The sequence below is a fragment of the Streptomyces sp. NPDC006512 genome, from assembly GCF_040611935.1.
Classification (GTDB): Bacteria; Actinomycetota; Actinomycetes; order Streptomycetales; family Streptomycetaceae; genus Streptomyces.
This window is the reverse complement of the sequence record NZ_JBEXPG010000025.1, coordinates 1-54,952: the sequence shown is the minus strand read 5'-3', so window position 1 is coordinate 54,952 and position 54,952 is coordinate 1. Positions and strand designations below refer to the sequence as shown.

The 54,952-nt window shown below is 73.7% G+C and carries 53 protein-coding genes and 1 other RNA gene (1 of these 54 cut by a window edge); 29 read left to right on the top strand and 25 right to left on the bottom strand.

Translation table 11 applies throughout. The features are described 5' to 3' along the window. Window positions 1-593, top strand: partial view of an NAD+ synthase gene (locus ABZZ17_RS19035; protein WP_356877445.1) — the 3' portion only. 1,162 nt of this gene lie to the left of the window's left edge; 593 of the gene's 1,755 nt are visible here — the last part of the coding sequence; its start codon lies off the left edge, out of view; its stop codon occupies window positions 591-593. Window positions 594-660: 67 nt separating this feature from the next. On the opposite strand, the gene ABZZ17_RS19030 is transcribed toward ABZZ17_RS19035, so the two are convergent. Further along, window positions 661-1,689 (bottom strand): endonuclease/exonuclease/phosphatase family protein, encoded by a 1,029-nt coding sequence (locus ABZZ17_RS19030; protein WP_356877443.1) that lies wholly within the window; start codon window positions 1,687-1,689, stop codon window positions 661-663. Window positions 1,690-1,976: 287 nt separating this feature from the next. Between ABZZ17_RS19030 and panB the strand changes: the two genes are divergently transcribed. The 3 genes from panB (at window position 1,977) to ABZZ17_RS19015 (ending at window position 4,851) form a co-directional block, all read left to right on the top strand. After that, complete coding sequence (gene panB, locus ABZZ17_RS19025; RefSeq protein ID WP_356877441.1) at window positions 1,977-2,855, top strand: 3-methyl-2-oxobutanoate hydroxymethyltransferase; 879 nt, start codon at window positions 1,977-1,979, stop codon at window positions 2,853-2,855. 122 nt (window positions 2,856-2,977) lie between these two features. Further along, the gene (locus ABZZ17_RS19020) at window positions 2,978-4,000 is read left to right on the top strand and encodes an ATP-binding cassette domain-containing protein (RefSeq protein WP_356877439.1); all 1,023 of its coding nucleotides are present in this window, start codon (window positions 2,978-2,980) and stop codon (window positions 3,998-4,000) included. Continuing rightward, a complete protein-coding gene (locus ABZZ17_RS19015; RefSeq protein WP_356877437.1) occupies window positions 3,997-4,851 on the top strand; it encodes an ABC transporter permease in 855 nt (284 codons plus the stop codon). The genes ABZZ17_RS19020 and ABZZ17_RS19015 overlap by 4 nt, the downstream gene beginning before the upstream one ends. Before the next feature lie 56 nt (window positions 4,852-4,907). Here ABZZ17_RS19015 and ABZZ17_RS19010 read toward each other — a convergent pair whose 3' ends face one another. Beyond that, window positions 4,908-8,408: a BTAD domain-containing putative transcriptional regulator gene (locus ABZZ17_RS19010; protein WP_356877435.1), complete on the bottom strand. Its 3,501-nt coding sequence runs from the start codon at window positions 8,406-8,408 to the stop codon at window positions 4,908-4,910. Here ABZZ17_RS19010 and ABZZ17_RS19005 point away from each other — a divergent pair. Then, window positions 8,407-9,210, top strand: a complete 804-nt coding sequence (locus ABZZ17_RS19005) for a site-2 protease family protein (protein ID WP_356877433.1) — start codon at window positions 8,407-8,409, stop codon at window positions 9,208-9,210. The genes ABZZ17_RS19010 and ABZZ17_RS19005 overlap by 2 nt on opposite strands. 57 nt (window positions 9,211-9,267) lie before the next feature. Here ABZZ17_RS19005 and ABZZ17_RS19000 read toward each other — a convergent pair whose 3' ends face one another. After that, window positions 9,268-9,447, bottom strand: a complete 180-nt coding sequence (locus ABZZ17_RS19000; RefSeq protein WP_356877431.1) for a hypothetical protein — start codon at window positions 9,445-9,447, stop codon at window positions 9,268-9,270. Window positions 9,448-9,585: 138 nt separating this feature from the next. Further along, window positions 9,586-10,290, bottom strand: coding sequence for an NADPH-dependent F420 reductase (npdG, locus tag ABZZ17_RS18995; RefSeq protein ID WP_356877429.1), 705 nt, complete (start codon window positions 10,288-10,290; stop codon window positions 9,586-9,588). A 105-nt stretch (window positions 10,291-10,395) separates the two neighbouring features. On the opposite strand from npdG, the gene ABZZ17_RS18990 reads away from it, so the two are divergent. Next, window positions 10,396-11,001, top strand: coding sequence for a hypothetical protein (locus tag ABZZ17_RS18990; RefSeq protein ID WP_356877427.1), 606 nt, complete (start codon window positions 10,396-10,398; stop codon window positions 10,999-11,001). Window positions 11,002-11,025: 24 nt separating this feature from the next. On the opposite strand, the gene ABZZ17_RS18985 is transcribed toward ABZZ17_RS18990, so the two are convergent. Then, on the bottom strand, window positions 11,026-11,265 hold the full coding sequence (locus ABZZ17_RS18985) for a hypothetical protein (RefSeq protein ID WP_356877499.1): 240 nt from the start codon (window positions 11,263-11,265) through the stop codon (window positions 11,026-11,028). A gap of 72 nt (window positions 11,266-11,337) precedes the next feature. Here ABZZ17_RS18985 and map point away from each other — a divergent pair, with 72 nt between their 5' ends. Continuing rightward, window positions 11,338-12,195, top strand: a complete 858-nt coding sequence (map, locus tag ABZZ17_RS18980) for a type I methionyl aminopeptidase (RefSeq protein WP_356877425.1) — start codon at window positions 11,338-11,340, stop codon at window positions 12,193-12,195. Between the two features lie 130 nt (window positions 12,196-12,325). Then, the gene (locus ABZZ17_RS18975) at window positions 12,326-12,973 is read left to right on the top strand and encodes a biliverdin-producing heme oxygenase (RefSeq protein ID WP_356877423.1); all 648 of its coding nucleotides are present in this window, start codon (window positions 12,326-12,328) and stop codon (window positions 12,971-12,973) included. A 75-nt stretch (window positions 12,974-13,048) separates the two neighbouring features. Here ABZZ17_RS18975 and ABZZ17_RS18970 read toward each other — a convergent pair whose 3' ends face one another. From ABZZ17_RS18970 to ABZZ17_RS18960, 3 genes are read right to left on the bottom strand one after another with little or no spacing between them, the layout of a single operon-like run. After that, window positions 13,049-13,699: a PhzF family phenazine biosynthesis protein gene (locus ABZZ17_RS18970; protein ID WP_356877421.1), complete on the bottom strand. Its 651-nt coding sequence runs from the start codon at window positions 13,697-13,699 to the stop codon at window positions 13,049-13,051. A 19-nt stretch (window positions 13,700-13,718) separates the two neighbouring features. Beyond that, window positions 13,719-15,236, bottom strand: coding sequence for an HtaA domain-containing protein (locus tag ABZZ17_RS18965; RefSeq protein ID WP_356877419.1), 1,518 nt, complete (start codon window positions 15,234-15,236; stop codon window positions 13,719-13,721). 50 nt (window positions 15,237-15,286) lie between these two features. Continuing rightward, window positions 15,287-16,705 (bottom strand): HtaA domain-containing protein, encoded by a 1,419-nt coding sequence (locus ABZZ17_RS18960; RefSeq protein ID WP_356877417.1) that lies wholly within the window; start codon window positions 16,703-16,705, stop codon window positions 15,287-15,289. A gap of 181 nt (window positions 16,706-16,886) precedes the next feature. Between ABZZ17_RS18960 and ABZZ17_RS18955 the strand changes: the two genes are divergently transcribed. The 6 genes from ABZZ17_RS18955 to efeU all read left to right on the top strand — a co-directional run bounded on the left by ABZZ17_RS18955 (window position 16,887) and on the right by efeU (window position 23,464). Then, complete coding sequence (locus tag ABZZ17_RS18955; RefSeq protein ID WP_356877415.1) at window positions 16,887-17,846, top strand: ABC transporter substrate-binding protein; 960 nt, start codon at window positions 16,887-16,889, stop codon at window positions 17,844-17,846. Between the two features lie 2 nt (window positions 17,847-17,848). Then, window positions 17,849-19,003, top strand: a complete 1,155-nt coding sequence (locus ABZZ17_RS18950; RefSeq protein ID WP_356877413.1) for an iron ABC transporter permease — start codon at window positions 17,849-17,851, stop codon at window positions 19,001-19,003. 41 nt (window positions 19,004-19,044) lie between these two features. Beyond that, window positions 19,045-19,941 (top strand): heme ABC transporter ATP-binding protein, encoded by an 897-nt coding sequence (locus ABZZ17_RS18945; protein WP_356877498.1) that lies wholly within the window; start codon window positions 19,045-19,047, stop codon window positions 19,939-19,941. A gap of 164 nt (window positions 19,942-20,105) precedes the next feature. Continuing rightward, window positions 20,106-21,257 carry an iron uptake system protein EfeO gene (efeO, locus tag ABZZ17_RS18940; RefSeq protein WP_356877411.1) on the top strand — a complete coding sequence of 384 codons (1,152 nt, stop codon included), beginning with the start codon at window positions 20,106-20,108 and terminating at the stop codon, window positions 21,255-21,257. 52 nt (window positions 21,258-21,309) lie between these two features. Beyond that, a complete protein-coding gene (gene efeB, locus ABZZ17_RS18935) occupies window positions 21,310-22,575 on the top strand; it encodes an iron uptake transporter deferrochelatase/peroxidase subunit (protein WP_356877409.1) in 1,266 nt (421 codons plus the stop codon). Window positions 22,576-22,597: 22 nt separating this feature from the next. Continuing rightward, complete coding sequence (gene efeU / locus ABZZ17_RS18930; RefSeq protein ID WP_356877407.1) at window positions 22,598-23,464, top strand: iron uptake transporter permease EfeU; 867 nt, start codon at window positions 22,598-22,600, stop codon at window positions 23,462-23,464. A gap of 53 nt (window positions 23,465-23,517) precedes the next feature. Here the strand turns inward: efeU and ABZZ17_RS18925 are convergent, their stop codons facing one another. Genes ABZZ17_RS18925 through ABZZ17_RS18915 form a run of 3 tightly spaced genes read right to left on the bottom strand, consistent with a single transcriptional unit; the run spans window position 23,518 to window position 25,759 of the window. Then, window positions 23,518-24,081 (bottom strand): GNAT family N-acetyltransferase, encoded by a 564-nt coding sequence (locus ABZZ17_RS18925; protein ID WP_356877405.1) that lies wholly within the window; start codon window positions 24,079-24,081, stop codon window positions 23,518-23,520. Next, window positions 24,081-24,956: a PhzF family phenazine biosynthesis isomerase gene (locus tag ABZZ17_RS18920; RefSeq protein WP_356877403.1), complete on the bottom strand. Its 876-nt coding sequence runs from the start codon at window positions 24,954-24,956 to the stop codon at window positions 24,081-24,083. The genes ABZZ17_RS18925 and ABZZ17_RS18920 overlap by 1 nt, the downstream gene beginning before the upstream one ends. 41 nt (window positions 24,957-24,997) lie before the next feature. After that, entirely contained in the window at window positions 24,998-25,759 is a 762-nt protein-coding gene (locus tag ABZZ17_RS18915) for an SDR family oxidoreductase (RefSeq protein ID WP_356877401.1), read from the bottom strand. Window positions 25,760-25,867: 108 nt separating this feature from the next. Here ABZZ17_RS18915 and ABZZ17_RS18910 point away from each other — a divergent pair, with 108 nt between their 5' ends. Further along, the gene (locus ABZZ17_RS18910; RefSeq protein ID WP_356877399.1) at window positions 25,868-27,262 is read left to right on the top strand and encodes a multidrug effflux MFS transporter; all 1,395 of its coding nucleotides are present in this window, start codon (window positions 25,868-25,870) and stop codon (window positions 27,260-27,262) included. A gap of 86 nt (window positions 27,263-27,348) precedes the next feature. Beyond that, window positions 27,349-28,365 (top strand): small ribosomal subunit Rsm22 family protein, encoded by a 1,017-nt coding sequence (locus ABZZ17_RS18905; RefSeq protein WP_356877397.1) that lies wholly within the window; start codon window positions 27,349-27,351, stop codon window positions 28,363-28,365. A gap of 14 nt (window positions 28,366-28,379) precedes the next feature. On the opposite strand, the gene ddaH is transcribed toward ABZZ17_RS18905, so the two are convergent. After that, window positions 28,380-29,267: a dimethylargininase gene (gene ddaH, locus ABZZ17_RS18900; RefSeq protein WP_356877395.1), complete on the bottom strand. Its 888-nt coding sequence runs from the start codon at window positions 29,265-29,267 to the stop codon at window positions 28,380-28,382. A gap of 81 nt (window positions 29,268-29,348) precedes the next feature. Between ddaH and ABZZ17_RS18895 the strand changes: the two genes are divergently transcribed. Beyond that, window positions 29,349-29,987 carry a TetR/AcrR family transcriptional regulator gene (locus ABZZ17_RS18895; protein ID WP_356877393.1) on the top strand — a complete coding sequence of 213 codons (639 nt, stop codon included), beginning with the start codon at window positions 29,349-29,351 and terminating at the stop codon, window positions 29,985-29,987. A gap of 189 nt (window positions 29,988-30,176) precedes the next feature. Further along, window positions 30,177-30,926 carry a bifunctional DNA primase/polymerase gene (locus ABZZ17_RS18890; protein WP_356877391.1) on the top strand — a complete coding sequence of 250 codons (750 nt, stop codon included), beginning with the start codon at window positions 30,177-30,179 and terminating at the stop codon, window positions 30,924-30,926. A 66-nt stretch (window positions 30,927-30,992) separates the two neighbouring features. Here ABZZ17_RS18890 and yaaA read toward each other — a convergent pair whose 3' ends face one another. Next, a complete protein-coding gene (gene yaaA / locus ABZZ17_RS18885) occupies window positions 30,993-31,793 on the bottom strand; it encodes a peroxide stress protein YaaA (protein ID WP_356877389.1) in 801 nt (266 codons plus the stop codon). Window positions 31,794-31,952: 159 nt separating this feature from the next. Between yaaA and ABZZ17_RS18880 the strand changes: the two genes are divergently transcribed. Both ABZZ17_RS18880 and ABZZ17_RS18875 read left to right on the top strand, forming a co-directional pair. Next, window positions 31,953-33,392 (top strand): RNB domain-containing ribonuclease, encoded by a 1,440-nt coding sequence (locus ABZZ17_RS18880; protein WP_356877387.1) that lies wholly within the window; start codon window positions 31,953-31,955, stop codon window positions 33,390-33,392. 112 nt (window positions 33,393-33,504) lie between these two features. Next, window positions 33,505-34,458, top strand: coding sequence for a helix-turn-helix domain-containing protein (locus tag ABZZ17_RS18875; protein WP_356877385.1), 954 nt, complete (start codon window positions 33,505-33,507; stop codon window positions 34,456-34,458). A gap of 129 nt (window positions 34,459-34,587) precedes the next feature. Here the strand turns inward: ABZZ17_RS18875 and ABZZ17_RS18870 are convergent, their stop codons facing one another. Continuing rightward, window positions 34,588-35,454 (bottom strand): hypothetical protein, encoded by an 867-nt coding sequence (locus ABZZ17_RS18870; RefSeq protein ID WP_356877383.1) that lies wholly within the window; start codon window positions 35,452-35,454, stop codon window positions 34,588-34,590. Further along, window positions 35,451-36,197, bottom strand: a complete 747-nt coding sequence (locus ABZZ17_RS18865; RefSeq protein ID WP_356877381.1) for a MerR family transcriptional regulator — start codon at window positions 36,195-36,197, stop codon at window positions 35,451-35,453. Before ABZZ17_RS18865 ends, ABZZ17_RS18870 begins: the two co-directional genes overlap by 4 nt. Window positions 36,198-36,274: 77 nt before the next feature. Between ABZZ17_RS18865 and rnpB the strand changes: the two genes are divergently transcribed. Further along, an RNA gene (gene rnpB / locus ABZZ17_RS18860) (RNase P RNA component class A) lies at window positions 36,275-36,685 on the top strand. Between the two features lie 87 nt (window positions 36,686-36,772). On the opposite strand, the gene ABZZ17_RS18855 is transcribed toward rnpB, so the two are convergent. The 3 genes from ABZZ17_RS18855 to ABZZ17_RS18845 are packed head-to-tail and all read right to left on the bottom strand — an operon-like array spanning window position 36,773 to window position 39,608. Continuing rightward, the gene (locus ABZZ17_RS18855; RefSeq protein ID WP_356877379.1) at window positions 36,773-38,011 is read right to left on the bottom strand and encodes a bifunctional RNase H/acid phosphatase; all 1,239 of its coding nucleotides are present in this window, start codon (window positions 38,009-38,011) and stop codon (window positions 36,773-36,775) included. Continuing rightward, window positions 38,011-38,754, bottom strand: a complete 744-nt coding sequence (locus ABZZ17_RS18850; RefSeq protein ID WP_356877497.1) for a C4-type zinc ribbon domain-containing protein — start codon at window positions 38,752-38,754, stop codon at window positions 38,011-38,013. The genes ABZZ17_RS18855 and ABZZ17_RS18850 overlap by 1 nt, the downstream gene beginning before the upstream one ends. Continuing rightward, window positions 38,751-39,608, bottom strand: coding sequence for a Nif3-like dinuclear metal center hexameric protein (locus ABZZ17_RS18845; protein WP_356877377.1), 858 nt, complete (start codon window positions 39,606-39,608; stop codon window positions 38,751-38,753). Before ABZZ17_RS18845 ends, ABZZ17_RS18850 begins: the two co-directional genes overlap by 4 nt. A 356-nt stretch (window positions 39,609-39,964) precedes the next feature. Between ABZZ17_RS18845 and ABZZ17_RS18840 the strand changes: the two genes are divergently transcribed. Next, a complete protein-coding gene (locus ABZZ17_RS18840; protein ID WP_356877375.1) occupies window positions 39,965-41,041 on the top strand; it encodes a hypothetical protein in 1,077 nt (358 codons plus the stop codon). A gap of 32 nt (window positions 41,042-41,073) precedes the next feature. Further along, complete coding sequence (locus ABZZ17_RS18835) at window positions 41,074-41,715, top strand: HAD family phosphatase (RefSeq protein ID WP_356877373.1); 642 nt, start codon at window positions 41,074-41,076, stop codon at window positions 41,713-41,715. A gap of 71 nt (window positions 41,716-41,786) precedes the next feature. On the opposite strand, the gene ABZZ17_RS18830 is transcribed toward ABZZ17_RS18835, so the two are convergent. Genes ABZZ17_RS18830 through ABZZ17_RS18820 form a run of 3 tightly spaced genes read right to left on the bottom strand, consistent with a single transcriptional unit; the run spans window position 41,787 to window position 44,714 of the window. Continuing rightward, window positions 41,787-42,728 (bottom strand): 3-oxoacyl-ACP reductase, encoded by a 942-nt coding sequence (locus tag ABZZ17_RS18830; protein WP_356877371.1) that lies wholly within the window; start codon window positions 42,726-42,728, stop codon window positions 41,787-41,789. 24 nt (window positions 42,729-42,752) lie between these two features. Continuing rightward, window positions 42,753-43,829 (bottom strand): Zn-dependent alcohol dehydrogenase, encoded by a 1,077-nt coding sequence (locus ABZZ17_RS18825; protein ID WP_356877369.1) that lies wholly within the window; start codon window positions 43,827-43,829, stop codon window positions 42,753-42,755. A gap of 30 nt (window positions 43,830-43,859) precedes the next feature. After that, a complete protein-coding gene (locus ABZZ17_RS18820) occupies window positions 43,860-44,714 on the bottom strand; it encodes a MaoC/PaaZ C-terminal domain-containing protein (RefSeq protein ID WP_356877367.1) in 855 nt (284 codons plus the stop codon). 271 nt (window positions 44,715-44,985) lie between these two features. Here ABZZ17_RS18820 and ABZZ17_RS18815 point away from each other — a divergent pair, with 271 nt between their 5' ends. Next, the gene (locus ABZZ17_RS18815) at window positions 44,986-45,345 is read left to right on the top strand and encodes a DNA-binding response regulator (protein ID WP_356877496.1); all 360 of its coding nucleotides are present in this window, start codon (window positions 44,986-44,988) and stop codon (window positions 45,343-45,345) included. Window positions 45,346-45,380: 35 nt separating this feature from the next. On the opposite strand, the gene ABZZ17_RS18810 is transcribed toward ABZZ17_RS18815, so the two are convergent. The 3 genes from ABZZ17_RS18810 to ABZZ17_RS18800 all read right to left on the bottom strand — a co-directional run bounded on the left by ABZZ17_RS18810 (window position 45,381) and on the right by ABZZ17_RS18800 (window position 49,708). After that, a complete protein-coding gene (locus ABZZ17_RS18810; protein ID WP_356877365.1) occupies window positions 45,381-46,220 on the bottom strand; it encodes a class II glutamine amidotransferase in 840 nt (279 codons plus the stop codon). Between the two features lie 146 nt (window positions 46,221-46,366). Then, on the bottom strand, window positions 46,367-47,551 hold the full coding sequence (locus tag ABZZ17_RS18805; RefSeq protein ID WP_356877363.1) for a lipid-transfer protein: 1,185 nt from the start codon (window positions 47,549-47,551) through the stop codon (window positions 46,367-46,369). A gap of 15 nt (window positions 47,552-47,566) precedes the next feature. Continuing rightward, complete coding sequence (locus ABZZ17_RS18800; RefSeq protein ID WP_356877361.1) at window positions 47,567-49,708, bottom strand: acyl-CoA dehydrogenase family protein; 2,142 nt, start codon at window positions 49,706-49,708, stop codon at window positions 47,567-47,569. Between the two features lie 280 nt (window positions 49,709-49,988). Between ABZZ17_RS18800 and ABZZ17_RS18795 the strand changes: the two genes are divergently transcribed. The 5 genes from ABZZ17_RS18795 (at window position 49,989) to ABZZ17_RS18775 (ending at window position 54,374) form a co-directional block, all read left to right on the top strand. Further along, window positions 49,989-50,630, top strand: coding sequence for a class I SAM-dependent methyltransferase (locus ABZZ17_RS18795; protein WP_356877359.1), 642 nt, complete (start codon window positions 49,989-49,991; stop codon window positions 50,628-50,630). A gap of 99 nt (window positions 50,631-50,729) precedes the next feature. Next, on the top strand, window positions 50,730-51,734 hold the full coding sequence (locus ABZZ17_RS18790; protein WP_356877357.1) for an N-acetylmuramoyl-L-alanine amidase: 1,005 nt from the start codon (window positions 50,730-50,732) through the stop codon (window positions 51,732-51,734). Between the two features lie 138 nt (window positions 51,735-51,872). After that, the gene (locus tag ABZZ17_RS18785) at window positions 51,873-52,691 is read left to right on the top strand and encodes a DUF5336 domain-containing protein (protein WP_356877355.1); all 819 of its coding nucleotides are present in this window, start codon (window positions 51,873-51,875) and stop codon (window positions 52,689-52,691) included. Window positions 52,692-52,793: 102 nt separating this feature from the next. After that, entirely contained in the window at window positions 52,794-53,804 is a 1,011-nt protein-coding gene (locus ABZZ17_RS18780; RefSeq protein WP_356877353.1) for an LLM class F420-dependent oxidoreductase, read from the top strand. Between the two features lie 117 nt (window positions 53,805-53,921). Further along, the gene (locus ABZZ17_RS18775; RefSeq protein WP_356877351.1) at window positions 53,922-54,374 is read left to right on the top strand and encodes an IPT/TIG domain-containing protein; all 453 of its coding nucleotides are present in this window, start codon (window positions 53,922-53,924) and stop codon (window positions 54,372-54,374) included. Between the two features lie 15 nt (window positions 54,375-54,389). Here ABZZ17_RS18775 and ABZZ17_RS18770 read toward each other — a convergent pair whose 3' ends face one another. Next, window positions 54,390-54,770 carry a hypothetical protein gene (locus ABZZ17_RS18770; RefSeq protein ID WP_356877349.1) on the bottom strand — a complete coding sequence of 127 codons (381 nt, stop codon included), beginning with the start codon at window positions 54,768-54,770 and terminating at the stop codon, window positions 54,390-54,392. Window positions 54,771-54,952 lie beyond the last annotated feature (182 nt).

Below are 54,952 nucleotides of genomic sequence, written 5' to 3'. Positions count from 1 at the left end.
TCGAGCCGATGTTCGACGCCTACATGGGAGCACTGGGCCTGACCGGCCTGGCCGAGGAGAACCTCCAGTCCCGGCTGCGCGGCACCCTGCTGATGGCGGTGTCCAACCAGGAGGGCCACCTCGTGCTGGCCCCGGGCAACAAGTCCGAGCTGGCCGTCGGCTACTCCACCCTGTACGGGGACTCGGTGGGCGCGTACGGCCCCATCAAGGACGTCTACAAGTCGGACGTGTTCCGCCTCGCCCGGTACCGCAACCGGGCCGCCGCCGGGCGCGGCGAGATCCCTCCGATCCCGGAGAACTCCATCGCGAAGCCGCCGAGCGCCGAGCTGCGCCCGGGCCAGGTCGACACGGACTCGCTGCCGGACTATCCGGTGCTGGACGCGATCCTGGACCTCTACGTGGACCGCGACCAGGGTTTCGAGGCGATCGTCGCGGCCGGCTTCGACCGCGAGCTCGTCGCCCGCACCCTGCGGATGGTCGACACGGCGGAGTACAAGCGCCGCCAGTACCCGCCGGGCACGAAGATCTCCGCGAAGGGCTTCGGCAAGGACCGCCGGCTGCCCATCACGAACGGCTGGCGCGAGCAGGCGTAGCCCGCCCGTACGCGCGACGGGCCCCGGCCGCTTCCGAGGAAGCGCCGGGGCCCGTCGCGTACGGGGACTATGGGCGGACGGTGAGCTTCGCGGCGATGGGCAGGTGGTCGCTGCCGGTGCGCGGCAGGGTCCAGGAGGCCTCCGGCTTGATGCCGCGCACCATGATCTGGTCGATGCGGGCCATCGGGAACTGCGCGGGCCAGCTGAAGCCGAAGCCGTCGCCCGCCGCGCCCTGCGTCGACCGCATCTGCGAGGTGACCTCGGACAGGGCCCGGTCGTTCATGGTGCCGTTGAGGTCGCCGAGCAGGATGACCTTCCGCAGCGGTTCGGCGGCGAGGGCCGCGCCCAGCGCGTCGGCGCTGTTGTCGCGCTGGTTGGCGGTGAAACCGGCGTTGAGCTTGACCCGGACCGAGGGGAGGTGGGCGACGTAGACGCCGATGGCACCGGTGGGGCCGGCGACGGTGGTGCGCATGGCCCGGACCCAGCCGAGCCGGATGTCGACTGGCTTGCTGGAGGTCAGCGGGTACTTGCTCCACACGCCGACCGTGCCCTCGACGGCGTGGTACTTGTACGTGCTCGCCAGCGCCTTCTCGTAGACGGGGACGGCGCTCGCCTTGAGCTCGGTCAGCGCCAGCACGTCCGCCTGCGACTTCGCCACGGACTCGGCGGTGCCGCGCGGGTCCGGGTTGTCGGCGTCGACGTTGTGCGCGGCGACCGTCAGGTTGCCGCCGGGACCCGACTTGTCGGTGACCAGTCCGGCGAAGAGGTTCGTCCAGACCGCGGCGGTCAGCAGTATCGCGATCAGCGCGGTGGCGGACTTGCGGATCACGGCGGCGACCAGCAGCAGCGGCACCATGACGCCCAGCCAGGGCAGGAACGTCTCGGTGAGGCTGCCGAGGTTGCCGACGTCGTTGGGCAGCTCCGCGTGCAGGATCATCACCAGCGACGTCAGTACGGCCAGTGCGGCGGTCACGATGCCGCGCTTCCAGATGCCCCGGTCGTGCCTCAGTCCGGCCAGCCGGCGCCGGAGACCGGATCGCGAGGGCCCCGGCTCGGAGCCGCCGTTCCCCGTCTCCGTCATGTACGCCTGTGCCATGCCCATGTCCTCGCTGCCGTGCTCGCGCTCCGTCCCCGCCCCTTGACCCTAGGCGATGCACGGAGCCTTCGGTGCCGTCCGTAGCGGCCATACAACCGGAGGGACGAACGGCCGTGCGGCCGGGGTTCCGCTTGTCACGAAACGCGCACATTCGCTCGGGCGTGGCCGGAGGCGCGCCGGGAGTGTGACGGACCGGTCATCGTGTCCCCTCCGTGGCACTTCCGCCGCGGGCGGGACGGGTGCCACCATGGTGGGTGAGTCCGGGGACGCCGTGAGGGCGCCTCGAGATGACACAAGGAGCAGTTGCAATGTCGCATGCCGTTTCGCCTGCCCGCGAAGCCTCTCCGACCCTGTACGGGGGCACGGGCACCCGGCGCATCACCGTCCGCGACCTCACCCTCGCCAAAGAACGCGGCGAGAAGTGGCCCATGCTCACCGCCTACGACGCGATGACCGCGTCGGTGTTCGACGAGGCCGGCATCCCGGTCATGCTCGTCGGCGACTCGATGGGCAACTGTCACCTCGGCTACGAGACCACCGTCCCCGTGACGATGGACGAGATGACCCTGCTGTCGGCGGCCGTCGTACGGGGCACCAGCCGGGCCCTGATCGTCGGCGACCTGCCGTTCGGCTCCTACCAGGAAGGCGCCGTGCAGGCGCTGCGCAGCGCGACCCGGCTGGTCAAGGAGGCCGGGGTCGGGGCGGTCAAGCTGGAGGGCGGCGAGCGCTCGCTGGCCCAGACCGAGCTGATCGTGCAGTCCGGCATCCCGGTCATGTCCCACCTGGGTCTGACCCCGCAGTCCGTGAACGCGATGGGCTACCGGGTGCAGGGCCGCAGCGACGAGGCCGCGCACCAGCTGCTGCGCGACGCGAAGGCGGCGCAGGACGCGGGTGCCTTCGCGGTGGTCCTGGAGCTGGTCCCGGCCGAGCTGGCCGCCGAGGTCACCCGGTCCCTGCACATCCCGACGGTCGGCATCGGCGCGGGCTCGGAGTGCGACGCGCAGGTGCTGGTGTGGACCGACATGATGGGGCTGACCGGCGGGAAGATGCCGCGGTTCGTGAAGCAGTACGCGAACCTCCGCCAGACCATGGGCGACGCGGCGAAGGCCTTCGCCGAGGACGTGGTCGGCGGAACGTTCCCGCAGGAGGAGCACGCCTTCCACTAGGCGCGGAGGCGGCCCGGCGACCAGGATCGTCGCCGGGCCGTCGGCCGGCTGTCGGTCTGCTGTCGGCTGCTTGTCGGCCGCATGTCGGGGCTTTGTCAGTGGCGGATGGTCCCATGGTCGGCATGACGCGAAACGACAAGCATCCCAACGCCGTGGAAGTGCGGGGTCTGGTCAAGCACTACGGCGAGACGAAGGCCCTCGACGGTGTCGACCTCGATGTCCGCGAGGGCACCGTCCTCGGGGTCCTCGGCCCCAACGGCGCCGGCAAGACCACCCTGGTCCGCTGCCTCTCCACCCTGGTCATCCCCGACGCCGGCACGGCCCGGGTCGCCGGGTTCGACGTGGTCCGCCAGCCCCGGCAGCTGCGCCGGACCATCGGCCTCACCGGCCAGTACGCCTCGGTCGACGAGAAGCTCTCCGGCTGGGAGAACCTGTACATGATCGGCCGGCTGCTGGACCTGTCCCGCAAGGACGCCCGGCTGCGCGCCGACGAGATGCTGGAGCGGTTCTCCCTGACGGAGGCCTCGAAGAAGGCCGCCATGAACTACTCGGGCGGCATGCGCCGGCGGCTCGACCTGGCCGCCTCGCTGATCGGCAACCCGGCCGTCCTCTACCTGGACGAGCCGACCACCGGTCTCGACCCCCGCACCCGCAACGAGGTGTGGGACGAGGTCCAGCGGCTGGTCGCCGAGGGCGCGACCGTCCTGCTGACCACCCAGTACATGGAGGAGGCCGAGCAGCTCGCCAGCGAGCTGACGGTCATCGACCGCGGCAAGGTCATCGCCAACGGCAAGGTCGACGAGCTGAAGGCGCGCGTCGGCGGCCGCACCCTGAAGATCCGCCCGGCGGACCCCTCCGACCTGCCGGGCATGGCCCGCTCGCTGGCCGAGGCCGGTCTGGACGGCGTGGCCGGCTCCCAGGCCGTGCCGGACGAGGGCGTGCTGCTGGTCCCGATCCTGAGCGACGAGCAGCTGACCGCCGTGGTCGGGCTGCTGGCCGCCCGCGGGTACGCGATCGCCGACCTCGGTACGTACCTGCCCAGCCTCGACGAGGTGTTCCTGTCCATCACCGGGCAGAAGCCGTCCTCGATCGGGGAGTCCGTTCCCGCCGAGCACACCGAGAAGAATCAGGAGGTCGCGGCATGAGCACCGTAACCACGACGAAGCAGCCCGCCGACACCGCGGCCGTCCCGGCTCCGGCGGCCGTACCGTCCGGCGAGGGCCGGATCGGCCTGCGGGCCAACCTGCGGCACATCGGCGCCCTGGTGCGCCGCAACGCCCTGCAGATCAAGCAGGACCCCGAGTCGATGTTCGACGTCCTGTTCATGCCGATCATCTTCACGCTGCTGTTCGTGTTCGTCTTCGGCGGCGCGGTCTCCGGCAAGGGCAACCAGGGCGCGTACGTCAGCTACCTGGTCCCGGGCCTGATGGCCATGATGGGGATGAACATCGCCATGGCGGTGGGCACCGGCGTCAACGACGACTTCAAGAAGGGCGTGATGGACCGCTTCCGGTCCATGCCGATCGCCCGGTCGTCCGTCCTCCTCGCGAAGATCGTCGTCGAGATCGGCCGGATGCTGATCGCCATCACGATCCTGCTCTGCGTCGGTTTCCTCCTCGGCCTGTCGATCGACGGCTCGGTCCTGGACCTGTTCTTCGCGATCGGTCTGTCGGTCGTCTTCGGCGCCTCGCTGATGTGGATCTTCATCCTGCTGGGTCTCACCATGAAGACCGCGCAGGCCGTCCAGGGCATGGCGATGCTGGTCCTGATGCCGCTCCAGTTCGGCAGCTCGATCTTCGCGATGCCGTCCACCATGCCCGGCTGGCTGCAGAGCTTCACCGACTACAACCCGCTGTCCAACCTGGCCGACGCCGCCCGTGCCCTGATCAACGGCACTCCGGTCGGCGACTCGGTGTGGATGACGCTGGCCTGGTCCGTCGCCATCACGGCGGTCACCATGCCGCTCGCCGTCCGCAAGTTCCGCCAGAAGACCTGATCCGCGGACCGGTCCGTTCGGATCGCGTCCCGGACGGACCCCGACCGGGGGCCGGGTCAGACGAGGGCGGTGGCCTCCTCCAGGGTGAGGTCACCGCCTTCGGCGTACGCGGCCTCGTACGCCGCGTCGCCCAGTGCCGCCCGCGCCAGTTCCTCGGCGCGGGCGGCGTCGTCGCGTTCGGTGGTGACCGGGACGTGCCCGGGCGGCAGGTGCCTGCGGTACGCGCCGAGCAGCCGTGCCGCGTCGTCCGCGCGGCCGGGCCCGCCGGGCGGGGCGAGGCCGGCGAGGGAGACGGCCGCCGTCAGCAGGAACACGGCGGGCAGCTGCGGGGCGACCATCATCGCCAGCGGATCACGGGCCGCGGCGGCCGCCTGCCGGATCACGGTGAGCGCGTCGGCGTACTTGCCCTCCTGGTTGTCCAGCCAGGCCGCGGTGGCGAGGAGGAACACGTCGAAGATGGCGTACGCGCCGAGGGCGAACTCCTCGCGCAGGGACCGGAGCTGGGCGCGGGCCTCGGGGATGCGGCCGGTGCGGCCCAGGATGCCCGCGAGGAACATCCGGGCGGCGGGCATGGCCTCGTTGCGGTAGTGCCGGACGTGTTCGAGGATCTCGTTGAGGATCTCCTCGGCCTCCTCGGCCCGGCCGTTCTCGACGAGCGTGCCGGCCATCCGGACCCGCAGCACGGTCACCTGGGCCTTGGCGCCCAGCCGTTCGGCGTGCTCGATCGCGGCGCGGAAGTCCCGCGCGGCCAGGTCGTAGCGGCCGCGCTTCTCCAGTGACTCGGCGCGCGCGGAGAGCGCCTCGGCGCAGCCCCAGTCGTCGCCGAGCGCGCGGAAGAGCTCCAGGCTCTCGTCGGCGTCGCGGCTGGCGTCGCCGCCCCAGTCGGCGCGGTTGGCGAGGACGTTGGCGCGCAGCTGGAGCGCGGAGGCGAGCTCCCACGCGTAGCCCAGTTCGCGGGAGACGTCCACGGTGTCGTTCAGGACGCGCTGGAGCATGCCGGCGTCCCCGGCGATCATCACGGCGTAGACCCACAGTCCGGCCGGGGGGCGGCAGGTCTGCGGCAGTCCGGGCCGGTAGACGGCGAGCATGGCCTTGACCTGGGCGTGGACCTCGGGGGTGTTCCAGGAGTCGCTGGTCTGGTCGCGGGCGGCCAGCCGGATCATGTGGATGCCGCGCCAGGCCTCGGTGAGCAGTTCGCCGCTGTAGGGCGGGGGCGCGTCCACGACGCGTCCGTACACGGGCTGCGCGGGGGTGGCGGGCTCGGCGAAGGGGTCGGGGCCGAGGGCCACGGCGGCGTCGGACCAGTGGCGGGACTCGGTGCGCAGGTCGAGCATGTGCCAGTACCAGACCAGCGAGTGGACGAGGCACAGCACTTCGTGTGCGGCGCGGGCGGCGACGGCCCGGCGCAGGGCCGTGCGGAGGTTCTCGTAGTCGGTGGTGATGCGGTCGGCGGCGGCGCGCTGGCCGTGGCCGCGCAGCAGGGGTTCGGTGGTGCGGGCGAGTTCGCGGTAGTGGACGAGGTGGCGGCGTTCGGTGGCGGCGCGGTCGTCGCCGCGGGCGGCGAGGCGTTCGGCGGCGTACTCCAGGACGGTCTCCAGGAGGCGGTAGCGCATGCCGGTGCCGTCGGGGCCGGGGGCGGCGACGACGAGGGACTTGTCGACGAGGGAGCCGAGGGTGTCGGCGACGTCGTACGCGGGGTCCGCGCAGACCTCCTCGGCGGCCGCGAGGTCACAGCCGCCGGCGAAGACGGACAGCCGGGTGAGGACGGCCCGTTCGGCCTCGTCGAGCAGGTCCCAGGACCAGTCCACGACCGCGCGCAGCGTCTGCTGCCGGGGCAGGACGGTCCGGGCCCCGCCGGTCAGCAGCCGGAACCGGTCGTCGAGACGGTCGGCGATCTGGCGCGGGGTGAGCAGCCGCAGCCGGGCCGCGGCCAGCTCGATCGCCAGCGGGAGCCCGTCCAGGCGCGAGCAGATCTCGGCGGCCGCGGCCGGGTCGTCGGCCGGGGAGAAACCGGGGCGTGCGGCGGCCCCGCGGTCGGCGAGGAGCCGCAGCGCGACCGGGTCGGGCAGCGGCTCCACCGGCCGCAGGAACTCCCCCGGCACGCCGAGGGGCTCGCGGCTGGTGGCCAGGATCTGGACGCCGGGGCAGTGGGTGAGGAGGCGTTCGGCGAGCTCGGCGGCGGCCCCGATGACGTGCTCGCAGTTGTCAAGGAGCAGCAGGAGCCGGCGCCGGGAGCAGTGCTCGACGAGGCGGCCGAGGGGGTTGTAGCCGGTCCGGTCGGTCAGGGCCCGCAGCTCCTCGGCGGCGCGGAGTTTGGTCTCGCGGGCGCCCAGCGCGGTGAGGGCGGCTTCGGCGACGTCCTCCGGATCGTCGACGGGGGCCAGCTCGACGAGCCACACCCCGTCGGGCCAGCCGTCGGGGGCGTGGGCCTCGGCGGCCTCCTGGGACAGCCGGGTCTTCCCGGCGCCGCCGGGGCCGAGCAGGGTGACCAGCCGGGCGCGGCCGAGGTCGCGGCCGATGACCCGGATGTCCTCTTCCCGGCCGACGAAGGTGGTGAGCCGCGCCCGGAGGTTTCCCGGGACGGCCTCCGGCTGCTGCGGGTGGTGGCCGCCACCGCCGCCACCGGCCTCCAGGCCTGCGGGGGCGGGGCCCTGGGGGCCGGTGGCGGGCGCGGAGGCCGGAGTACCGCCGGCCGGAGTACCGCCGCCCGGGGTCCCGGCCCCGTCGCCGGGAGGGCGGGTACTGGGCGCGGGGGTGCCGGGGCCGGGTCTGTGGGGGCCGGGGGACGGGGTGAGGAGTTCCGTGTGGAGGCTGCGCAGGGCCGGGCCGGGGTCGGCGCCGAGGCGGGCGGCGAGGTCACGGCGGACTTCCTCGTACGCGGCCAGCGCCTCGGCCGGACGGCCCGCGTCGCGCAGGGCCCGGATGCGGAGCACCTGGAGGGGTTCGTCCAGCGGCCGGCGGGCGCACAGTTCGGCCAGCTCCGGCAGGATCTGCGGGGCCTCGCCCAGCTCCAGGGCCGCGGCGATCCGGCCCCGGCGCGCGTCCGCGCGTACGGCCTCCCAGCGGGCGGACTCGGCGGCCGGGTCGGGCAGGTCGGCCAGAGCCGGGCCGCGCCACAGGGCGAGGGCCTCGTCGTAGAGGGCGGCGGCCCGGGCGGGGCCGGACGCGGCGGCGGCTTCCCGCACCAGGCGCTCGAAGCGGTACAGGTCGACGTCCTCGCGGCGCGCGTCGAGCAGGTAGCCGCCCTCGGCGGAGCGCACGGCCCCGGGTCCGAGGGCCCGCCGCAGCCGTCCGACCAGCGCCTGGAGTGCGGCGGGGGCGTCGGCGGGCTGCTCGGCGTCCCATACGTCGGCGACGAGCAGGGCGGGCGGGACGGCCCGTCCCGGGCGCAGGGCGAGGGCGGTCAGCAGGGCCCGCAGGCGTGGGCCGCCGACGGCGACGGTGCTCCCGTCGTCGCGGAGGGCCTGGGCGGTGCCGAGAATCGCGTAACGCACCGGCCCATTGTCGCCGGACCCGCACTCCTGCCCGCGCACGGCCCGGGATAGGTTTCGCCGCATGGGTCACCAGGGCAGCCGCGGCGAGCGGCAGATCAGTTCCGTATTCCTCGGCGTCGTCGCCGTCATGGCGGTCACGGGCTGGGCGGTGTGGACGGGTTACGCGGCGAGCCCGGGGCTGGCCGTCTTCCTGTTCGTGACGTCGGCGTGGATCGTCTCGCTGTGCCTGCACGAGTACGCGCACGCCCGCACGGCCCTGCACGGCGGTGACATCAGCGTCGGCTCGAAGGGCTACCTGACGCTGAACCCGCTGAAGTACACGCACCCGCTGCTCAGCATCGTGCTGCCGGTGGTCTTCGTGATCCTGGGCGGGCTGGGTCTGCCCGGCGGCGCCGTGTACATCGAGCGGGACCGGATCCGGGGCCGCTGGAAGCACAGCCTGATCTCGGCGGCGGGCCCGCTGACCAACGTGGCCTTCGCGGTGGTGTGCACGGCGCCGTTCTGGCTGGGCGCCCTGGACGGGGTACCGGTGCCGTTCCGGATGGCGCTGGCCTTCCTCGCGCTGCTCCAGGTGTCGGCGGCGATCCTGAACTTCCTGCCGGTGCCGGGGCTGGACGGCTTCGGGGTCATCGAGCCCTGGCTGTCGCACCGGGTGCGCCGGGAGGTGGCGCCGCTGGCGCCGTTCGCGCTGATCGGCGTGATCGCGCTGCTGTGGATCCCGGCGGTCAACACGTTCTTCTTCGACGTGGTGACCGGGGTGCTGGGCGGGCTGGGCGTGTCGGACCTGGACACGTACTGCGGGCGCGACCTGTACCGGTTCTGGCAGGACGCGGACGGGTTCTTCTGCGCGGTCCCGGCCGAGTAGTCCGGACCCCGGAGTTCGGACCCGGGCGTTCGGGCCTCAGGGTCCGGACCTCGGGGTTCAGACCTTCTGGGGCTTCTCGGCCTTGGCCTTGCGCACGTAGTACCAGGCCATGTTGGACGTGAGGCCGGCCAGCAGCACCCACACGATCCCGAGGAAGCTGCCCTCCACGAAGGCGATCACGGCCGCGGCCACGGCGAGGGCGCAGACGACAACGGCGAACACGGCAAGGCGGGGCATCGGGCACAGCTCCTCGGCGACACGGGACGGGGTCGAGCCCCTCCAGTGTCCCCCATCGTCCCCGCGGTGCGCCGCCGGGCGGGTGCGGCGCGGCGGCGCGGGCTGCCGGGGCCGCGTCGGGCGGCCCCGGCGGCGGGCTCACACGTCGGTGAGGCGCAGGCCCGCGTGGGCCTTGTAGCGGCGGTTGGTGGAGATCAGGTTGGCGACCATGGCCTCGACCTGGTGGGCGTTGCGCAGTCGGCCCGCGAAGACGCCGCGCATGCCCGGGATGCGGGCGGCGAGGGCCTGGACGAGGTCGGTGTCGGCGCGGGACTCGCCGAGGACCATGACGTCGGTGTCGATCTCCTCCACGGAGGCGTCCTGGAGCAGGACCGCCGAGAGGTGGTGGAAGGCGGCGGTGACGCGGGAGTCCGGGAGCAGGGCGGCCGCCTGCTGGGCGGCGCTGCCCTCTTCGACCTGGAGGGCGTAGGCGCCCTGCTTGTCGAAGCCGAGCGGGTTCACGCAGTCCACGACGAGCTTGCCGGCGAGGTCCTCGCGCAGGGATTCGAGGGTCTTGGCGTGGCCCTCCCACGGCACCGCGATGATCACGATGTCGCTGCGGCGCGCGCAGTCGGCGTTGTCGGCGCCCTCCACGCCGAGGCCCAGCTCCGCGGCGGCGGCCTCGGCCCGGTCGGCGGCGCGGGAGCCGATGATCACCTTCTGGCCGGCCCGGGCGAGCCGGTAGGCCAGGCCGCGGCCCTGGTCGCCGGTGCCGCCGAGGACGCCGACCACGAGGCCGGAGACGTCCGGCAGGTCCCAGGGGTCCTTGGCCGGCGGCTTCTGCGTGCTGTCTGAGGAAGTCATGGGGGCGAGGGTACTGCCGAGTAGGCGACGGTTCGAGCCCCGTCGGGCAGGGCGAAGAGGAAGGAAGCGCTCCTCCCGGTCGGCCGGATGGTGCAGGATGCCGCCATGGACGCCGTCAGGGTCGCGCTGCTGCGCGAAGTGCTCGCCGGTACGCAGTGGCCGCGGGACGCCCGGCGCTTCGCCGGCTCGCTGCGGCGCTCGGTGTCGCCGTCCGGGGGCGCGCTGCTGCTGGTGGGGACGGAGCAGTACGAGCCGTGGCACATGGCCGCGCACCTGGTGGACGAGGCCGCCTGGTCGGGGCTGCCGGAGCTGGCGCCGACGCTGGTGCGCCACCGGGTGCTGCCGGGCGAGCCGCCGCACCTGTCGGTCGGGCTGACCCGGCTGGAGGCGGCGCGGCGGGGGCACACGCTGCTGGTGGTGGCTCCGGAGCGGCCGGGCGAGGGGCTGCTGGAGCGGATCCACGACGCCCGCCGGTCGGGGGCCACGGTGCTGGCGCTGGACGGCGGGGACCCGGATCTGGGGACGCTCGCGCACGAGGCGCTGTCGGTGCCGGACACCACGGCGGGGCTGGACCTGGACACGGTGCAGCACCTGGTCAGCGCGGCGGCCGGGGAGAACAGCCTGCCGGCGCAGCGGGGGCCGCGGCGGCTCCGGGACCGCCTGGCGCGGCTGGCCGATCAGCTGACCGCCCCGCCGCCCAGCCGCTGGTAGGGCGGGACGGCGTCCGGGCGGGGTCTACGGCGTCGTGCCCTCGCCCTCCTCCTCACGGGTCTTGTCGTTCCACTTGGGGTCGTTCTGCCATTCGAGGTTGCGTTCCTGCGCGGTCTCCATGGCGTGGCCGGCTTCTTCGGGGCTCTGGTAGGGGCCGAAGCGGTCCTTGGCCGGGCAGTCGGGGCCTTCTTCGACCTTGTTGTGGACGAGGCAGTAGTACCACTCGCCCGGTTTTCCCACCTGACGCTTCTTGAACAGGGCCATCGCCGTCGGGCTCCTCTCGATACCGGTCTCTGTCGCCATGCTGCCCCATCCCCGCTGGATACACTCGCTCGCATGTCTGGCCAGTCGCTGCTCGTACCAGGCGAGCTCTCTCCCGTCCGTTCCGTTCCCGGAAACATCCGCCGGCCCGAGTACGTGGGCAAGCCCGCGCCCACTCCGTACACCGGACCGGAGGTGCAGACGGCCGAGACCATCGAGGCCATGCGCATCGCCGGCCGGATCGCCGCCCAGGCGATGGAGGAGGCCGCCAAGCTGATCGCGCCGGGGGTGACCACCGACGAGCTGGACGCGGTCGCCCACGCGTACATGTGCGACCACGGCGCCTACCCGTCGACCCTGGGCTACCGGGGCTTCCCCAAGTCCCTGTGCTCCTCGCTGAACGAGGTCATCTGCCACGGGATCCCCGACTCGACCGTCCTGAAGGACGGCGACATCGTGAACCTCGACGTGACCGCGTACATCGGCGGGGTGCACGGCGACAACAACGCCACCTACCTGTGCGGGGAGGTGGACGAGGAGTCGCGGCTGCTGGTGGAGCGCACCCGCGAGGCCCTGAACCGGGCGATCAAGGCGGTCAAGCCGGGCCGCCAGATCAACGTGATCGGCCGGGTCATCGAGTCGTACGCGAAGCGCTTCGGCTACGGGGTGGTCCGGGACTTCACCGGGCACGGCATCAACTCGTCGTTCCACTCCGGGCTGATCATCCCGCACTACGACAGCCCGCACGCCACCACCGTCATCGAGCCCGGCATGACCTTCACGATCGAGCCGATGCTGACGCTGGGCACCCACGAGTACGACATGTGGGAGGACGGCTGGACGGTCGTGACGAAGGACCGCAAGCGGACCGCGCAGTTCGAACACACGCTCGTGGTGACGGACGCCGGGGCGGAGATCCTGACCTTGCCGTAGGCATGAACCACCCGGGCCTTTTTACCGACAGGGCGTCGGGAACACATTGACTTAGGCAAGCCTAAGTAGGAAGATCGGGCGTGGCGGCACTGCCGCCACGTCTGTTCCCCCTTCCTTCCGGAGGTCCGCCTTGGACGCCTTCTCCACGGTCATCCGTGTCGCCTCGCACGAGCAGCACACGGAGGCCGAGACCTCTACGTTCATGAGCGACCTGCTCGGCGGGCGGCTCGGCGTGGACGCGTACACCCGCTACACCGAGCAGCTGTGGTTCGTGTACCGGGCGCTGGAGGACGCGGCAGCCTCCCTGCGGGAGGACCCGGTGGCCGGGCCGTTCATCCAGCCGGAGCTGATGCGCGTCGCCGAGATCGAGCGCGACCTGGCGCACCTGCGCGGGCCCGGCTGGCGCGAGAGCCTGGTGGCGCTGCCCGCGACGCGGGCGTACGCGGACCGCGTCGCCGAGTGCGCGGCCACCTGGCCGGGCGGGTACGTGGCCCACCACTACACGCGCTACCTGGGCGACCTGTCCGGAGGCCAGATCATCCGCGACAAGGCGGAGCGCACCTGGGGCTTCGAGCGCAAGGGCGACGGCGTGCGGTTCTACGTGTTCGCCGACATCTCCAACCCGGCCGCCTTCAAGCGGACCTACCGCGAGCTGCTGGACGCGATCGCCGCGGACGACCTGGAGAAGCAGCGCATCATCGACGAGTGCAAGCGCGCCTTCGACTTCAACGGCGCGGTGTTCCGCGAGCTGGGCGAACAGTTCCGCCTCAGCGCCTGAGCACGCGTACGGGCGTACGCGCGGAAGGGCCGGCCGGTGCACGGTGCACCGGCCGGCCCTTCAGCGTGCCGCGGCTCAGGCGGCGAAGCGGACGCGGCCGCCGATCTCGATCGTGCCGTCGGGTCCGGGGGCGGTGAGGATCTGGGAGCCCTCGCCCTGGGTGATGTTCAGGGCGCGGCCGAGCTGGGCGGTCAGGAGGATCGCCGCCGAGCCGGTGGCCTCGTCCTCGGTGACGGCCCCGTCGGGGCGGCGGGGGAAGCCCCGGGCGCGGATCCGTCCGGCGGTCTCGTCCTCCCACGCCCAGGCGTACAGCCAGCCCTCGCCCGGCGGCGGGGCGGGCAGGGCCTCGACCTCGGCCGCGCTCGCGTACTGCTCGGTGCGCTTGCCCGTGACCCACTCGGGACGGGCGGTGATCCAGGTGAACTCCCCGTCGCCGCGGGCCCATACGGATCCGGCGGGCGGGTTGAGCTCCTCGATGTCGAGCAGCCAGGCCACCCCGACCAGCGGGTGTCCCGCGAAGGACATCCGCGTGCCGGGGGTACGGATGTCGACGACCCCGCGCTCGGGGTCGTCGACGAACACCGTCTCGCTGTAGCCGAGTTCGGCGGCCAGCGCCTGCCGGGACGCGTCGTCCGGGCAGGTGCGGCCGTCGCGGACCACTCCGAGCGGATTGCCGAACCGGCCGTCACCCGCGCAGAAGACCTTGATCACATCCAGATCGTTCACGCGGGCATTCAAACACGGCTCAGACCTGGGCCGTACGGCGGCGGCGTGCGGCGTACACCGCGCCCGCGCCGGCGGCGACCACCAGGCCGGAGACCCCGAGGAGGGCGCCGGCGGGGATCTCGGAGCCGGTGGAGGCCAGGTTGCCGCCGACGGAACCGCCGCCGCCGGCCGAACCGCCGCCCACGGCGGAGCCGGTGGTACCGGTGCCGCCCGTGGTGCCGCTGCCGCCGGTGGTGCCGCCGGTCGCCGGGAGGGTGACGTCCTTGTCCACGGCCACCGAGAGGTCGAGGGAGTCCATCGGCTTGCCCGGCTTGTACTTGTCCAGGACCGCGTTGTCGTTGGCGAAGACGGCGGAGCCCTGGGCGGTGAACGACGCGGGGACCGAGTTGAGGGCCAGCAGGCCGTTCGTGGTCTTGTAGTCGGCCTTGGACAGGTCGAGCGTGGCGAACGGGACGTCCTTCTGGGTGCCCGCGGCCGTCTTCGCGTCGAGGATCAGGGTGCCGGTCTTGCCGGTGGCGGCGATGCGGACGTTGCTGAAGGTCAGGTCGAGCTTGTGGGCGGGGTACTCGAAGCGCAGGGTGCCGTCGAAGGAGGCGTTCAGCTTCTGGTTCCTGGCGTCGAGTTCGCCCTTGCCGAAGGCGAAGGCGTAGGTGTTGCCGCTCTTGGCGGCGCCGCCGCTCGCGGTGATGCCCTTCTCGCCCACGTACTCGCGGAAGGACTGCATGATGCCCCAGGTGAGCTTGCCGCTCAGGATCTTCTGGGGGCCGTCGGCGGGAGCGGTGGACGTCGCCGTCGTGGAGGGCTTCGCGGTGGTGGACGGCTTCGTCGACGGGGTCGTGGAGGGCTTCGTCGACGGGGTCGTGCTGGGGGTGGTGCCGGGAGTGGTGCTGGGGGTCGTGCTCGGCTTGGCCGACGTGCTGGTGCTCGGGCCCGGCGACGGCTCCTTCGGCAACTCCAGCGCCGCCGTCAGCTTGTCGCCCTCCTTGCCCGCGTAGGCGGGGCGGTCGAACTGGGCGGCGAACTCGGGGGTGAGGGTGGTGGTCAGGCCGGCCATGTTCATCCCGGCGAAGGCCACGTCCGCCAGCGGGACGTCCTTGGTCTCCGTGCCGTTCTTGGTGACGTCGGCCGTCAGCTTCTTCGTACCGGTGTCGATCCGGAAGTTCTCCATCTTGATGACGAAGCCGTGGGCGGAGGCGTCGAAGACGACGCGGCCCTTGAAGGCCGCCTTCACGACGTGACCGTTGTCCTTGTCGTACTGGCCCGTCGCCTGGCCGAAGCGGAATCCGCCCGGGACCTCGGTGGCACCGTCCTGCGTGGTGATCGAGCCGACGCCCTTGACGTAGTTGCGCAGGGACTCCAGCACGCCCCAGTCGAGGGTGCCGCCGACCACCGGTATCGGCGAGGCTGCGGCCTGGGCCGCCCCCGCCGCCGGTGCGCTCCCCGCCGCGACGGCGGGGATGACGAAGGCGGCGGTGCCGAGGCTGGCGGCGGTGAGGACGGCGGCCGCGAGGACGGCCGGACGGCGGTGGGACGACATGGCTGGGTACTCCTGGGGACACGAAGGAAAGGGGAAGGTGGGGCGGGGTGTTACGGCGCTTCGGTGGGCGCGGCTCCGGCCGCGGCCGCACGGCGCCTGCGGAGCACCAGGAAGACGGCGCCGCCGGCCAGGACCAGGACGGCCGCGCCGAGGGCGAGGTACAGCCCGGTGCCGGAGGACTTCCCGGCCGCGGCGGCGGGCGCCGGGGCGGGGGCGGCGGACGACGGGGCCGCCGAGGGGGCCGGGGCGGACGGGGAGGCCGTCGAGCCCAGGTCGGGCAGGGCGGGCAACTGCGCGCTGCCGTCCAGCGCGACGGCGAGGGAGACGGGGTCCATCTCGGTGCCCGCCTTGTACATCGAGTTGAAGGCCTGGGAGCCGCCCTCGGTGAGGGTCGCCGGGGCTTCGGTCACGGTGGCGAGCTTGCCCTCGGTCTTCAGGCCCTTGGCGTCGAACTCGACGAGCGGAACCGCGTTCTTCGTCTCGGTGCCGGTGGTGACGTCGGCCGTGAGGACGCCCTTGCCGTTCTCGACCTTCACGCTCAGCTTGGCGAGCTTGAGGTCCAGGTGGGCTCCGGTGAAGTGGACCGTACCTGCGAACGCGGCGTCGAGGGTGCCCTTCTGGCCGTCGTAGGAACCCTTGCCCTGGGGGAAGCGGAAGAGGGCTCCGCCGTCCTGGGCGCCGTCGGCGAGGGTCCACTTGCCCTGGCCGACGGAGCCGGTGACGTACTCGCGGAAGGTGCGGCGGACGCCCCAGTCGACGGCGGCGTCGTTGAAGGCGCCCTGCGTCTGCGGGGTTTCGGCGGGGGCGCCCGGCGTCTGCGAGGGCTGCGCGGGCTGCTCCGCGGCCGGGGCCTTGACGTCGGCGGACAGCGAGACCGGGTCGAGCTGCGCGCCGGCCTGGTAGTAACCGGCGAAGGCCTTGGCGCCCTGTTCCGTGAGGGTGGCCGGCACGTTGGTGAGGGCCAGCGGACTGCCGCCGCCCTTCATGTTGATGCCGCCGAGGCCGAGCGTGGCGAAGGGGACCTGGGACTGGTCGGTGACCTGCCCGGTGTCCTTGGCCTTGCTGGAGACGTCGAGGTAGAGGGTGCCGCTGCCGCCGGAGATCTTGACGGTCGGACGGCTGACGGTCATGTCCAGCTCGTACGCGCCGTCGGGCTTCTGGTGGCCCTGGAAGGACACGCCGCCCGTGAAGGAGGCGGTGAACTCACCGCTGTCGGGGTCGTAGGAGCCGTTCGCCGAGTGGAAGCGGAAGAGGCTGCCGCCGACCGTGGCGGCTCCGCTCTTCAGCTTGAAACCGCCCTTCGCGATGGGACCGGTGACGTAGCTTTGGAACGAGGACTTGAGGCCCCAGTCCAGCCGGCCTCCCTGGACGGTGCGGCCCGCCGCCTGAGCCGCGGTGGCCGGGAGCAGCGCCCCCAGCAGTGCCGCCAGCAGGGCGACGGCGTACACACGGGCGGATCTTGCGGGCATGAATGTCCCCTCCAGGGTCTGGCGAGCGAGGTTAGGCTAACCTAAGCTATCCCGGTCGAGGGGGGAACCCCCAGGTCGGCAGAACCTCACAGCCCTCCAGCCGGACGATCAGGACGGTGCCTTCGTGCCTACGCCCGCCGCGTCAAACCGCTTCCCCCGCCTCGCCGTTGCCCTCGTGGGGATGGCCCTGGCGGTCACGGGTTGCGGAGGTACGGCCACCACCGGAAGTTCCCCCGCTCCGGCCGCCGCCGCGGTCCCGGACCGGGTCGAGCCGCTCGCCGCCGCGCCCGTTCCGGCGCTCCCGGTGACCGTGCCCTCGGCGGACGGAGCCCAGGTGACCGTCACTTCCGCGGACCGGGTCATCCCGCTGACCGGGAGCCTCAACGAGATCGTCCAGACCCTCGGGCTCGGCAAGCAGGTCGTCGCCCGGGACATCACCGCCACCTTCGAGCAGGCCTCGGCCCTGCCGGTGGTGACACGTGGACACGACGTCTCCGCCGAGAGCGTGCTGTCGCTGCGTCCGACGCTGGTGCTGGCCGAGACCACCACCGGTCCCGCAGAAGCGATTCAGCAGATCCGTGACGCGGGGATCCCGGTCCTGGTGATCGCCCCCGCCAAAACGCTGGAGGACGTCCCGAAGCGGATCGACGCGGTGGCCGGCGCCCTGGGCGTCAAGGAGGCCGGTACGCAGCTGAACCAGCGCACCGCCGACCGGATCGCCGCCGTTCGCAAGGACATCCCGGCCGCCTCGGGGAAGAAGCCCCGCGTGGCGTTCCTCTACCTGCGCGGCACCGCCTCCGTGTACCTGCTCGGCGGTTCCGACTCCGGCGCGGCCTCGCTGCTGGAGGCGGCGGGCGCCGTCGACACCGGCAAGGAGTCCGGCCTCGGCAAGGACTTCACCCCGATCACCAGCGAGGCCCTGGCCGCCGCCGCGCCCGACGCGATCCTGGTCATGACCAAGGGCCTCGAATCGGTCGGCGGCATCGACGGCCTGGTCAAGGTCCCGGGCGTCGCGCAGACCCCGGCCGGCATGGACCGCCGGGTGGTCAGCGTCGACGACGGCGTCCTGCTCAACTACGGCCCCCGGACCGACCAGGTGCTCGCCTCCCTGGTCGCGCAGCTCTACGGCAAGGGCGCCTGAGCATGACCCTGTCCTACGATCCCCCGCAGCCGGCCGCCGCGGACTCCCCCGCCGCCCCGAAGGACACCGCCGCCGGCGCCCCGGCCGGGCCCGTGGCGAAGGGGCCCGTGGCGAAGTCCGCCCGGCCGCGCGGCCGACGGGCCCTGCTGCTGACGGTGGCCCTCGCCGTCGTACTCGTCGCGCTCGCCCTCTTCTCCGCCGGGACCGGCGCCTACCGCATCCCCACCGGGGACGTACTCGCCTCCGTCCAGCACCGCACGGGCCTCGGCGGCGCCGCCCTCGACCGGGTCGGGGAGAGCGTGCTGTGGAACGTACGGCTGCCGCGCGTCGTGCTCGCGCTGCTGGTCGGCGCCAGCCTCGGCTGCGCGGGCGCCCTGATGCAGGGCGTCTTCGGCAACCCGCTCGCCGAGCCCGGCGTGATCGGCATCTCGGCGGGCGCCGCCGTCGGCGCCGTCGCCGCGATCGGACTGGGCCTCAGCTTCTTCGGCAACTGGACCATCACGGCCTGCGCCTTCGTCGCCGGCCTGATCACCGTCGCCTCCGTCTACCTGCTGTCCCGCAACGGCGGCCGGACCGAGGTCGTCACCCTCATCCTCACCGGCATCGCCGTGAACGCCTTCGCGGGCGCCCTCATCGGCCTGTTCGTCTTCTTCGCGGACAGCGGCCAGGTCAACCAGATCACCTTCTGGCAGCTCGGCTCGCTCGCCCAGGCCACCTGGCCCAAGGTGCTCGCCGTGCTCCCCTGCGCGCTCGCGGGCCTGCTCGTCGCCCCCTTCTACGCCCGCAAGCTCGACCTGCTCGCGCTCGGCGAGCGGCCCGCGCGCCACCTCGGCATCGACGTCGAGCGGCTGCGCCTGGCCCTGATCCTGGTCGTGGCGCTGCTGACGGCGGCCGCCGTCGCCGTCGCGGGCGTCATCACCTTCGTCGGCCTGCTCGTCCCGCACCTGCTGCGGATGGCGAACGGGCCCGGCCACCGCTTCCTGGTACCGGGCAGCGCGCTGGCCGGGGCCGTCGTCCTGGTCGCGGGCGACCTGGCCGCCCGTACCCTCGCCCAGCCCGCCGAGCTGCCCCTCGGCGTGCTGACGGCCCTGATCGGCAGCCCGTTCTTCTTCTGGCTGCTGCGCCGCACCCGCCGCAAGCAAGGAGGCTGGGCGTGACCGGCAAGCTGACCGCACTGTTCGGACGCCACCAGCGGACGGTGCCGCGCCGGCCGGACCCCGGGGACGCCGTCGCCGAGGCCGAGGACCTGCACGTCCGGCTCGGGGACCGCGAGGTCCTCGCCGGGATCGCGCTGACCGCCGTGGCCGGCGAGGTGCTGGCCCTGGTCGGCCCGAACGGCGCGGGGAAGTCGACCCTGCTCGCCGCGCTCGCCGCCGACCTGCCCGCCGCCTCCGGGACCGTACGGATCGACGGGCGCCCCGTCGGCGACTGGTCGGCGCCCGACCTGGCCCTGCGCCGCTCCGTGCTCCCCCAGTCGGCCGCGCTGTCCTTCCCCTTCCCCGTGGCGGACGTCGTGCGGATGGGCCGCGCCCCCTGGGCGGGCACCCCGCTCGCCGACTCCGACGAGGAGGAGGTGGCCGCCGCCATGGCCGCCACCGAGGTCACCGCGTTCGCCGAGCGCCCGTTCTCCGCCCTGTCCGGCGGCGAACGCGCCCGGGTCGCGCTGGCCCGCGTCCTGGCCCAGCGGGCGCCGCTGCTGCTGCTCGACGAGCCCACGGCGGCCCTGGACCTGCGCCACCAGGAGCTGGTGCTGCGGATCTGCCGGGAGCGGGCCGCGGCCGGGGACGCGGTGGTCGTCGTCCTGCACGACCTCGGGCTCGCGGCGGCGTACGCCGACCGGACGGCCGTGCTCCACGACGGCCGGATCGCGGTGGCCGGGCCCCCGTCCGAGGTGTTCGAGGCCGCACTCCTGAGCCGGGTGTACCGGCAGCCGGTGGAGGTGCTCCCGCACCCGCGCACCGGTGCGCCGCTCGTGGTCCCGCTGCGCGCGGAGGGCGGCCCGGGACCCGTCGGCCGCTCCGCCGCGCCGAAGCCGGACGCGGACGCCGACACGGACGCCGGGACGGACGCGGACACGGACTTGACCCTCGCTTGACCGCCGCTTGGGGGCGCCATGGAAGGGCCGTGACGGCCTTGTGTCCGGGCGCGAAATGTGAGAGGTGATTCACTGGTCGAGCTGGTACGGGTGAGGTAAGCCTCGGTTAAGTTAGGTCCGCCTCACTGGCCCTTCACCCGTCGTCCGCCTCATCTGGAGCACCCATGCGCCCCGCTCGCATCACCGTCCTCACCGCGGCCGCCGCCGTGGCCGCGCTCACCGCCGTGACCGGCTGCGCCGAGAAGGGCGGGGGCGGCGGCTCGGACGCGATCCACGTGAACGCGACCGACAGCGCCTGCGAGGTCTCCACGACCGAGTTCCCGTCCGGCAAGGTCACCATCGAGGTCGAGAACAAGGGCTCCAAGGTCACCGAGCTGTACGTGCTCTTCCCCGACGACCGGATCGTCACCGAGCGCGAGAACATCGGCCCCGGCACCAAGGCCTCCATCACCGCGGAGATCAAGGCCGGCGACTACACGGTCGTCTGCAAGCCGGGCATGAAGGGCGACGGCATCCGCCAGAAGGTCAAGGCCACCGGTCAGGGCGGCGGCGAGAAGCGCTCCCCCGAGCTGGACGCCGCGGTCGCCGCCTACCGCAAGTACGTGCAGGAGCAGGCCGACGAGACCCTCCCGAAGGCCCAGGTCTTCGCGGACGCCGTCAAGGCCGGGGACGTCGAGGCCGCGAAGAAGGCGTACGCGCCCTCCCGCATCGGCTGGGAGCGCACCGAGCCGGTCGCCGAGTCCTTCGGCGACATCGACCCGAAGGTCGACGTCCGCGAGGACGGCCTGGAGGCCGGCCAGGACCCGGCGAAGGACTGGACGGGCTGGCACCGCCTGGAGAAGTCCCTCTTCCAGGACAACAAGATCGACGACAACGACAAGAAGCTCGCCGACACCCTGATCACCGACCTCACCGACTGGCAGAAGAAGGTCGGCCAGGCGGAGATCACCCCGACCTCCATGGCCAACGGCGCCAAGGAGCTCCTCGACGAGGTCGCCACCGGCAAGGTGACGGGCGAGGAAGAGCGCTACAGCCACACCGACCTCGTCGACTTCAAGGCCAACCTCGAAGGCGCGCAGAAGTCCTACGAGCTCCTGAAGCCGGCCGCGCAGAAGAACGACGCCGCGCTCACCAAGCAGTTGGACACCCAGTTCGCGGCACTGACCGCGCTGCTCGACAAGTACCGCGCCGACAAGACCTCCTACGAGTTCACCTCCTACGACAAGGTCGGCGAGGCGGAGCGCAAGGAGCTCTCGGACGGTGTGAACGCGCTCGCCGAGCCGCTCTCGAAGCTGGCCGCCGCGGTCGTCAAGTAGTCCCGGCCCCGGGGCCGGACGGAAACATGGACGGGAGAGGCGGGAGAACCCGATGAGCGACTCGGAGCCGGAAGAGACCGGCGGCAGGGCGAACGGCCCCTCGCGCCGCGCCCTGCTCGGCTGGGGCGGGGCCGGGCTCGCGCTCGGCGCCGCCGCGGCCGGCGGCGGGGTCGCCGCCTTCCACGCCGGTACGGACGCGGTACCGGCGGCCTCGGCCGGCGGGGCCGTGCCCTTCCACGGGGAGCACCAGGCGGGGATCGCGACCCCGGTCCAGGACCGGCTGCACTTCGCGGCGTTCGACGTGAAGACCAAGGACCGCGCCGAGCTGGTCGCGCTGCTCAAGGAGTGGACCGTGGCGGCCCGGCTGATGACGGCCGGACTCCCGGTCGGCGAGGGCGGTTTCGGCGGCCTCCCGCAGGCCCCGCCGGACGACACGGGCGAGGCGCTCGGCCTGAAGCCCTCCCGGCTCACCCTGACCGTCGGCTTCGGCCCGGGCCTGTTCGCGAAGGACCGCTTCGGCCTGGAGGGCCGGCGCCCGGCCGCCCTGGTCGACCTGGAGCTGTTCCCCGGCGACAACCTCGACCCGGCCCGCTCCGGCGGCGACCTCTGCGTGCAGGCCTGCGCCGACGATCCGCAGGTCGCGGTGCACGCCGTCCGGCAGCTGGCCCGTATCGGCTTCGGCCGGACCGCGATGCGCTGGTCGCAGCTCGGCTTCGGCAAGACCTCGTCGACGACCCCCGACGAGCAGACCCCGCGCAACATGATGGGCTTCAAGGACGGTACCCGGAACATCGCGGGCACCGACACCGCGGCCCTGGACCGGCACGTCTGGGTCGGCGCCGGGGACGGCGGCGACTGGATGACCGGGGGCTCGTACCTGGTCGCCCGGCGCATCCGCATGAACATCGAGACCTGGGACCGCACCTCCCTCCAGGAGCAGGAGGACATCTTCGGCCGCGACAAGGGCGAGGGCGCCCCGGTGGGCAAGTCCAAGGAACGCGACGAGCCCTTCCTGAAGGCGATGAAGCCCGAGGCGCACGTCCGCCTCGCACACCCGGACAGCAACAACGGGGCGACCATCCTGCGCCGCGGCTACTCCTTCACCGACGGCACGGACGGTCTGGGCCGGCTCGACGCGGGCCTGTTCTTCCTCGCCTACCAGCGCGACGTCCGCACCGGCTTCGTCCCCGTCCAGCGCAGCCTGGCGAAGTCCGACGTCCTCAACGAATACATCCAGCACGTGGGTTCGGCCGTCTTCGCCGTCCCGCCGGGCGTCCGCGACGAGGACGACTGGTGGGGCCGGACGCTGTTCGCGTAGTCCCCTCCGGAGAGGAACCGCCGTGTTCGGCAATTATCTGATCGGCCTGCGCGAGGGCCTGGAAGCCAGCCTCGTCGTCTGCATCCTGGTCGCCTACCTCGTCAAGACCGACAACCGGGCCGCGCTGCGCCCGGTGTGGACGGGCATCGCGATCGCCTGCGCGATCTCCCTCGCCTTCGGCGCCCTGCTCGAATTCGGCACCCAGGAGCTGACCTTCGAGGCGCAGGAGCTGCTGGGCGGCACCCTGTCGATCCTCTCCGTCGGCCTGGTGACGTGGATGGTCTTCTGGATGAAGCGCACCGCCCGGCACCTGAAGGCCGATCTGCACGGCAGGCTCGACACGGCGCTCGCCATGGGCACCGGCGCGCTCGTGGCCACCGCGTTCCTCGCGGTGGGCCGCGAGGGCCTGGAGACCGCCCTGTTCGTGTGGGCCTCGGTCCGGGCCAGCGGCGAGGGCTCCTCCGCCCCGCTGATCGGGGTGCTGCTCGGCATCGCGACGGCGATCGTGCTGGGCTGGCTGTTCTACCGCGGCGCGCTGAAGATCAACCTGGCGAAGTTCTTCAAGTGGACCGGCGGGATGCTGGTGGTCGTGGCCGCGGGCGTGCTCGCCTACGGGGTCCACGACCTCCAGGAGGCCCGCTTCCTCGGCGGCCTGGAGAACAGGGCCTTCGACATCAGCGGGGCCGTCCCGCCGGACAGCTGGTACGGGGTCCTCCTCAAGGGCGTCCTCAACTTCCAGCCCGACCCCACCGTCCTCCAGCTCGTGGTCTGGACGCTGTACCTGGCCGTGGTCCTGACGCTGTTCCTGCTGCCGGCCCGCTCCGGCCGCCCGTCGGGCCCGCCCGCCCCGGCCTCCGCCCCGGCGCCGGGCGCGGCCGACCGGGACTGACACCCCGCGGCGGGGGCTGCCGGGCGGCCCGGCCGCCGGGTCCGGCCGCGGTGTCACCAGAGCCGGTCGACGTCCCCCGGGTGGAGCGGGACGCGGACCCCGGTCAGCGCGGCGCGGTCCGCTTCCGGATCCGGGGTGAAGAACGCCGCGAGGACGGCCTTGTCGAAGCCGGGGGCGTCGGTGGCCAGGGGTTCGGCCGGGGTGCCTCCGACCAGGACGGTGCCGGGCAGGCAGCCGAAGCCGGCCCCCTCGTAGAACGGGGCCAGCGGCCGGTCGCAGCTGAACAGGGCCAGGTCCACCGCCGGGTCGGCGGCCAGGGCCATGCGGGCCGCGTCCACCAGCCGGCCGCCGAGCCCCCGGCCGCGTAGCTCCGGCCGGGTCACCACCGAGCTGAGCCCGGCCGCGCGGCAGGTCCGGCCGGCGACCGGAACCTCCTTGTACAGCAGCGCGAGTGAGGCGCCGACCGTCCCGGCGGCGTCCACGAGCAGCAGCGCCCGCGGGTCGAGGGCGGGGTCGTGTCCGGGGGCCGCGCCGGGCCAGGCCGTCGCCTCCAGGGCGGCGATCCGGTCGGCGAGGGCCTCGGGGAGTTCTGCCTGCGCGTACGAGACCAGCCGCATCAGGGGATCCGTACGCCCGCGCCGGCCACCCGCACGCGGGGGTCGCCGGCCCGCAGCTCGACGGTCAGGACGCCGGGGCGGCCCATGTCGTCGCCCTGGTGGAGGGTGAGGACCGCCTGCTCCGGGACGAGGCTGAGCTCGCGGGCGTACGCCCCGAAGGCGGCCGCGGCGGCTCCGGTGGCGGGGTCCTCGACGACGCCGCCGACCGGGAAGGGGTCCCGTACGTGGAACAGGGCCGGGCCCGCCCGGTGCACGAGCTGGACCGTGACGAGGTCCAGGCGCCGCATCAGGGCCTCCAGCCGGGGGAAGTCGTAGGCCAGGTCGGCGAGCCGGGCGCGGGTGGCGGCGCCGAGCACGAGGTGGCGGGCTCCGGCGTAGGCGATCCGCGGCGGCAGCTGCGGGTCGAGGTCGCCCGCCGGCCAGTCGAGGGCGGCCAGCGCCTCGGCGAGGTCGGCTCCGGCGATGTCCTCGACGTGCGGGACGACGCTGGTCAGGGTCGCCCGCAGGCCCCCGTCCGCGGCGGTGACGGAGACCGGTACGGTCCCGGCCCGGGTGTCGAAGAGCAGCTCCCCGGGGCCGATCCGCTCGGCCAGCGCCACGGCGGCGGCGACGGTGGCGTGCCCGCAGAACGGCACTTCGGCCTTGGGGCTGAAGTACCGCACGGTGAAGCCGCGTCCGGGGTCCGGGGCGGCCTCCCCCGGCGGTACGGGCCCGGCCGGGCCGGTGAGGAAGGCCGTCTCGCTGTAGCCGAGCCGGGCGGCGATCGCCAGCATGGCGGTCTCGTCCAGGCCGGACGCGTCGAGGACGACCCCGGCGGGGTTGCCGCCGGCCGGGTCCTCGGAAAAGGCGGTGTAGCGCAGTACTTCGGTCGTCATGACCGGCTCAACCCCGCCGGACGGGGTGTCATTCCCGGTGGTCAGCCGCGCCCGATGAAGGGCATCGCGGTCGCCATCACCGTCGCGAACTGCACGTTCGCCTCCAGCGGCAGCTCCGCCATGTGCAGCACCGTGCGGGCCACGTCGGCGGCGTCCATGACGGGTTCGACCGCGAGCTGTCCGTTGGCCTGGAGGATGCCGGTCTGCATGCGCTCGGTCATCTCGGTCGCCGCGTTGCCGATGTCGATCTGCCCGCAGGCGATCCGGTACGGACGTCCGTCCAGGGAGAGGGACTTCGTCAGGCCGGTCATGGCGTGCTTGGTCGCCGTGTAGGCGACGGAGTTCGGGCGCGGGACGTGCGCCGAGATGGAACCGTTGTTGATGATCCGGCCGCCCTGCGGGTCCTGGGCCTTCATCTGCCGGAAGGCCGCCTGGGCGCACAGGAAGGACCCGGTCAGGTTGACGTCGACGACCGAGCGCCAGGCCTCGTAGCCGATGTCCTCCAGCGGGACTCCGGCCGGACCGAAGGTGCCGGCGTTGTTGAACAGCAGGTCCAGGCGGCCGTGGCGTTCCCGTACGGCCGCGAAGAGCGCGTTCACGTCGTCGGGGTCGCTGACGTCGGCCCGTACGGGGAAGACGTCGGCTCCGGCCCCGGCCGCCGCGGCGGTCTCCGCCAGGGGTTCGGCCCGGCGGCCGGCGACGGCCACGGACCAGCCGGCCTCCGCCAGGGTCAGGGCCACGGCGCGGCCGATACCGGAGCCGGCCCCGGTCACTACTGCGATCTTGCTCAGACGTGCGCTCATGGGGCCGCAGGCTACGTCACACCGGCGACCGGGCCACGGACGTTCCGACAGCTGAGAGCATGGGTCGGTCAGGGGTGCGTAAAGCAGATGAAAAGACTGGAGTTCCGCATGTCGGAGAGAGGCCCCTCGACGGCCCCCTCGCACGAGCCGTCACCCGAGCCGTCGCCCGTGCCGTCGCCCGAAAAGTCCTCCGCGCCCGCCCTGTCCACCGCCCCCGTCCCGGACCCCGCCACCGTCGCCGCCGGCGTCCCGGAAGCCGGCACCGCGCCCGCACCCCTGGCGGCCGCGCGGCGCACCGGACTGCTCGTCACCTTCGTGCTGGGCGGGCTCACCGCCCTCCCCCCGCTGTCCATGGACATGTACCTGCCGGCGCTGCCGGAGGTCACCAACGCCCTGCACAGCCCGGCCGCGACCGTCCAGCTCACCCTCACCTCCTGCCTCGCCGGCATGGCTCTGGGCCAGCTGGTCATCGGCCCGATGAGCGACAAGTGGGGCCGCCGCAGGCCCCTGCTGATCGGCATGGTCGTCTACGTCCTCGCCACCGCGATCTGCGCCCTCGCCCCGACCGCCGAGCTGCTGATCGGCTTCCGGCTGCTCCAGGGCCTGGCCGGAGCGGCCGCCATCGTCATCGCGCGGGCCGTCGTGCGCGACCTGTACGACGGGGTCGAGATGGCCAGGTTCTTCTCGACGCTGATGCTGATATCCGGGGCCGCCCCGATCGTCGCTCCGCTGATCGGCGGCCAGGTCCTGCGGTTCGCGGACTGGCGGGGCGTCTTCGTCGTGCTGACCGTGGTCGGCGCCGCGCTCACCGCCGTCGTGTGGCGCAGCCTCGACGAGACGCTGCCGCCGGAGCGGCGCCAGACCGGGGGCGTGGGCGCGGCCCTGCGGACCATGCGGGGGCTGCTCGGCGACCGGGTCTTCGCCGGGTACACCCTGACGGGCGGCTTCGCGTTCGCGGTGCTGTTCTCCTACATATCCGCCTCGCCGTTCGTGGTGCAGGAGATCTACGGCGCCTCCCCGCAGGCCTTCAGCCTGCTGTTCGGCGTGAACTCCGTCGGCCTGATCGTCGTCGGCCAGATCAACGGCAAGCTGCTGGTCGGCCGGGTCAGCCTGGACAAGGCGCTGGCCGTGGGCATCGGGATCATCACCGTCGCCTCCGTGGCCCTGCTGCTGATGTCGACCGGGGTGTTCGGCGAGGTCGGGCTGTTCCCGGTCGCCTCGGCCCTGTTCGTCCTGATGTCGGCGATGGGCCTGCTGCTGCCGAACACCAACGCGCAGGCCCTGATGCGCACCCCGCACGCGGCCGGATCGGCGTCCGCGCTGCTGGGCACCTCCTCCTTCCTCGTCGGGGCGATCGCCTCGCCGCTGGTCGGGATCGCGGGCGAGGACACGGCGGTGCCGATGGCGCTGGTCCAGCTGGTCTGCTCGCTGCTGTCGGCGGTCTGCTTCCTCGGGATGTGCCGGCCGTGGCGGCCCCGGAGCCCGATGGCGGCCGCGGGGTGACCGCGCAGCGCGGCTGAGTGCGCGGGGTCCGCGGGGGCCGTGCCGGTGATGCCGGGCGGCCCCTCGGAGCGCCGTAAACTTCGCGGGTGAACGCCTCCGTCCCCGCCTCCGTCCCGACCACCGCCGAAACCCTCCGGTCCGCGCTGGGCGGACTCCTCGACGGGCTCCCGCCGAAGCAGGCCGCGGCCGCCGTCGAGCGGCTGATCTCCAACTACCGGGGCACGATCCCGACCGACGTCCCCGTGCTGCGCGACCGCTCCGACGTCGCGGCGTACGCGGCGTACCGCATGCCGGCGACCTTCGAAGCCGTACGGTCCGCCCTGGACGGGCTGGCCGGGGCCGCTCCGGACTGGTCGCCGGCCTCGCACGTGGACGTGGGCGGCGGCACCGGCGCGGCCACCTGGGCGGTCGACGCCACCTGGGACGGGCCCCGCACGACCGCGGTGCTGGACTGGGCGGAGCCGGCGCTGGCCCTCGGCAAGGAGCTGGCGGGGCGTTCGTCCTCCGAGGTGCTGCGCGGCGCCGAGTGGCGGCGGGCGGTCATCGGCAGCGGGATCAGCCTGCCCGAGGCCGACCTGGTGACGGTGTCGTACGTGCTCGGAGAGCTGACGGAGCAGGCCCGCCGGGCCGTCGTCGCCGAGGCCGCCCGCGCCGGGCAGGCCGTGGTGCTGATCGAGCCGGGCACGCCCGAGGGGTACCTGCGCATCCGCGAGGCCCGCGACCAGCTCATCGGGGCCGGGCTGAAGGTGGCCGCGCCCTGTCCGCACGACGGCACCTGCCCGATCGAGGTCGGCCAGGACTGGTGCCACTTCTCGGCGCGGGTCAGCCGATCCTCCCTGCACCGGCAGGTCAAGGGCGGTTCCCTCGCGTACGAGGACGAGAAGTTCAGCTACGTCGCCGCGGCCCGGTTCCCCGTGGCGCCGGTCCCCTCCCGGATCACGCGGAGGCCGCAGATCCGGAAGGGGCTCGTCCAGCTGGAGCTGTGCGGCCCCCGGGAGCAGGGCCTGACCCGGGCCACCGTGACCAAGCGCCACGGCGGCCTCTACAAGGCGGCCCGGGACGTCGACTGGGGCCAGGAGTGGCCCCCGGCCGACGCCCCGTAGCGCGCGCGGGTCCCTCAGTCCCCGGCCGCGGGCCGCAGCTCCTGGGTGCAGCACTTCACGCTGCCGCCGCCCTTGAGCAGTTCGCCCAGGTCCATCGGGACGGGCTCGAAGCCGCGGTCGCGCAGCGGTGCGAGCAGTCCGGTCGCCGCCTGCGGGAGCAGGACGTGGCGGCCGTCGGAGACGGAGTTCAGCCCGAAGGCCTCCGCGTCCTGGGTGTCCACGAGCAGGGCGTCCGGGAAGAGCCGGCGCAGCACGGCCCGGCTCCCGGCCGAGAAGGCCTGCGGGTGGTACATGATCTCGTCCCCGTCGAGCACGCACAGGGCCGTGTCCAGGTGGTAGAAGCGCGGGTCCACCAGGTCGAGGCCGATGACGGGGCGGCCGAAGAACTCCTGGGCCTCGTCGTGCGAGAGCGGGCTGGAGCGGAAGCCCCGGCCGGCGAGGATGTAGGTGGCGGTGACGGCGAAGTCGCCCTCGCCCTCGTTGACGTGGGACGGCTCGTGGACGTCCCGGAATCCGTGCGAGCGGAACCACGCGAGGTGGATCTCCGCCTCGGCGGTGCGCTCCGGGTAGGCGAACCGGGCCCCGAGCACCCGGCCGTCGACGACCAGGGCGCCGTTGGCCGCGTAGACCATGTCGGGCAGGCCGGGCTGCGGTTCGAGGGTCTCGACGGTGTGGCCGAGGGCCCGGTAGCGGTCCCGGAGGTCTTCCCACTGGGCTTGTGCGAGGGGCAGGTCCACCGGTTTCGTGGGGTCCATCCACGGGTTGATGGAGTACGTGACCTTGAAGTGTGCGGGTGGGCACATCAGGTAGCGCCGGGGTGTGGCGTCTCTGCGCAAAGAAGGCTCCTCACGACTTGCGGACTCACGGGGCGTGCGTGTGTGAAGAGAATCGTCTCTCCTCAACGGAAACCGCGCAGTGAACTGACCGGGTGGTTTATGAGATCGCTGGAAGACGAGACGTCTCGCATTGGTACGTTGGCCCGTATGAGCAAGACTCCCGACGCCACCCGCCGCAGCGACCGCTCGCGGCGCGCCATCCTCGACGCCGCGCTCGCGCTGGTCGGAGAGGTCGGCTACAACAAGCTGACCATCGAGGCCATCGCCGCCCGCGCCGGGGTCGGCAAGCAGACCATCTACCGCTGGTGGTCCTCGAAGGCGGCCGTCCTCCTGGACGCCTCGCTCGCGCTGGCCGGGGACGCGGAGACGGACGCCGACTGGTCGGGCTTCCCCGACACCGGGGACCTCGCGGCCGACCTGAAGTCCGTACTGCGGGCCACGGTGGACGAGTTCAACGACGAGAAGTACGAAGCCCCCGCGCGCGCCCTGACCGCCGCCGGAGCGACCGACCCGGAGCTGGGGGCCCGCTTCACCGAGCAGCTCCTCGAACCGCAGCTCGCCCTGTACGAAGCCCGGCTGCGGGCGGCCCGGGACGCCGGGCACCTCGCCCCGGACACCGACCTGCGGCTGACGGTGGAGATGCTGCTCGGGCCGCTCACCTACCGCTGGCTGATGCGGACCGCCCCGCTGACGCACGCCTACACCGACGCGCTCGTGGACGCGGTGCTGCGGGCGAACGCCGGGCCCGGCGCACGCCCCGGACCGGCGTCCGGCGGCGTGGGATAGGTCACGGACCGGGGCGGCCGCGCCCGGCCCGGCGGGCCGCGACGCCCTGCGCGGCCGGGAACACACGGCCGGATCCGGCCGCTCCGGGGGGACCCCGATCGTGGGGTGCGGTCACCCGGCGCGCAGGATGGTGGGACGATGTCTTGGTCTGGGCCGGTCTGCCGGGTCAACGGTGAGGTGAGGGGATAGATGGGGTCTGAGTCCGGCCGCGTCAAACGCGGCGAGCAGAGCAGGATTTCCCAGTGGCTGCGCCGCCGCTCCAAACCGGCTCCCGAAGACCCCGGCAGGGAACGCGAGGCGCTGCTCCTGGCCGTCGCCGCCGCAGGTCTCCCGATCGCCCCCGCCGCCCATCCCGCCGGCTACCGATGTTCGTGCGACCGCATCGGCTGTCCCACCCCCGCACGGCACCCCGTCTCCTTCGCCTGGCAGACGCAGTCGACCACCGACCGGGGGCAGATCGAACGCTGGGCGCGCAACCAGCCCCAGGCCAACTTCATCACCGCGACGGGCATGGTCCACGACGTCCTGGACGTGCCCCTGCAAGCGGGCCGCGGCGCGCTGGAGCGCCTGCTGGCCGCCGGGATCGAGGTCGGACCCGTCGCCGAATCGGGCGGTACGGGCGACCAGGCCCGGATGCTGTTCTTCACGGCGACCCGCGGTACGCCGGAGGACGAGGACGAGTGGTGGCCCTGCGAACTGGACTGCCACCCCGAGACGATGGACGAGCACCCGGGCCTGCGCTGGCACTGCCGCGGCAGCTACGTCCTGCTCCCCCCGTCGACGCTGCCCGGTGACCTCTCGGTGAGCTGGCTGCGCGACATGGGCCATCCGCTCCCGGACCCCCTGACCCTGCTGGAGACCCTGACCGACGCCTGCGCCCAGTACGCGGGCGAGGCCGGGCACACCCCGGCCACCGTGGCCTGGCCCCTGGGCCGCTGAGCTTCCGGGCGGTGCCGGGGCGGCGCCCCCGTACCGCCCGGCCGGCGGGCTGCCGGCTGGCCGGCCTCAGTGGATCTGCGTCACGACCACGTCCAGCGACCAGGCCTTGCCCGCCTTCGCGGGCGCTTCGGCCTCCACCGCGTAGCCGAGGTCGCGCAGGGCGGTGACCAGCTCGGCGGGGGCCGCGGGGGCGGCTCCGGCCAGCAGCAGGTCGCGGACCAGACGGCCCTTGGTGGCCTTGTTGAAGTGGCTCACCACCGAACGCCTCTCCACGCCGTCCACGATCTGCGAGTGCAGCACCCGCACGGTGGCCGTGCGGCCGGCCGCCTCGCCCTTCGGCTTCCACGCGCTCGCGTACGCCGAGGACCGCAGGTCGAGCACCAGCCCGTCCCCCGCCGCCTCCGGCAGCGCCCCGGCCATCGGGGTGCGCCAGTACGCGCCCAGAGCGCCGAGCCCCGGCAGCTTGACGCCCATCGAGCAGCGGTACGAGGGGATCCGGTCCGTCACCCGTACCGCACCCCACAGCCCGGAGAAGACCAGCAGCGAACGCTCCGCGGCGGCCCGGGCGGCCGCCGGCAGGTCCGCCAGGCCGAGGGCGTCGTAGAGGACACCGGTGTAGATCTCCCCCGCCGGGAGGGCGGGTGCGGACAGCAGCGCGGCGTTCTTCGCGACCTCGCCCCGCAGCCCCTCGCTGAGCCCGAGCACCTCACGGGCCTTCGTCTCGTCCGCCGCGCACAGCTCGACCAGTTCCTCCAGCACGGCCGCGCGCGCACCGGCCAGCCCCGGCAGCGACAGGGAGTGCGGATCCAGCGGTGCGCCGGAGCCGCCGGCGGCCTTTCCCTCGGAGGGCGGCAGCAGCACGAGCACGGTGGTTCTCCTTCAGTACGACGTGGCGCAGGGGGTGCGGCCCCCGAGCCAGGGTAGACCGCCCGCCGCACCCCCCGGACCCGCCTCAAGGACCGCCCGACCGCACGGACGCAAGCCCTGAATCCGCCCTCAACGGGTGAAAAGCCCTAGGCTCGGTCCATGCCACGCCGCCACATGCACATCACCGGCGCAGACGGGGCTGCCCTGCGGGCCGCGCTGCGCGCACTGCGGACGCGACTGGGCGTGCCCGAGGAGTTCCCGGCCGCGGTCCTCGCCGAGGCCGGACGGGCCGCCGCCGCACCCCGGCTGCCCACCCTCGACGCCACCGACCTCCCGTTCTTCACCATCGACCCGCCGGGCTCCGTCGACCTCGACCAGGCGGTCCACCTCGCCCGGCGGACCGGCGGCTACCGCGTCCACTACGCCATCGCCGACGTCGCCGCCTTCGTCACCCCCGGCGGCGCCCTCGACGCGGAAGCCCACCGGCGCGTCACCACCCTCTACTTCCCCGACGGGAAGGTCCCCCTCCACCCGCCCGTGATCTCCGAGGACGCCGGCAGCCTGCTCCCCGACCGGACCCGCCCCGCCCTCGTGTGGCGGCTCGACCTGGACGCCGAGGGCCGCGTCGAGACCACCGAGGTCCGCCGGGCCCTCGTCCGCAGCCGCGCCCGCCTCGACTACGAGGGCGTGCAGAAGGCCCTCGACACCGGCACCGCCGACGCCTCCCTGGCCCTGCTGAGGGACATCGGGACACTGCGCGAGGCACTGGAGACCGAACGCGGCGGCATCTCCCTGAACGTCCCCGAACAGGAGATCACCGAGCACGGGGGCACGTACGGCCTGGCCTACCGGGCCCCGCTCCCCGCGGACGGCTGGAACGCCCAGATCTCCCTGATGACCGGCATGGCCGCCGCCGACCTCATGCTCGCCGCCGGTACGGGCGTCCTGCGCACGCTGCCCGCCGCCCCGGACGGCGCGGTCGGCCGGCTGCGGCGCACCGCGCAGGCCCTGCGGATCGAGTGGCCCCACCACGTCCCGTACGCGCAGCTGGTCCGCTCCCTCGACCCGCACCGCCCGGCGCACGCCGCGTTCCTCCAGGAGTGCACGGCCCTGCTGCGCGGCGCCGGGTACACCGTCTTCACCGGCGGCGAGACCCCCGACCCGGCCGTGCACGCCGCCGTCGCGGCCCCGTACGCGCACTGCACCGCCCCGCTGCGCCGCCTCGCCGACCGGTACGCCGGCGAACTGTGCCTGGCGGCGTGTGCCGGGACCGAACCCCCGGCGTGGGCGGTCGAGGCGCTGGACGCGCTGCCCCGGGAGATGGCCGAGGGCACCCGGCTGGCCAACACGGTGGAACGCGAGTGCGTGGCCCTGGTCGAGGCCGCCGTCCTGAAGGACCACGTCGGGGAGACCTTCGAGGCGACGGTCATCGACGTCAAGGAACACGAACCGCGGGTGGGCACCGTCCACCTGGAGGACCCCGCCGTCGTCGGCCGCGTCGAATCCCCCACCGCCGAACTCCCCCTCGGCGGCCGCATCCGGGTCCGCCTCACGCAAGCCGACCCGGGCACCGCGAAGATCCTGTTCGCACCCGCCTGAACCCGGGGGGCTGCGGCCATGGCTCCGCGCCCCGGCGCCTGTCATCATCTGCGCATCGCGGCCAGCCGGCCCGCGCGGACGACGACGGCAGCGGCCCGGGGAGGGAACGCGGTTGGGCTTCCTCGACACGAAGGGCTTCCCCGACACGAAGGGCTTCCTCGACGCACCCACCAGACCGTCGCCCGCGGCGGCCCCCGCCGGGAGCCGGCGGCGGCCCGCCGCCGTCCTGCGCCCGCACGTCCTCAACTACACCGGCTTCCGGACCCGGTTCGAGGCGCCCCGGCGCCGGCTCGAACTGCCCACCGGCTGCGTCACCCTCGTCTTCACCTTCAGCGAGGGCCTGTGGGTCACCCGCACCGGCGAGCTGTCCACCGCCCGGCTGCGCCCCGCCGCCGTCTCCCGCGCCCTGGTCAGCGGGCCGCGCACGGTCCCCGCCCTCGGGGTCCACGCGGGCGCGGTGCACGGCCTGGAGGTGAACATGAGCCCCCTCGGCGCCTACCGGCTCTTCGGCATCCCGATGGTCCACTTCGAGGAGGCCCTCGTGGACCTCGCCGAGGTCCTCGGCCCGCAGGGCCGCCACCTGACCGAACGGCTCCAGGCCCTCGACGGCTGGCCCGAGCGCTTCGACCTCCTCGACTCCGTCTTCGCCGCCCGCCTCGACGGGGGCCCGGCCGTCACCCCCGAAGTACGCGGCGCCCTCGCCCGGCTGTGGACCGACGGCGGCTCGCTGGCCCGGGCCACCGAGGAGACCGGCTGGAGCCCCCGCCACCTGCGGGCCCGGTTCCGCGAACAGGTCGGCCTGCCGCCCAAGGCCGTCGCCCGCCTGTTCCGGCTCCAGCACGCCCTGCGCCGGCTCGCGGCCGGAGCCGCCCCCGCCCGGGTCGCGGCCGCCTGCGGCTACCACGACCAGGCCCACTTCGGCCGGGACGTGAAGGCCATGACCGGCCTGCCGCCCGCCCGGTTCGCGGCCCTGCGCGGCGGCCTGCCGCCGGGCTCGGCCCTGGACCGGGTGCCGGGCCGGATCACCAGCGTGCTGCTCCCGGGGGATCCGCTCTGGCGGCCGTGAGCGGGGTCGGGCTGGCGGCCGTGAGCGGGATCAGTGCCGTTTTTGACAAGACAGCGCCCCTCCGGCTTGCCACGCTCGGCCTACGGCTCCTCCTCCCCCCGGAGAGTCCCCACGCAGTGCGGCAGCCCGTCACGGGGGTGCGGGTTGCCGCAGTGCGGTGACCAGCGCGCGGGGGTCGTCGGCGTGGAAGCGGATCGTACGGGCCCGCGCGCGGGCGCCGAGCGGGCGGCGGAATTCCAGCGGGCGGTTCAGCTCCAGGGTCACCGAGGTCTGGCTCCCCACGATCAGGTCGAGCACGGCGTGCTCGTCGCCGTCGCCGTCGCCGTCGCCGTCGCCGTGGGACAGGGTGACCAGCCGGCCCTGCGGATAGCGCCGGTCGACCCGGACCGAGGCCACCGCGTCCGCCGGGACGGTGAGGTCGAACAGCGCCCCGTACCGGATCCGCAGCGACCCGTCGGCGCCCACCACGTGCGGCCGGACCACGCAGGCCGCGTGCAGGGCCAGCATCAGCAGCACCCCGTACACGTCCAGGACCAGCACCACCCGGTGCACGGCCGGCCAGGGGATGAGGAAGGCCAGCGCCACGGTCTCGACCACCGACACGAAGACCAGTCCGTACATCATCGCCGTCTGCGGCCCCGTGTACGCGGCGGCCGCGTCCCCCGGCCCGACCCCGTGCGGACGGCGCAGCACCCACCGGCCCAGCGAGGCGGCCGCACGCAGCTCGTGCAGCAGCAGGCGGCGTACGACGGCCGGCACCACGGCCCGCACCGCCTCCCGCCGCGCCCCGGCCCGGGTGGCCCCGCTCGCGCGGGCGGCCGCGTACAGGGCGCGCAGGACCCAGGCCTCCAGCAGCAGCACCCCGAGGACCAGCGCCTCGGCGGCGGCCGTCGCCCAGCCGGGCGGCCGGACCCCGGCCGCGAGGCACAGGACGAGGAGCAGCTCGCCCGGTATCACGGCGGCGACCGCGATCCGGGCCGCGCGGACGGCGCTCATCGCCGGCCACCCCCGTCCATGCGCCGGGTGAACGCCTCCATGACCCGGCGGACGACCTCGGCCTGCGCGGGGGCGTACTCGGCGAGCAGCGCCTCCTTGAACCCGTCCACCACCACCCCGTCGGTGGGGACGGCGGCGAACGCCTCCTCGGGGACGGCCGCCACCAGCGCGTCGGCGAGCGGCCCGATCCGCGGGTCGTCGACGGCGGCGTCGGCGAGGTCGTCGAGCCGCTCGTACAGTGCGAGGACCTCCGGGTCGGCGGCGAGCGGCCCGAGGGCCGCGTAGATCTCCTCGCCGCCGTTGCCCGTCGCGTCCAGCAGGAGCAGGTGCTCGCGGTCCTTGGCGGCGGCGGCCGAGTCCGTCGGCGGCGCCTGGGCCAGCAGCGCGGCGAGCGCGGGCGACACCGGTTCGCCCTCGCCCGGTCCGGCGGCGAGCAGCACCCCGAGCCGGCGCCGGCGTTCGGCCAGCTCGGCCTCCTGCCGGGCGAGGTCCGCGTCGAGTTCCGCCAGTACGTCGGCCAGCTCGCGCCCGGCGTCGTCCGCGAGCACGTCGCGCACCTCGTCGAGGCTCAGCCCGAGCTCCGTGAGCCGGCGCACGCGGGCCAGCAGCACGGCGTCGCGCACGGTGTAGACCCGGTATCCGTTGGGGCGCCGCTCCGGTTCCGGGAGCAGCCCGACATGGTGGTAGTGCCGGATCGCCCGGGTGGTGACCCCGACGAGCACGGCGATCTCTCCGATCCGCATGCCCCTCAGTAGAAACCCTGACGCTGCGGCAAGGTCAAGCCGCCACGGACAGCCGGTAGCATGGTCGGCACGACAGACGAGTCGGCCGGGCGGCCGCGTCGGGGTCCCAGGATCCCGCCGAGGAACGTCCGGGCTCCACAGGGCAGGGTGGTGGCTAACGGCCACCCGGGGTGACCCGCGGGACAGTGCCACAGAAAACAGACCGCCCGGGACTCCGGTCCCGGGTAAGGGTGAAACGGTGGTGTAAGAGACCACCAGCGCCTGAGGTGACTCAGGCGGCTAGGTAAACCCCACCCGGAGCAAGGTCAAGAGGGATCGGTCGTCTCCGGACGGCGGGTCCTGCGCGGACGATCGAGGGCTGCCCGCCCGATGTCCGCGGGTAGACCGCACGAGACCGGTGGCAACGCCGGTCCTAGATGGATGGCCGTCTCCCCGGCGACCGCGAGGTCTCCGGGCGACAGAACCCGGCGTACAGGCCGGCTCGTCTGCCGTACTCCTGCTCCGCGCCCGACGGCGCACGTACGAGAACCCCCGCCGGGACGGCGGGGGTTCTCGTCTTTCGCGGGGACCGGCGCTCAGCGCAGGTGCGCGGTGTCGTTCAGGAGGCGGACGGAGGCGTTGCCGTCGGCGTAGTAGGCCACCGCCGACAGGGAGGCCGCGGAGAGCTCCATCTTGAACAGCGCCTCCGGCGGGGCGCCCAGGGCGAGCCGGACCAGCGTCTTGACCGGGGTCACGTGCGTGACCAGCAGGACGGTACGGCCCGCGTGGGCCGACAGGAGCCGGTCGCGGGCGGCGGAGACCCGGCGGGTGACGGCCGCGAAGCTCTCGCCGCCGCCCGTGGGGGCCGCCTTCGGAGAGTCCAGCCACGCCTGGAGGTCGTCCGGGAACCGCTCCCGCACCTCGGCGAAGGTCAGCCCCTCCCAGGCGCCGAAGTCCGTCTCGCGCAGCCCTTCCTCGACCGTGACGGGGAGCCCGAGGCGGTCCGCGACGGCCTGCGCGGTTTCCCGGCAGCGGCGCAGGGGGGAGCTGACGACGGCCTGTACGGTGCCCCGCGCGGCCAGCGCGGCGGCGACGGCCTCGGCCTGGCGCCGGCCGGCCGGGGACAGCTCGGGGTCGGTGCCGCCGCTGCCGGAGAAGCGCTTCTGCGGGGTGAGGGCGGTCTCACCGTGCCGCAGCAGCACGAAGGTGGCGGGCGCCCCCATGTCGGGACCCCAGCCGGTCCCTGCGGCGGTCTTCGTGGACTCCGGCGCCGCGGCGGGTGCCGCGGCGTCGCGGGTGTTCGCGGCGCCGCCGGAGGCGACGGCCAGCGCCGCGCGGACGGCCGCCGCGCCCTTCACCGCGTCGCCGGGGGGCCCGGAGGGGGCGGTGAACACGGCGGTGGACGCGGAGGGCTCCCAGCGCTCGCCGCGCTTGCCCGCGTCCATCGCCTCGTTCGCGAGCCGGTCCGCGTGCTTGTTGCGCTCGCGCGGGATCCACTCGTAGGTGACCTGCGCGCGCGGCAGGACCTTCGCCGCTTCCGCGGCGAGGGGCTTCATGTCCGGGTGCTTGATCTTCCAGCGGCCGGACATCTGCTCCACGACCAGCTTGGAGTCCATCCGGACCCGGACCGTCGCGTCGGGCGCCAGTTCGGCCGCCGCCTTCAGGCCCGCGATGAGGCCCTTGTACTCGGCGACGTTGTTCGTCGCGACGCCGATGAACTCGGCGCGCTCGGCGAGCGTCTCACCGGTCGCCGGGTCCAGGACGACCGCGCCGTAGCCGGCGGGCCCCGGGTTCCCCCGGGATCCGCCGTCCGCCTCCACGACGAAACGCGGCATCAGATGCCCGAGTCCGCCGCACGGACCAGGATGCGGCCGCAGTTCTCGTGGCGGACGACCTGGTTGCGGGCCGCGGCCTTGATCTCGTTGACCTCGGCCATGTCGAGCTCCAGCCGGCAGCCCTCGCAGCGGCGCTGGTACAGGCGCGCGGCGCCGACCCCGCCCTGCTTGACGCGGATCTTCTCGTACAGGGCCATCAGGTCGGCCGGCATGGAGCCGACGATGACCTCGCGGTCCTTGGCGATGCGGGCGGCCTCGTCGTCGAGCTCGCCGGTGGCGGCGTCGCGGCGCGCGGTGGCGTCGGTCAGCTTCGTCTCCAGGGCGGCGACGCGCTCGGTCAGGCCGGTGACGCGCTCCTGCGCGGCCTCCAGGCGCTCCATGACCTCCAGGACGACGTCCTCCAGGTCACCCTGCCGCTTGGCGAGGGAGACGACCTCGCTCTGGAGGTTGGCCAGGTCGCGGGCCGAGATGCCGACGCCGGTGTCGAGGCGCTGCTGGTCGCGGGCGGCCCGCTGGCGCACCTGGTCGACGTCCTGCTCCGCCTTGGTCTGCTCGCGGGCGGCGTCGCTGGCCTGGGTCTGCGCGGCGACGAGCAGGTCGCGCTGCTGGCTGAGGTCCTTGGTCAGGGAGTCGACCTCGGCGTGCTCGGGCAGCGACTTGCGCTTGTGGGCGAGCTGAGACAGCCGCACGTCCAGGGCCTGGACGTCGAGAAGTCGGATCTGGTCGGCGGGCTCGGCGTTCAGTTGGGGGCTCCTGTGTGAGAAGGGGGTGTGACGGACGGCGCGTGCGCCGTCCAGGGGTCGGTGACCGCGCGCGAGACGTGGGTCCGCAGACCCCATCCGTGGCGCTCGGAAATCGCGTCGAGCTGGGCGGCGGCCTGCTCGCACCAGGGCCACTCGGTGGCCCAGTGGGCGGCGTCGACGAGCGCGAGCGGGCTCTGCTCGCGGGCCTCGGACACCGGGTGGTGGCGCAGGTCCGCGGTGAGGAAGGCGTCCACGCCGGCGGCGCGGACCTGTGCGAAGAGGCTGTCGCCGGAGCCGCCGCTGACCGCGACGGTACGGATGACGGCGTCGGGGTCGCCGGCCGTGCGGATGCCCTGCGCGGTGTGCGGCAGCCGGGCGGCGGCGCGGGCGGCGAACTCGCGCAGGGTCTCGGGGTGGTCCAGCTCGCAGATCCGGCCGAGACCGCGGCGGCCCGCCGGGTCGGTGGGATCGGGCACGAGCGGGCCGGTGATGCGCAGGTCGAGCGCGCCGGCGAGGGCGTCGGACACGCCGGGGTCGGCGGTGTCGGCGTTGGTGTGGGCCACGTGCAGCGCGATGTCGTTCTTGATCAGCGTGTGCACGACACGGCCCTTGAAGGTGCCCGCCTCGACGGTCGTGGTCCCGCGCAGGTAGAGGGGGTGGTGGGTGACGATCAGGTCGGCGCCCAGCTTCAGCGCCTCGTCGGCGATCTCCTGGACCGGGTCCACGGCGAACAGCACGCGGGACACCTCGGCGTCGGGGTCGCCGCAGACGGTGCCGACGGCGTCCCACTGCTCGGCCCGCGAGGGGGGCCAGAGAGCGTCCAGCGCGGCGATGACTTCAGAGAGACGGGGCACAGGCCAAGGCTACCGCCCCTTTTTTGGGGGCTCCTTCGTCTCCGGGGCGTCCGCGGCCCGGCCCACGGGTCGCCGCGTCCTCGAAAACGCCCGTTCCTCGTGTCCCCTCGGGGCGTTCGGGCCGGTTCCCCGGGCTGCTCGGCTCGGGGTCTCGTCCGAGGATCGCGCCGATGGAAGGGGCGGCCGCGTGGACCCGACCGCGCCGGTACCCCAAACGCCCCGATATGCAACAGCACAATCAGGACGTCTTCCACCGGCGAATCGGCGGGTGGCCACCCGTACGTGTGAAGCCTGCTGCGTCGTGTGGTTCGGCAGGGGCTACGTAACTAGCTTCCTCGGCGGAGGTGACGGCCCGGATGACTGTCTGCGCCATCGAGATCACGAGGACCGACCCGTTCACGATCACCGCCGACGGCGCCTACGCCGCACGGCTGGCCGGTGAGGGGGAGGCGCGCTACCCGGAGCGCTGGACGCTGGCCGGGCCGGAGCCGTACGCGGTGCCGTTGCCGCTCGCGCAGCCCGAGGAGGCCGACAGCGAGGTGCAGCCGCTGGCCGACGGACGGGTGCTGATCCACCGCCGGGTGGCCGACCGGCACGTGTTCGCCCTGCTGTACCCGACGGGCGCCGCGGCGGGCCCCCGTACCGGGGAGCTCGTCCTGGGCTCGCTGGCCGCGCGGCCGGGCCTGCGGGTCACCCTGCTGCCCCCCTCCCCCGACGGGGCCGCCGCCTACGCGCTGGCCGTGGGCCCCGAGGACAGCACCGTATGGCAGGTGGCCGGAAACCGTCCCGGACCGCAGCGGGTCTCCCACGTACCGGGCCGCTGCTCGGGCGGCGTGTGGCTGGACCGGACGGGGCGGCTGCTGGCGCTGGACCGCGAGCTGGACGGCCGCACCAAGGCCGTCGCCGTGGACCTGGGCGGCGGCGGGGTCAGCCCGCTGCTCCAGATCTCCGAGGACAGTGACGACCGGCTGCTGCTGGCGGCCCCGGACAGCGGGCTGTTGGTGATCCGCTCGGACGCCCCGGGCGAACCGCGCCTCGGCTGGGGGGTGCTGGGCAGTGCCCGCCCGGTCCGCTTCCCGGAGTGCCTGCGGCTGGAGGGCGGGGCGACCCCGTTCGCGGTCCAGCCCGGCCAGGCGCTGATGCCGGAGACCTGCGGGGTGGCGCTGCGCGTGGGTGAGGCCGGCCTCGCGCTGTGGCGCCCGGCCGACCGGCACGTGTTCCGGCTCGGCGCCCCGGCGGGCTGGCTGGGGGGCACGGGCCTGTGGACGCCGGAGGGCCGCCTGCGGCTCCCGTACGCCGTCCCGGAGGTCCCCTGCGGCGTCATGAGCCTGAGCCAGCCCGTGGCCCCGCCCCCGCCGGTCCGGCTGGACCCCGCGCCGGCCCCGGCCCCGGCCCCCCGGCCCGTACCGCTCCAGCAGGCACCCCTGCACTGAGCGGGGCTGCCGGGGCGTGGTAGGCAGGGACGGTGACGATCTCCGAAGACAGCGGTACGGCCCGGCCCTTCGACGCGGTGCTGTGCGACATCGACAACGTGATCCGCTTCTACGACACCACGCGCCTGACCGAGCTGGAACACCGTGCGGGGCTGCCGGAGGGCACCACGTGGAAGGTGGCGTTCGCACCGGAACGGGACGGGCCGCTGATGGTCGGCCGGATCACCACGGACCAGTGGGTGGAGTCCGTCACCGAGGCGATGGCCGACGGGCACGGCCTGTCCGCGGAGCGGGCGCGGGAGCTGGCCACGGCCATGGCCAAGGCCCCGTTCTCGGCGGACGGGGCGGTGCTCAGCGCCCTGGGGGAGGCCCGGGCGGCGGGGCTCGCGCTGGTCCTGGTCACCAACGCGACCCTGGACCTGGAGGACGACCTGGAGACGATGGGCCTGTCCGGTTTCGCCGACCACGTCGTCAGCAGCGCCCGGGTGGGGGTGGCCAAGCCGGACCGGGAGATCTACGAGATCGCGGTCGAGCGGGCGGGGACCGCGCCGGGCCGGTGCCTGTTCGTGGACGACCGGCGGGAGAACGTGGAGGCGGCCGAGGCGCTCGGCATGACCGGTGTGCACTACCGGGGCCCGGCCGACCTGCGGAGCGCCCTCGCGTTCCTGAACTGACCGAGCACGCGCCGGGGCGGCGGCCCGGGGGTCCCCGCCCCGGGCCGCCGCCCCGTCTCCCTCCGTGGCGGTCAGTCGTGCTTGAGGCCCAGGACCTCCGTCGCGGCGAAGGTCTCGTTCGCCGGGCGGGAGTCGTAGTGCGGGGTGAGGACCTCGTCGAGCTCCTCGAAGGAGAAGGCCTCCTTGGTGGTGTCGAACTTGGCCGCCACCCTGGGCCGGTCCATCACGGCCACGATCCCGCCGTGCACCACGAACAGCTGCCCGTTGGCCTTCGCCGAGGCGGGCGAGGCCAGGTAGCCGACGAGCGGGGAGACGTGCTCGGGGGCGAGCGCGTCGAGTTTGCCCTCCTCCGGGACCTGGAAGCCGGCGAAGACGTCCTCGGTCATCCGGGTGCGGGCGCGCGGGCAGATGGCGTTGGCCGTGACCCCGTACTTGGCGAGGGCCAGGGCGGTCGAGGTGGTCAGACCCACGATGCCGCCCTTGGCCGCCGCGTAGTTCGGCTGGCCGGCCGAACCGCCGAGGAAGGCCTCGGAGGAGGTGTTGACGATCCGTCCGTAGACCGGGCCGCCCGCCGCCTTGGACCGCTCCCGCCAGTGCGCCGAGGCGAAGTGCGTGGTGTTGAAGTGGCCCTTGAGGTGGACGCGGATCACCGAGTCCCACTCCTCCTCCGACATCGAGAAGACCATCCGGTCGCGCAGGATGCCCGCGTTGTTGACCAGGACGTCCAGTTTGCCGAAGCGGGACACCGCCAGCTCCACGAGCTCCCGCGCCTGCTCGAAGTCGGCCACGTCGCCCAGGTGCGCCACCGCCTGTCCGCCGGCGGCCCGGATCTCCTCGGCCACCTCCTCCGCCGGGGCGGCGGAGGCCTCGCCGGAGCCGTCGCGGCCGCTCTGCCCGAAGTCGTTGACGACCACGCTCGCGCCCAGCCGGGCGAGTTCGACCGCCTCGGCCCGGCCGAGTCCGCGGCCGGCGCCGGTGACGATGGCGGAGAGTCCCTCAAGTGGCAGTGACATCCGTACGGTTCCTCTCGAAACGGGTCAGAGTTCGATGCAGGTGCGCAGGGCCACGCCGGTGCGCATCTGGTCGAGGGCGTCGTTGATCTCGGCGAGCTGCACCCGGTGGGTGATCAGTCCCTCCAGGTCCACCCGGCCGGCCCGCCAGAGCGCGATGGTGCGTTCGTAGGAGCGCAGGACGTCGCCGCCGCCGTACATCGAGGGCAGGATCTTCTTCTCGTCGAAGAACAGCGAGAACATGTCGATCTGGAAGGTGTCGTCGAGTGCGCCCGCGCCGACGATGACGACGCTGCCGCCGCGCCGGGTCATCTTGTACGCGGTCTGCGCGGTGGCGGACTTGCCGACGACCTCGAAGACGTAGTCGAAGCCCTCGCCGCCGGTGATGCGGTTCTTGGCGTCGTCGAAGGCGTCCGGGGCGACCGCCTCCGTCGCCCCGAAGCGCAGCGCCGCCGCGCGCCGGGACTCCACCGGGTCGACGGCGACGACCTGCGCGGCGCCCTGCACCTTGGCGCCCTGGATGACGGAGATGCCGACGCCGCCGCAGCCGATGACGGCGACCGAGGAGCCGGCCTCCACCTTGGCGGTGTTGATGGCCGCGCCGAGGCCGGTGGTGACGCCGCAGCCGATGAGGGCGGCGATGTCGAAGGGCACGTCGTCGGGGATCGGTACCGCGCACTTGGCGTCGACGACGAGTTCCTCGGCGAAGGTGCCGGTCGCCGCGAAGCCGAAGATGTCCCCGCCCGCCCGGCGGAAGTTGGGGGTGCCCGCGTTGACCAGGCTCTCCAGGCAGAGGTGGCCCTGGCCGCGCTTGCAGGAGGGACAGTGTCCGCACGGCGGCAGCCAGCAGACCAGGACCCGGTCGCCCTGCTTCAGGTGGGTGACCCCGTCGCCGACGTCGGCGATCACCCCGGAGCCCTCGTGGCCGGGGACGAAGGGGGCGGGCTGGGGCAGGACGCCGCTCATCGCGGAGAGGTCGGAGTGGCACAGGCCGGTGGCCTTGATGCGGATCCTCACCTTGCCGGGACCGAGGCCCACGGCCTCCATGTCGTCGACGACCTCCAGCTTGTCCTGGCCGATCTCGCTCTGCAGTGCTGCGCGCACGGTGCGGCTCCTTCTGTCGGTCTGACTGCGTTACGCGTGTTCGACGACGGTGTCGGCGAGGACCGGCGCGTCGTCCCGTTCGACGGCGGTCACGGCGACCAGGACGCGGCCGGGCTCCTGCCACGTCCGGATGCGCAGCGTCTCGCCGGGGAAGACGATCCCGGCGAAGCGGGTGCGGTAGGCGCGGACCCGGGACACGTCGCCGCCGAGGACGGTGTCGACGACGGCCTTGAGGGTCATCCCGTACGAGCACAGGCCGTGCAGGATCGGCCGGTCGAAGCCCGCCAGTTTGGCGAACTCGGGGTCGGCGTGCAGGGGGTTCCAGTCGCCGGAGAGCCGGTAGAGCAGCGCCTGGTCCTCCCGGACGTGCCGCTCCTCGACCCGGTCGGGGGCCCGCTCGGGCAGTTCGGAGCGCACGGAGGGGCCGCGCTCCCCGCCGAACCCGCCCTCGCCGCGCACGAAGAGCTGCGCGTCGCTGGTCCACAGCGGGCCGTCGGCGTCCGCGACCTCGGAGCGCAGCACGATCACGGCCGCCTTCCCCTTGTCGTAGAGGGCGGCGACCTTGGAGGTGGAGGTGGCCCGGCCCTTGACGGGGATCGGGCGGTGCAGCTCGATGGAGTGGCCGCCGTGCAGGACGGAGGCGAGGTTCACGTCGATCCCGGGGGCGGCGAGGCCCCCGAGCATGGCCATGCCGGCGCCGGCGACGGTCGCGAAGCTGGGGAGCACGTGGAGCCTGGACTCCAGGGTGTAGCGCAGTTCGTCCGGGTCGGTGGCCGGGAGGCCGGCGCCGAGGCCGAGGTGGTAGAGCTGGATGTCCTTGTGGTCCCAGCCGATGTCCCCCTGGCGGGGTTCGGCGGCGAGGGCCCTGGCGGCATCGATCGGCATGAGGCTGCTGCTCCCTGTCGTTGGAAACCGAGGCCGTCGGGGCCCTTGGAAGACCTCGGTGCGGCCGTCCGCACCGTCGGCCGCACCGAGGTCGTATGCGGGACCGGCCCCGCGAGACGCGTTCTAGAACGCGTTCTAGGACCGGTGAGGGAATGTATAACGCACGCCCCAGCAGTTGGGAAGACTCCTGACTTCACGTCAGATGCTCTTTCCCCCAGGCGTGTTGCGGTTGCGGACCGGGGCCTGGACTTACGCTTCCGGGGTGGACGAAATGCCCTCCGCGCACCGCCCCGCCCGCTCCCTGCGCGTGCTGCTGCACCCGGCGAACCCGGCCCTGGCCGTGCACCTCGGACTCCAGCCGGACATCGAGGTCGTACGGGACCTGACGGCCCGCCCGGCGGTGGCCCTGGTCGAGGACGCGGCCGCCGTCACCGAACTGCTCGCGGACGATCCGGAATGCCGGGTCCTGGTGCTGACCGGCTCGGCCCGGCCGGGACTGCTGGACGCGGTCCTCGCGGCGGGCGCGGCCGGGCTGGTCCTGCGCGACGGTCCGGTCGAGGACCTGGCGGACGCCCTGCGGCGCGCCTCGCGCGGCGAGACGGTGATCGACCCGGCGCTGGCCGGGCCGTAGCCCGGTACGTACTACGCCGGCGCGCGGGTTGCGTACTACGCCGGCACGGGGGTGAAGGGGAACAGCGCATCCGCCCCGGGCCGCACGAGGCCGTAGCTGCTCTCCGGCACCTCGTTCCAGGCGCCGGGCAGGTCCCCGAGCGGCTCGGACACGACGAGCCGGGTCTCGTCGGAGACGTCCTGGAGGAAGGTCACGTCGGGGTGCAGCCGGCGCAGCGTGTCGACCCGGCTGCTGTAGAACAGCGACCGGGACGTGTGCGCGCTGGAATAGCGGAACGCCCACACGCTGACGCCGTCGGTGATGGCGAGCGTCATCTGCAGCGGGGACTCCACGCCGTGGGCGCGGCCGGCCCGTTCCACCACGCCCGCCATCCTGGCGACGGCGGCGGGCGGGTCCTCCTCCAGCCCGAAGGTGAGGGCCAGGTAGAACATCACCTCGGAGTCGGTCGTCCCCTCGATCTCGGCGAACAGCTCCGGGTCGACGAGCAGGCACAGCTCGCGGCGCATGAGGTGGAACCCGGTGATGGCCCCGTTGTGCATGAACATCCAGCGTCCGTGCCGGAACGGGTGCGAGTTCGTCTGCTGCACGGCCGAGCCGGTCGACGCCCGGATGTGCGCGAAGAAGAGCGGGGAACGCACGTGGTCCGCGATCTCCCGGAGGTTGCGGTTGTTCCACGCGGGGCCGATGTCACGCAGTACGGCCGGGGTGTCGGTCTCCTCCGTTTCCGTGTACCACCCGACGCCGAAGCCGTCACCGTTCGTCGTCTCCACACCCAGCTTCGAGTGCAGGCTCTGATCGATCAGCGAGTGCGCGGGTTTGTACAGGATGGTGTCGAGCAACATCGGCGTTCCGGAATACGCGAGCCATCGGCACATGCGCCATCACCTGTAGTCCCTGGAGCCCCCTGGAACCCCGGAACCGCCCCGTCCGTCACCCGGTGCGGGCACCACCCCGGGGTGTGGTCCGGCCCTCCCATTCTCGGCCCCCTCCCCGGGGCGCGCCACGCGGGCGCCGGAAGCGCCTACCTCCGCAGCAGGGTCACCACCGCGGCTCCGCCCAGCCCGATGTTGTGGGCCAGGCCCACGCCCGCGCCGGGGACCTGGCGGGCGCCGGCCTCGCCGCGCAGCTGCCACACCAGTTCCGCCGCCTGCGCGAGGCCCGTCGCCCCCAGCGGGTGGCCCTTGGAGATCAGGCCGCCCGAGGGGTTGACCACCCAGCGTCCGCCGTAGGTGGTGGCGCCGCTCTCGACGAGCTTGCCGGAGGCCCCGTCCGCGCACATGCCGAGCGCCTCGTACGTCAGGAGTTCGTTGACGGAGAAGCAGTCGTGCAGCTCGATCACGTCGACGTCCTCGATGCCGAGCCCCGAGGCCCCGTACACCTGGCGGGCCGCCGCGGCCGTCATGGGCTTGCCGACGACGTCGATGCACGAGCCGCCGAAGCTGGCCCCGGTGTCCGTGGTCATCGCCTGCGCGGCGATCTCCACCGCCTTGTCGTGGAGGCCGTGCCGGACGACGAAGCGTTCCGACACCACCAGCGCGGCGGCCGCCCCGTCCGAGGTCGGCGAGCACTGGAGCTTGGTCAGGGGCTTGTGGATCTCCTTCGCCGCGAGGACCTCCTCGACCGTGTACACGTCCTGGAACTGCGCGTTCGGGTTGTTCGCGGAGTGCCGGTGGTTCTTCGCGCCGACCGCCGCGAGCTGTTCGGGCGTGGTCCCGTACCGCTCCATGTGCTCGCGGGCCGCGTTCCCGAAGATCTGCGCGGTGGGCGGGGACATCTCGAAGCCGTGCGCGGCGGCCATGATCCCGTAGTGCCGGGCCACCGGGGACGTCTTGAAGTCCCCGCCGTCGGCGCCGCCGCCGAGCGCGCCGCGCTTCATCTTCTCGAAGCCGAGCGCGAGGACGCAGTCGCTGATCCCGCCCTCCACGAACTGCCGCGCCATCATCAGCGCCGTCGAGCCCGTCGCACAGTTGTTGTTGACGTTGTAGACCGGGACCCCGCTCAGCCCCAGCTCGTACACCGCCCGCTGGCCGGCGGTGGAGGCCTGGAAGCAGTAGCCGACGGCCACCTGCTCCACCAGCCCGTACTCCACGCCCGCGTCCGCGAGCGCGGCCGTCCCGGCCTCCTCGGCCATGTCCCAGTACTGCCAGTCCCGCGATTCCGGCTTCTCGAACTTCGTCATGCCGACACCCACGATGTACGACTTCATGTCCGTGCAGTCCCTTCAGTCCCTGGGGAGGCCGAGAATCCGCTCGGCGACGACGTTGAGCTGGACCTGGGTGGTGCCGCCGGCGATGGTCAGGCAGCGGGACATGAGCATCCCGTGCACCGCCCGCTCCCCCGCCCCCTCCCGTACGGCGCCCGCCGGTCCCAGCAGTTCGAGCGCGAGCTCGGCGGTCCGCTGCTGGTGCGGGGTCTGGAGGAGTTTGCGTACGGAGGCACCCGCGCCCGGCTCCAGTCCGGACACCTGCTGGAGGGTGGTCCGCAGTGCGATGCAGGCCAGCGCGTGCGCCTCGGCGGCCAGCGCGCCGATCCGCGCCCGGCAGGCCCCGTCGAGGGCGGCGGAGCGGGCGATCAGCGCTTCGAGGCCGGTGTCGAAGGTCATCTGGTCGGCCATGTGGACGCGTTCGTTGCCCAGGGTGTTGCGGGCGACCTTCCAGCCACCGTCGGCCGCGCCGACCAGGGCGTCCGCGGGGAGTTCGGCGTCGTCGAACCAGACCTCGTTGAAGAGGGCCTCGCCGGTGATCTCCTTCAGCGGGCGGACGTCGATGCCGGGGGTGTTGCGCATGTCGACGACGAAGTAGCCGAGGCCCTTGTGCTTCGGCGCGTCCGGGTCGGTGCGGGCCAGCAGGATCCCGTAGTCGGCGGTGTGCGCGGAACTCGTCCACACCTTCTGCCCGTTGATCCGCCACGTGCCGCTTCCGGTCCGTTCCGCCCGGGTCCGCAGCGAGGCCAGGTCGGAGCCGGCCTCCGGCTCGGAGAAGAGCTGGCACCAGGTCGCGTCGCCGCGCAGGGTCGGCAGGACGTACGCCTCACGCTGCGCGTCGGTGCCGTAGGCGAGCAGCGAGGGCACGACCCAGGTGGCGATCCCGAGGTCGGCGAGGCGGACCCCGGCCTCCCGCAGTTCCTGCTGGACGACGAGCTGCTGGACCGGCCCGGCGCCGAGCCCGTACGGCGGCGGCAGGTAGGGGGCCGCGTACCCGGTGGGTGCCAGGACCCGGCGGGCGGCGGCCGGGTCGAGACCGCGCACGTCCTCGATGACGGCGCGGGCGGCCGCCCGGTGGGTCTCGGCGCTCGCCGGCAGTTCCAGGCGCAGTTCGCGCCGGGCGCCGGCGGCGGCGGAGCGCACGGCGCGGACCCGGTGCCCGTCGCCGGATCCGAGGAGCTGGCGGGCGACGAGCGCCCGGCGCAGGTAGACGTGGGCGTCGTGCTCCCAGGTGAAGCCGATGCCGCCGAGGACCTGGATGCAGTCCTTGGCGCAGGAGTAGGCGGCGTCGAGGGCGGTTCCGGCGGCGAGGGCCGCGACGAGGGTGCGCACCTCGGGGTCGGCGTCGGGTTCGGCCGCACAGTTCGCGGCGTCCCAGGCGAGGGCGCGGGCCTGCTCCAGGCGGACCAGCATGTCGGCGCACAGGTGCTTGACGCCCTGGAAGCGTCCGATGGGCCGCCCGAACTGTTCGCGGACCTTCGCGTACCCGGCGGCGGTGTGCACGGCCCAGGCGGCGGTGCCGCAGGCGTCGGCGGCGAAGAGGGCGCAGGCCAGGTCCCGGACCAGGGCGGCGTCCAGGTCCAGCAGCCGGCCGGGCGGCACGACGGTCCCGCGTGCCCGCACCTCGGCGGTGGGGCGGGTCGGGTCCGCGCTCTCGTGGGTGCGGACGTCCAGCGCGGCGGCGTCCACGGCGAACCAGACGCTGCCGTGGGCGGTCTCGGCGGCCAGGACGACGAGGTCGGCCTCCCCGGCTCCGAGCACGGGCGGCGCGGCCCCCTCCAGCAGGTACCCGCCGCCTTCGACGGCGACGGCCGTGAGGCTGCCGGGCCCGAGGGCGACCGCCCCGACCCGGCCGTCGAGCGGTTCGGCCCCGGCCCGGTCCAGGAGTACGGAGGCCAGCGCGCTCGGCAGGAACGCCCCGGGCAGCGCCGCCCGGGCGGCCTCCTCCACCACGACGGCCAGGTCCAGCAGCGTCCCGCCCTCCAGGTGCGGCGCCAGCAGCCCGGCCTCGGCCAGCCCGTCCCAGTAGGCGGGCCGCACCCCGGTCCGCGGCGGGGTGTCGAGGAGCTTGCGCACCTCCTCGGGCGGCACGGCCCGCGCCACCCAGCCGCGCACGGCTTCGGCCAACTCCCGCTGTTCCCCAGTGATTCCGATGCCCATGCGCGGCAGACTAGAACACGTTCCAATCTGACGGAAGGTCAGATACGCGTGTTGTTGGACGCCCCGCCACCGCGACGCGCGACCCAGGGGCGCGGGAGACCCGCGCCGGTCTCCGGCGGACGCTGGAGGAGGAACGGCGGGCGGAACGCGGCGCCGGCCCGGGCCGGCCCTTCGGACGCCGAGGGAGGACGGCCGGGACGGCAGGCCCCCCGCCCGTGGTGTCCTACCAGCGGGTAGGGCAGCATGGGCCGCCACTCATCCGCAGCTCAGGAGGAACGACATGGCCAGCCCCAAGCCGGAGACCCTCGCCGCCTTCGAGGCCGCCAAGGGCTTCATGCCCCTCGGCGAGGGCCTCGCCCTGTACGAGGCCGCGACCGCGGCGGCGGCGCTGGGCCTGCCGCTCCTGGAGGTCGGCACGTACTGCGGGCGCTCCACGATCCTGCTCGCCGACGCCGCCCGCGAGGCCGGGGTGACCGCGATCACCGTCGACCACCACCGGGGCAGCGAGGAGCAGCAGCCGGGCTGGGAGTACCACGACCCGACGGTGGTGGACCCGGAGGTCGGGCTGATGGACACCCTGCCCACCTTCCGCCGCACCCTGCACCAGGCCGGCCTGGAGGACCACGTCCTCGCGATCGTCGGCCGCTCCCCGCGGGCCGCCGCGGCCTGGGGCGGCCCGCTGGGCCTCGTCTTCGTCGACGGCGGCCACACCGACGAGCACGCCACCGCCGACTACGAGGGCTGGGCCCCGCACCTCGCCGTGGGCGGTCTCCTCGTCATCCACGACGTGTTCCCGGACCCGGCCGACGGCGGACAGGCCCCGTACCGGATCTACCTGCGCGCCCTGGCCTCGGGGGCCTTCGAGGAGACCTCCGTCACGGACTCCCTGCGCGTCCTGCGCCGCACCGGAACCGGCATCTAGGCCGCCGCGCCCCCGGGGCCTCCTGTCCGATAAGCGCACCGCGCCCTCGAATGGCCCACGCTCCCTCCGTGGGGCGTCCGGGCGTTCTAGCATCGCGAGGTGCGCTACGACAACAGCCCCCCGTCCCCCGAGTCCGGCTCCTCGATCAGCCCGGACCGGCCCTGGTACACGCGTCGCTCCACCCTCGCGGTCGCGGCGGCGGTGCTCGCGCCGACCTGCCTGGCCGGCTGGGTACTGACCCACGCGCTCGCGGGGGCGGGGCCCGGCGAGCCGCAGGCCCGTGTGGCGCCGCTGCCCGCCTCGCACTCCGCCCACGCGGACGCCGACGGGAAGTCCAGCGCCTCCCCGAGCGCCCCGGCCTCCCCCCTGGCCTCCGCCTCCGCGTCCGCCTCGGCGTCCGCGAGTACTCCCGCGGCCGCCCCGAACCCCCTCGCGGGCCGGACCGTGGTCATCGACCCGGGCCACAACACGGGCAACTTCCAGCACTCCCGCGAGATCAACCGCCAGGTCGACATCGGCACCAACCGCAAGGAGTGCGACACGACCGGCACCACCACCAACTCCGGCTACATGGAAGCCGAGTTCACGATGGACGTGTCCCGCAGGCTGCGGACCGTCCTGGAGGCACGCGGGCTGAAGGTGGTCTTCACCCACGAGGCCGGGCCGGAACGCCCGTGGGGCCCCTGCATCGACGAACGGGCCCGCATCGGCAACGGGGCCAAGGCCGACGCGGTCGTCTCGGTCCACGCCGACGGCGTCTCCGAGGGCAGCCGCGGCTACCACGTCATCCTCCCCGCCAAGGTCAAGGGCGGATCCGCGGACACCGCGAAGATCGTCGGGCCGTCCCGTCAGCTCGGCGAACGCATCGCGAGCAACTTCGCCCGGACCACCGGTTCGGGCCCCGCGAACTACCTCGGATCCGGTACCGGTTTGGTCGTCCGCGACGATCTGGGCGGACTGAACCTCTCAACACAGCCCAAGGTGTTCATCGAATGCGGCAACATGCGTGACGCCAAGGACGCCGCACTGCTCACGAATCCGCAGTGGCGACAGAAGGCAGCGCAGGGCATCGCCGACGGCATCGTCGGCTTCCTCGGCGGGTAGTCCCATCAGGGCGGCCCGCCGCCCCGGTCAGCCCGGTCACGGAAAACCTCCGTACCATGGTGCCGCCCGCCCCGCTCCAGCCCTGATCTGCGACCGCGGCACCACGAGACGACCGAGACCGAGAAGGACACCTGAGACGTGAACATCCGCTCCCTCACTCGAGGCGACGGCGTGGTGATCGGAGCAGCGGTGCTGCTGTTCATCGCTTCGTTCCTCGATTTCTACTCCGCCACCGGCCTGGACCTCCCGAGCGTGTGGGACACCGACGTCTACCGGCTGGCGCTGCCCTCCATCTTCCTGACCGGCTTCATCGCCGCGGGTCTGCTGGTGGCCGGCCGCTTCCTGCCCGAGGGCCGCAAGCTCGCCGGCCTGCCGCTGTCGGCGTGGGGAACCGTCCTGGCCGTCGCGGCGGCCTGGTCCGCGCTGTGGTCCCTGATCACCAGCCCGGACGGCGCCGACCTGGGCGCCGGCTGCATCATCGCGTTCCTCGCGACCCTGGCCCTGGCCGGCGTCGCGATCGCCGGTTCGAAGATCCCCGCCCTGGCCGGGAAGCTCGTACCGGAGCCCCGTCCCGCCGCCGTCCCGCCGTACGGCGGCCAGCCGCAGCCCGGCGCCGGCTACGGCTACCCGGGCGGGCAGCAGCCCCAGCCCTACGGCAACACCCCGCAGCCCGTCCCGCCCTACGGCGGCGGCCAGACCCCGGCGCCCGGCCCGCAGGACCACGCCGCCCAGCAGCCGGCCCCCGCCCCGGCGGCGGACTTCACGCCGTTCTGGTTCGCGGTGCCGGTGGCCCGTCCCCTCTACGGTGAGGACGGCTCCCCCGCCCCGATCGCCGAGCTCGCGCCCGGCACCTGGTACCTGGCCGTCGACCAGCGCGGCCCGGCCACGCTGATCGCGCAGACCCAGGACGGCCGCCGCGGCGTCCTCAACGACACCTCCGGCATCCAGCGCGGCTGAGCCCTCCGCACGGACAGCCTCACGGCCCCCCGCCCTTCCGGGCGGGGGGCCGTTGCCCTACAGTCACCTGACGCATCGTCAGACACTGCTGAGGGGACGTCCATGCGCCTCGGACTCGCACTCGGGTACTGGGGCCGCGGGCCCGGACCCGGCCACCTCGACCTCGCCGTCGAAGCCGAACGCCTCGGCTACGACTCCGTGTGGACCGCCGAAGCCTGGGGCTCCGACGCCTTCACCCCCCTCACCTGGATCGCCGCGCACACCTCCCGGATCCGCCTCGGCACCGCGATCGCGCAGATGGCCGCCCGCACCCCCACCGCCACCGCCATGCACGCCCTCACCCTGGACCACCTCTCCGGCGGCCGGATGATGCTGGGCCTCGGACTGTCCGGCCCCCAGGTCGTCGAGGGCTGGTACGGCCGCCCGTTCCCGTCGAGCCCGCTCACCGCCACCCGCGAGTACGTCGACGTCATCCGCCAGGTGCTGCGCCGCGAGGCCCCCGTCGCCGTCGACGGCCGCTTCCACAGCCACCCGTACCGCGGCGCGGACGGCACCGGCCTCGGAAAACCCCTGAAGCCCATCACCCACCCGCTGCGCGCGGACCTCCCGCTGCTGCTGGGCGCCGAGGGCCCCAAGAACATCGCCCAGACCACCCGGATCGCCGACGGCTGGCTGCCGCTCTACTGGTCGCCCACCCGCACCGACGTCTACCAGGGCTCCCTCGGCGACCTCCCCGAACAGTTCATGATCGCGCCGATGGCCCGGGCCCGGGTCTGCGAGGACGTCGCCGAGGGACTGCTGCCGGTCAAGGCCATGCTCGGCTTCTACATCGGCGGCATGGGCCACGCGGCCCGCAACTTCCACGCCGACCTCATGGCGCGCATGGGCTACGAGGAGGAGGCCCGGCGCATCCAGGAACTGTTCCTGGCCGGGCGCAAGGAAGAGGCGGTGCTGGCCGTCCCGGACGCCTTCGCCGACGAGATCTCCCTCGTCGGCCCCCGCGAGCGGATCGCGGAACGTCTGGAGCTGTGGCGCAAGGGCCCCGTCACCGACCTGCTCGTCACCGCCCCGGACCCGCACACCCTGCGGGTCCTGGCGGAGCTCAACAGCTGACGCCGAACAGCCGGAAGGGGCGACACGGGCGGGTTTGTCCTGGATTCGGGGTCCGCGAGCTCCCCATGATGGGGCGGGCCCCGCTCCGGGGCCGCTCCTCCGCCGGAAGGCCCCGTCGTGACGCGTACGCTCCGCCGGGCGGCGATCCTCCTCGCCGCCGTCTCCCTCTTCGCCCTCGCCCCGGCCCGGGCGGCCCCGCCCGCCGCAGCCGCCGGGGACGGACCCGCCGGCTGCCCGGCGGCCCCCGGGACCCGCCATCCCGGCCCCCCGGACACCGGGACGCCGCAGGGTCAGCTGGTCTCGGTCACCCCGGACATCGGCCCGCGCAGCGGAGGCACCACCGTCTCCCTCGCGGGCAGCGGCCTCACCGGCCACACCCGGGTCGTCTTCGGGACCCTGGACGCCGACGGCTGCTTCACCGGGGTCGACGCCACGGCCGTCGCCGTGATCGGCGACAGCCTCATCCTGGCGATCACCCCGGCCTGGCCCACCGCCGCGCAGGTCCTCGTGGCCGCCGCCACCCCGGACGGCCGCCTCACCAACCCGCTGCCCTTCACGTACGGGGACTGAGCACCGTCCCCGCGCCTACTCGGGGACGACCTCCAGCAGTTCCCGCACGTCCAGCGGCATGACGGCGATCTCGATCTCCCCGCCGTCCGCGAGGGCGCAGGCCACGATCCGCGAGCCGGGGTTGATGGAGATCCCCTCCCGCACCGTGGGCACCCGCACGCCGGTGGAGCGGGCCCCCGACAGCTCCACGGCCCCGCCCCGCCGGGGCTCCCAGCGGGACCCGCCGCCCCCGCCCGCGTACACCCGGCCCGAGCGCCAGCGGCCCTCACCGGCCGGGTACCGGGCCATGCACGGGATGCCGTCCGGGCTCCCTGCGGCCTGCCGCTCACGGTGCTTGCGGCGGACGAGCCAGCCGGTTCCGGCGGCCACCACGGCCAACACCAAGAATTCGATCACGTGACCCATTGAAACAGCCGGAACGGCGCGGGCGGGCCGGACGGCGGCCCACCGGCCCCGTCCGGCCCGCCCGTCCGGGTTCCGGCACTAGGCACTGTCTTCAAAGGGTTCTGATGGGGGATCATGTGCCGCATGGTGCGTCGTCATGAACTGTCGGATCTGGAGTGGGAAGCGTTGTCCGC

Excerpts from the sequence above, each read along its gene's own strand:
- ABZZ17_RS19020 (WP_356877439.1), top strand. The coding sequence starts at position 2,978 with ATGACGCGAAACGACAAGCATCCCAACGCCGTGGAAGTGCGGGGTCTG.
- efeB (WP_356877409.1), top strand. The coding sequence starts at position 21,310 with ATGAGCGACTCGGAGCCGGAAGAGACCGGCGGCAGGGCGAACGGCCCC.
- ABZZ17_RS19010 (WP_356877435.1), bottom strand. The coding sequence starts at position 8,408 with ATGCGGCGAAACCTATCCCGGGCCGTGCGCGGGCAGGAGTGCGGGTCC.
- efeO (WP_356877411.1), top strand. The coding sequence starts at position 20,106 with ATGCGCCCCGCTCGCATCACCGTCCTCACCGCGGCCGCCGCCGTGGCC.
- ABZZ17_RS18890 (WP_356877391.1), top strand. The coding sequence starts at position 30,177 with ATGGGGTCTGAGTCCGGCCGCGTCAAACGCGGCGAGCAGAGCAGGATT.
- ABZZ17_RS18955 (WP_356877415.1), top strand. The coding sequence starts at position 16,887 with ATGGCCCTGGCGGTCACGGGTTGCGGAGGTACGGCCACCACCGGAAGT.
- npdG (WP_356877429.1), bottom strand. The coding sequence starts at position 10,290 with ATGACTTCCTCAGACAGCACGCAGAAGCCGCCGGCCAAGGACCCCTGG.
- panB (WP_356877441.1), top strand. The coding sequence starts at position 1,977 with ATGACACAAGGAGCAGTTGCAATGTCGCATGCCGTTTCGCCTGCCCGC.
- ABZZ17_RS18815 (WP_356877496.1), top strand. The coding sequence starts at position 44,986 with ATGCCCTCCGCGCACCGCCCCGCCCGCTCCCTGCGCGTGCTGCTGCAC.
- ABZZ17_RS18960 (WP_356877417.1), bottom strand. The coding sequence starts at position 16,705 with ATGCCCGCAAGATCCGCCCGTGTGTACGCCGTCGCCCTGCTGGCGGCA.
- ABZZ17_RS18895 (WP_356877393.1), top strand. The coding sequence starts at position 29,349 with ATGAGCAAGACTCCCGACGCCACCCGCCGCAGCGACCGCTCGCGGCGC.
- ABZZ17_RS18830 (WP_356877371.1), bottom strand. The coding sequence starts at position 42,728 with ATGTCACTGCCACTTGAGGGACTCTCCGCCATCGTCACCGGCGCCGGC.
- ABZZ17_RS18840 (WP_356877375.1), top strand. The coding sequence starts at position 39,965 with ATGACTGTCTGCGCCATCGAGATCACGAGGACCGACCCGTTCACGATC.
- ABZZ17_RS18915 (WP_356877401.1), bottom strand. The coding sequence starts at position 25,759 with ATGAGCGCACGTCTGAGCAAGATCGCAGTAGTGACCGGGGCCGGCTCC.
- ABZZ17_RS18950 (WP_356877413.1), top strand. The coding sequence starts at position 17,849 with ATGACCCTGTCCTACGATCCCCCGCAGCCGGCCGCCGCGGACTCCCCC.
- ABZZ17_RS18865 (WP_356877381.1), bottom strand. The coding sequence starts at position 36,197 with ATGCGGATCGGAGAGATCGCCGTGCTCGTCGGGGTCACCACCCGGGCG.
- ABZZ17_RS19015 (WP_356877437.1), top strand. The coding sequence starts at position 3,997 with ATGAGCACCGTAACCACGACGAAGCAGCCCGCCGACACCGCGGCCGTC.
- ABZZ17_RS18880 (WP_356877387.1), top strand. The coding sequence starts at position 31,953 with ATGCCACGCCGCCACATGCACATCACCGGCGCAGACGGGGCTGCCCTG.
- ABZZ17_RS18990 (WP_356877427.1), top strand. The coding sequence starts at position 10,396 with ATGGACGCCGTCAGGGTCGCGCTGCTGCGCGAAGTGCTCGCCGGTACG.
- ABZZ17_RS18805 (WP_356877363.1), bottom strand. The coding sequence starts at position 47,551 with ATGAAGTCGTACATCGTGGGTGTCGGCATGACGAAGTTCGAGAAGCCG.
- ABZZ17_RS18870 (WP_356877383.1), bottom strand. The coding sequence starts at position 35,454 with ATGAGCGCCGTCCGCGCGGCCCGGATCGCGGTCGCCGCCGTGATACCG.
- ABZZ17_RS19030 (WP_356877443.1), bottom strand. The coding sequence starts at position 1,689 with ATGGCACAGGCGTACATGACGGAGACGGGGAACGGCGGCTCCGAGCCG.
- ABZZ17_RS18780 (WP_356877353.1), top strand. The coding sequence starts at position 52,794 with ATGCGCCTCGGACTCGCACTCGGGTACTGGGGCCGCGGGCCCGGACCC.
- ABZZ17_RS18920 (WP_356877403.1), bottom strand. The coding sequence starts at position 24,956 with ATGACGACCGAAGTACTGCGCTACACCGCCTTTTCCGAGGACCCGGCC.
- ABZZ17_RS19000 (WP_356877431.1), bottom strand. The coding sequence starts at position 9,447 with ATGCCCCGCCTTGCCGTGTTCGCCGTTGTCGTCTGCGCCCTCGCCGTG.
- ABZZ17_RS18800 (WP_356877361.1), bottom strand. The coding sequence starts at position 49,708 with ATGGGCATCGGAATCACTGGGGAACAGCGGGAGTTGGCCGAAGCCGTG.
- ABZZ17_RS18965 (WP_356877419.1), bottom strand. The coding sequence starts at position 15,236 with ATGTCGTCCCACCGCCGTCCGGCCGTCCTCGCGGCCGCCGTCCTCACC.
- ABZZ17_RS18795 (WP_356877359.1), top strand. The coding sequence starts at position 49,989 with ATGGCCAGCCCCAAGCCGGAGACCCTCGCCGCCTTCGAGGCCGCCAAG.
- ABZZ17_RS18910 (WP_356877399.1), top strand. The coding sequence starts at position 25,868 with ATGTCGGAGAGAGGCCCCTCGACGGCCCCCTCGCACGAGCCGTCACCC.
- map (WP_356877425.1), top strand. The coding sequence starts at position 11,338 with ATGTCTGGCCAGTCGCTGCTCGTACCAGGCGAGCTCTCTCCCGTCCGT.
- ABZZ17_RS18925 (WP_356877405.1), bottom strand. The coding sequence starts at position 24,081 with ATGCGGCTGGTCTCGTACGCGCAGGCAGAACTCCCCGAGGCCCTCGCC.
- ABZZ17_RS19005 (WP_356877433.1), top strand. The coding sequence starts at position 8,407 with ATGGGTCACCAGGGCAGCCGCGGCGAGCGGCAGATCAGTTCCGTATTC.
- ABZZ17_RS18810 (WP_356877365.1), bottom strand. The coding sequence starts at position 46,220 with ATGTGCCGATGGCTCGCGTATTCCGGAACGCCGATGTTGCTCGACACC.
- ABZZ17_RS18985 (WP_356877499.1), bottom strand. The coding sequence starts at position 11,265 with ATGGCCCTGTTCAAGAAGCGTCAGGTGGGAAAACCGGGCGAGTGGTAC.
- ABZZ17_RS18855 (WP_356877379.1), bottom strand. The coding sequence starts at position 38,011 with ATGCCGCGTTTCGTCGTGGAGGCGGACGGCGGATCCCGGGGGAACCCG.
- ABZZ17_RS18820 (WP_356877367.1), bottom strand. The coding sequence starts at position 44,714 with ATGCCGATCGATGCCGCCAGGGCCCTCGCCGCCGAACCCCGCCAGGGG.